The following is a 53347-nucleotide window of genomic DNA, read 5'->3' on the forward strand; positions in this document are numbered from 1 at the left end:
AGGCCGGCTGCGGCTCGACCTTCCTCTATAGCCGCGCGATTCCGAGCCACGCCATCGAGCTGGCATCGGTGTATCTCGACCGCAATCTCGCCGATGTTCTCGCCCGCGCGGGCGATGTGAAGGCGAGTGCACGCGAGAGGCAGGATCTCGCCGCCTTCATCCATCTCTGCGGCGCAGGCCCCGCAACGGCCTTCGCACGCCGCAAGTTTCAAATGGCCGCCGACGAACGCTGCGGCGATCACCTCGTCGCGAGCTATGTCGCCAGGGTCAACGCGATGAAGCGGCAGTTTGTGCGGCTCGCCGCGGAGGACGGCGACTAGCAAAGGAGCGTAGCCCGGATGAGCGAAGCGACATCCGGGAATGCTGCGGCAACGTCCCGGATATCGCTTCGCTCATCCGGGCTACAGGAGCCAATCAATTCCGCGTCCGTCGGTGGCCTTCACCACCAGTACGGCCAGCGCCATCCCTCGTAGCGGACATATGACGATACCAAGGGCGGGCCGTAGGGATCGACCCGGTCGTCTTCCGGGCGATAACGATAGCGTGGAACGATATTGTAATCCCACGGCGTCGGCCGGAGCACGGGGACATCCACCCTCAGCCGTTGTTCATCCACCACTCGCGCCTTCCGCGCCCGGGCTTCGGCATCCGATATCCCGAGATTGCACAGCACCAGGGCGGTTCCGAGCGCACACGCGACAGTCATGATCTTCATGCGTTGGTCTCCTTCCCCCAAGAGTGCAAAAGGACGTCAAGCAAGGCAAGCGAATTTGCGATCAAGCTTTGCCGGAATGACCGATGCCGGCCGCCCCGCCGTCATTGCGAGCGGAGCGGAGCAATCCAGACTGTCGACCGCGGCCCCTACTCCCGCGCGCGCCGCACCGCCTCCGTCAGCTTCATCCTCTGCTTGTCCCACCGGCTCTGCTCCGTCTCGGCACGCTCCTCGAGCGCCGCGCGCTCAGCTTCGATCGCCTCCGCCCGCGATTCGTGCTGCCGCCTCGCGTCGTCCAGCGCCGCCTGCGCGTTCGCGACTGCCTTGTCGCGGCGCGCGCGCTCCTTGGCGCGAGCGGCCTCCTCCTTGCGGCGCTCGGCTTCCCGCCGCCGCTCTTCCTTCTCGAACGCCGCGGCGGCCTTGCGCGCCTGTTGATCGTCGACCTTGCGGGATGGTTGCTTTGCAGCCTTCGCCGGAAGCTTTCTCGGCTTGGACTTCGCTTTGGGCTTGGCTTTGCGGTTCGGCCTCGCCTCGTCGTCAGCGAGATCGGTTGGCAACTCGGAATGCTCGGTGAACGGGCCGTCCGATCCGACCGGGCGCCGGAGCACCACGCCCGGCTTCTCCATCGTTGCCGCGACGATGTCGGGGTCGTCGGTCTCCTTCGCGGCGCCCTGATGGAACAGATTGGACCTGGCGCCCCAGGCGTCCAGTGCTGCCTTCATCGAGGGCGCGGCGATCGCCTGGTCGTAGAAACCGAGCGAGGTCTGGTAGGTCTTGAGTTTTCTTTTTGGTTTTTCTTTTTTCGGCATGTCGCTCCGCAGCTGGCAAGCCACCAGCTTCCAGCGGCGCCATCATGCCATACTGCCCCTGTTTTGCCCGACGAGTCAAATTCGATTCGGTATCGCCGAAGTCGATACGGGCGCGGAGGCCCAATACCAACGTTTTCGGATTTCCAACACACTGAAATCCCTTGAGATTTCTACTGTGCATGGGGTTGTTTTCGACGTTTTTGTTTTGACGGCTCGCCACCTACGCTGCGTCGACATCCTCAGGCGCCGCCCCCGCGACGAGCCCGTCGAGGCCGACCATCAGGAGATCGGCGATGTGCATGAGCTGGTAGAGCGGAATGTCCGCCTCACCCTGCTCGGCGAGCGACACGAAGACCGGCGTGGCGCCGATCAGCTCTGCGAGCTGCGTTTGCGTGTAGCCGCGCCTCTCGCGCGCGCTTCTCACGCGCGCACCGATCCCGAGCCGGTGCCGGGACTGCTCGTCCGCGGTCATCATCACGGCCTGCTCGTCGGCGCTGGCATAGCCGTCCGCGAACGCGCTGCCGATCAGCCTCCCCTTGCGCCAGGCGACCCGGCAGTCCTTGCGCAGTCCGCTGCTGAAGACCAGCGTGAACTGCTCGGCGACTCAGAGCGAGGCGTTGAGGCCGAGGCGCGCGCCGGTGCCGGAGACATCGCGGATCGTGCAGGGCGCGCTGATGACCTTGCCGGTGCCGTTGTCGAACTCGACAATGCCGGTCCGCAAAATGTGATGTCTGACGGCGGCGCGATGCTCGCTCATGACGGGACGCTCCTTGCGCGGCGACGTCGCAGCCGCAAATTCCGGACCTCGATACCGCAGAGTTTTTCCTGAACTCCTAAATTTCCAAGGGTTCGACCAGGACTGAAAGCCATGGTAAAGGATTTGCTCCCAATCCACCTTTATCCGGCGGACAGCGTGCGGCGCGCCCGTGACGGGCGACGAGGCGAATAATGACCGACGCGATGAAATGCCCGACCTGCAACTCCGAGCACGCCTATCAGGATCGCGGCCTCTGGGTCTGCCCGGAATGCGGCCATGAATGGAGCGGCACGGCAGAGGCCGTCGCGGACGCCGCGCAAGAGGCCGGCGTGCGCGATGCCAACAGCAATGCGCTCGCCGACGGCGACAGCGTCATCGTGATGAAGGATCTCAAGGTCAAGGGCTCCTCCTCCGTGGTCAAGGGTGGCACCAAGGTCCGCAACATCCGCCTGCAGGACGCCACCGACGGCCACAACATCGCCTGCAAGATCGACGGCATCGGCGCGATGAACCTGAAATCGGAGTTCGTGAGGAAGGCGTAGCCGAGGCCCCGGACTCGCCAGGGCAAATCCGCCAGCGAGCGCGCCGAACGGCTGGGGCGGGAGCTGACCTGCCGCGGCGTCAAGTTTACCACCATCGAATGGTAAGCGCCGTCTGGAGGCTGCGATCTATCGCTGTCTCTGCGCCAGATAGAATCCGCACAGCACCGTCACCAATCCCGCCGTCTGCAATAGTGTCGGCGGCTCGCCGAGCAGGAGCCAACCGGTGAGCACCGTCAGCGCGGGCACGCAGGCGGGGACAACGGCGGCGCGGGCGACGCCGAGGCGTTGGACCGAGACGGCGAACAGATAAAGCGCAGCCGGGCCTGCAAGCACGCCCTGTGCCAGCGCCTGGATGGCGTTCTCACCGACACCGATCGCCGCGATCCGCGCGAGTCCGCCGGTCATGAGGTAGATCGGCAGCAACAGCAGCGACAGCACGTTGATGACGAGCGCAGCCGACACGGCGGAGACCCGCCAGTGGCGCACCAGCGCGCCGAAACCCGCGAACATCAACCCGGTCAGCACGAAGGTCAGATCGCCGAGCACGCCGTCAACGCCGATATGACCGATAGATTCCGCGCCGATCACGCCGAGCCCGCCGACGATGACGACAGCGCCGGCGATGCGCGACCAGGAGACATGCTCTTTCAGGAACAAGGCCGCGAGCAGCAGGCCGCCAAGCGTCGCGCAGGAGGGCTGGATCACGCTGCCATGGCCGAGCGGCACGAACAGAAAGCCAGTGTAGGAGATCAGCGACATCACCGGGCCGCCGAGCACCATCAGCGCAAGGCCCCTGCCCCAGCCGATGCCGCAGAGATCGGAGATTCCGCCGCGTATCACCAGCGGCAGGAACGCGATGCCGGACCAGACATAGCGATGCACGAGCAGATCGACCGGCGTGAAGCCGAGCTTGAGGCCGTGCCGCGTGCCGGCAAAGCCGAGCGCCCAGAACAGCGCCGCCGCAAGCCCGCAGAGCACGCCGACAAGCGCCGGCGCCTGATCGTTCTTCCGAATGAGAGCGTCGGCGCCGCTCGTCCGCTGATCCATGGGACAAAGCGGTACGCCGACAGAGGCCGTCGCTCAACCCATGTGCCTGCAAGGCTGGCACGCAAGCGAGAGACGCCAGCGCGCCTTCGCTCAAAAAAATCCCGTGCTGAGATCGAGCCCATACGTCAGGCTGAGCACGAACACGAACAGCGCGGCGGCTGCGAACAAGGCGAGATGCTTGAGAATGAACGCGCGGGGCGAGACGCTTGCAACAACGGCTTTCTGTGCAACGGGCATGACTACTCCATTATGAAAATGATTCTTGGCTGCTCAATATGCGGCGCCCGCATCAAGCGCCGCGATTCAGAAAGCAACGATCAAAGAGATCACACTCGCTTTGAACGGCCGTACACAACCGGCACGTGATCATGACTCGCTGCGCCAAAAAAAGACCGCGCTCCCGAAAGGGAACGCGGTCCGGGCAGACTCGGAGAAAGCGAGCCTGCATCACATTGGCTTGACGTTGGCTTGTGGCGTCCCCAGATCAGCGGGCGCTGCCCGTCGTGACGTCAGCCGTCTTCACCTGGCGCGGCGACAGAACGCGGGCCTGGTGGACCGAAGCGACAGTAGTGGGCGCCGAGGCCTGCTGCTCGACATGCGCGGCACCGAGCACGCGCACCTGCATCGGGGAGACCGGAAAGCCGTTCGCCTCATAAGTCGGCAGTTCGGCGGCGAAAGCCGCGGTGCTGCCCGCGATCGTCAGGATGGCGGCGGCGATCGACAGAGTCTTCTTGTTCATGGGTGATGCTCCTTCAGTGGAAGATTCGGAGCACATTTAAGCGCATTTTGCTGCATTGCGACATGCGCTGCTGCAACGCAACAACGCGCCGGGTGCATGGCAATATGTTTAATGCGCGCAATGTCTTGGCAAAATCACCGCCCCGGCGCGAAATGACACTCTAATGAGCGGCGGTCAGCCGCCGAGCACGTGGCCCCAGCCGTCGAAAACGTAGGCCTTCCAGATCACGGTTCCGTCCTGGCCCGGCTGGCTGGAACGCCTGAAATCGTCGGCCTGCTCAGCGGTCCAGGTGATGATCGTATCGGAGAGCTGGTCGTGCAGGATGGCGGGCTCGGTGGGATCGAAGGCGTCCATCGGACGAAGCGAGGAATGCGTCATGCGCGCCTAACGCACTGGCCGTGACAAGGTTGCCCAACGTGCCTGCGAAACACCGTCACGGCGTCCGTGCCAATATTCGCCTTTATCGAATTTCGTACAACGCTGGCGAGCAAGCGCGCGTGGAACCGTGATGGAACCCGCGTTGCCGCCGCGCAACACCTGCTCGAAAAGCCCGCTTTCGCCGAACTGCGCCCTTGCGTCGCCACACCGTCCTCCGAACAATCGACGCGCGGCGTGCCTTTTCGTGCAAGACTGTTTGGCCAAGACTGTCTGGTCAGACTGTTCGGAGAAGACGAGGTTCAACAGAACCGTTTGGAGGCAGGGATCATGAATGATCGGCGGTCTCTTCTGGTGGCGGTCTCCTGCCCCTCGGCGGTTCTCGCCGGCTGGCTGGCGCTCTCTCTGTCCGCCTATGCCCCGGCCCTCATCGAGAACAGCGGCGCCAATGCTTCCGCCGTCTCGCGCGCGAAGGATCTCAGCCGACTTGACCTCGCCGACATCCCGCACGCTGCGGCCATCGAGGACGGCGTCGCCCTGACCTCCGATATCGCGGCCGCTGTCGCTGCGACACCAGAATTGGTCAATGCTGAAGCGGCAGCGCCCGAGGCGCCAGCTCCGGCTATCAGGCTCGCCTCGGCGGACCCAGTGCTGATCTTGCCGACCGAAGCGCCGCTCGCGCCGCAGATTTCGCCTGACCCGACACCAGTCGCCAGTGAGGTTGCTCCGGCTCCGGCGTCGGAGCCCGTGATAAAGCTCGCATCCGCCGATCCCACTGAGATCGTGACGACGGAGGCGCTGTCGCCCGCGACAATCGCGACCGGCCCCGCGCCCGTGGCGAGCAAGGCCTCGCCGTCTGCGGACACGACCGCGGTACTCGACGAATGCTACGTGATGGAAGCCTGCATCGACCGCTATCTCTGGGCGCTCTACCAGCGCACGGCCAAGGAAGACTCGATCAAGGTCACAGATCGCCGGGCCGTCACCGTCAAGCGCAAGGGCAAGATGGTCACAGTGATGCGCAGCTTCACGAAGCTGGTTGACGAGGACTTTGGCTGGAAGGATCCGAAGGCGGCCGACCGCGCCGGCATGTCGATGATGGACTACGTCATCGGCGGCATGGACAAGAGTTTCAAGAAAAAGCTGTTTCGCACACTGCTCGCGGCTGAGGCTGCCGGGCTTTCGCCGGGCATCACCAGCGCGTTCCGCGACGACTATCGCCAGTCGATCGCGAGTGGCCTGAAGGCCGCCTCCGACCGTTCCTATCACGGCGGCAGCACGCGCGGCGGCTACGGGCACGGCATGGCGGCCGACATCGTCAGCACCAAGGGCGACAACCGCGCGCAGCGCTGGGTCTCGACCGAGGTGCTGTGGAAGTGGGTCGACGCCAATGGCAAGGCGCTCGGCATCGGCCGCCCCTATCTCGGCCGCGATCCCCCGCATGTCGGCCCGGTCGATGGTACGGAATACGTCTCGCGCCGAGGCACGTCGGACCGCAAGGAAGCCAACGTCAAGCCGAGAAAAGCGCGGGCCGTGGCAAGCGCAAAGCCGCCGAAGGCGAAGGCACAGGCGACGCGCGAGCAGAAGGTCCCCGCGAAGCCGCAGAAATCAGCGCAATCAGCCACGAAGCGCGCGACCTGAGTTTGACGGCTTATCGTCGCGGCGTCGGCAACGGCACAAGCCGCATCTCCGCGGTGCCTGCTTCCTGCGTGCGCACCAGCACCGCATAGATGGTTTCGACTGCGAGCCGCACCGCCGCCTCGGTCGCTGTGCCCTTGGCCAGATGCGCCGCGATCAGGCCGGTGAGAAGATCGCCGGTGCCTGAGGGGCGGATCGGAAGGCGCGGCGTCGCAAAGCGCGCCAACTGACCGCCGGCGCACAGAATCGTTTCCACCTGCCCTTCCGCCGTATCAGTGAGCGTGCAACCGGTGGCGACCACGTCGATGCGCCCAGTCCCGGCCAGCGCCGCGCACGCCGCGCGCAGGCCCTGCGCATCCGCGATGTCGAGGCCTGCGAGCAGCCCGAGCTCGAACTGGTTCGGCGTGGTCAGATTGGCGGCGGGCAGCAGCCGGTGCCGGACCACGTCCAGGATGCCGTCGGCGACATAAACCCGGCCGTCATCGCCGATCACGGGGTCGCAGAGATAGACCAGCTTCGAATTGCGGGTCAGCGCCCGCTCGACGAAATCGGCAATGACAGCGGCATTGCTGGGCGAACCGAGATAGCCGGTAACGAGGACCGCAGCCTCGTCGACGAGATCGCGCTCTTCGACGCCTCTCAGCAGATCTGAAACGAGCTCTGTCTCCAGCACCCGCCCGCGCAAGGTCGGATAGCGCGGATGGTTCGACAGCAGCGTTGTCGGCACGGCCGCGACATTCACCCCTTCCGCCTGCATCGCATAGGCGGCGGCGCTGTTGCCGACATGGCCGTGGACCACCTGGCTTTGAATGGAGATGACGAGCATGAGGGAGGTCCGTAGGAGTAATTGTCTAGCGAGAGAAGGGTCGCCCGGATCACGAAAACTCATATCCAAGTCCCGGCCGCAGCGCTTGCATCTTCCGCGCCAGCCGCCGATGCCCGCTCTCCTCCGACCGCGCAAGCCGGCCGGCGACCGCGACGTGGTCCACATCGCTCTTGTGCTGATTGAGCTTGGCCTGCCCCTCGACGGTATCCACCACGAGATCGACGACGCGGATCGCAGCCAGCATGCTCTCGCGCTTGCCGGGCTCCATCTGTGCGAGGTCCCAAGTTTTTTTTGGCAAGCGCGCTTCCGAGACCGCGAGTAGTGCATCGCCGTGCCTGCGGTTCTCGTCGAGCCCGCGCAGATGCGCTACGCCCGACAGGTGCACGGCCTCGTAAAGCCAGGTCGAGACGTTGTCGCGCGAAGAATACCAGTCATTGGAGATGTAGGCGTCGTCGCCGGCAACGATCAGCAGAAAGCGCCCCGCACCATCCGCGAGCGGGACGAGCGGATTCCTGGCGGTGAAATGGATTTGCACGATCGTGTGCCCGTCGCGCTGCTCCAGCACGAAGGGCACATGCGAGGCGCGTGGACCGCGCTCATCCGCCGCGACGATCGTGCCGAAGCCGCGCTGGCTTGCGAATTCCAGCGCTTGCTGCTCCTCGATGCGGAATTGGGGGCGGAGGACATGCATGGCGGGGCGCTCGTTGACTGGCTGAAGGACAAACCGAGGCTAACTCATGATCCAGTCAAGTCAGAAGGGGTATTGGCCCGCAAACGCGGATGTCAGGAATGATCCCGGAGTCGTGCCAGCTCATCGATATAGGCGCAGAACATGTCGGCCATTGCGTCGGCGTGACGCGCGATCTCCGCCTCGTTGCGCGGTGTCTCCGAGAACTGCTTGCCAACCTCGCTCAGCGTCGTCTTGATCAACTCGCCGGCAAGCGCCCGCGTCGCATCCGGCGCCCTGGGCAGGGCCTCCCGCATGAAGGCCGCGACGATGCCCTTACCGGCGGCCCGCGCGTCGTGTGCTTCGGGCGCATCGCGATAGAGCGGCGCGGCGTCGCTGAGCGCCGTGCGGATCGCAGCCTCCTCGCACTCGGAACGAATGAAGGCGTGGACGAGCGCGCGCAGCCGTACCAGTGGCGGTTTCGCCCGGTCCGCCAGGATGCCGCGCAGGAGCTCGCTCGTGCGCCGCCACTCGTCGCTCTGGAGGCGGAACAGGATCGACGCCTTGTTCGGAAAATATTGATAGAGCGACCCGACGCTCACCCCGGCCCGCTCGGCCACTCGCGCCGTCGTGAAACGCTGCGCCCCCTCCTTGGCCAAGACCTGAACAGCCGCGTCCAGAATGGCCGCCACCAGCTCGTTCGAGCGGGCCTGCTGTGGCTGTTTTCGTGAGGAAACTGAATGGCTTCGGCGATCTGCCATGGCACCCTCGGGCAACGCGAATAGCGAATGCGACGAATTAGTCGTATTTCAATTCTCACGCAAGCACTCGCAGCACGGCGACATCTGGAGACTACACATGACCACCCCGACCATCACATCACTTGCGCCACTGCTCGATCGTCTGTTCGACCAGGACGAAGCGGCGCGCGGCGCGATGCGAGCCGCCTTCGCCGATGTGACCGACGCCGACCGCGCACGGATGATGCGGAGCAAGACCGCTTACCGCGACCTCTACGGGCGGCTGAAGGACGCACCGCTCGCGGTCTCCCGCGAGACCGGTCATCTGCTTTACATGCTCGCACGCAGCTCCCGCGCCAAAGCGATCGTCGAGTTCGGCACCTCGTTCGGCATCTCGACCCTGCACCTTGCCGCGGGCTTACGCGACAATGGCGGCGGCCGCCTCATCACCAGCGAATTCGAACCGTCCAAGGTGGCCCGGGCGCGCGAGAACCTCGCGGCCGGCGGGCTGCTGGACCTCGTCGAAATCCGCGAAGGCGACGCGCTGAAGATGCTTCAAGTCGACCTGCCCGACACGATCGATCTCGTGCTGCTCGACGGCGCCAAGGCGCTCTACCCCGATATCCTGGATCTGGTCGAAGGCCATCTCCGGCCGGGCGCGATCATCGTCGCCGACAACGCCGACGACAGCCCCGACTATCTGGCGCGCATGCGCAGCCCCGGAAGCGGCTACATGTCCACGGCCTTTGCCGAGGACGTCGAACTCTCCGTGCGGATCAACTAACGCCACGTCGAATCGGCGCGACACCAATGAGCCGCCGCGCGAACCATCGCGCGGCGGTTTCGTGCTGCGCTCCGCCGTGTCGCAGGTTCGTCACTGACGCGTGATAGTTGGACCCGGCAATGTCGCTGCCGCCTTCGTCGGCATCGCGCTGATCGTGTCCGGAGTGGTGGTCATCAACCTGTTCTCGGCGGCCACGGTGCATTGATGCCGGCAAGGCCTTCAGCTTCGCGACGCCGTCTCGCAGCCGGCTCACGCTATTGGCTTTGCGACGGCTTGGGAGGATGCGGCCTGGATCGCTTCGCGCCAGGCTTGGCCGCAACTCGCGGCGGCGCCGCATCGACCGATTCCAGATAGGCGGCAAGTGCCTTGGCTGTATCCGAACTGGTTGCGTAATGGTCCTTCAGGAACCAGGACAGCGTCAGGTTGAAGCGCCCTTTGGCAAGGCCGCGGGGGCTGCGATGGCACGTCGTGCAAGCATCGGCGAAGAGCTTTTGCGGCGACTTGCCGGCATCGAGATTTTGCGCGGCGGCAAATGTCGCCGTCAGAACGGCCGCGGCTGCAAGAGTCATCGTTGGAAGAGTCATCAGGGGCGCGATCAGATCGCGCCCCGGTCGAAAGTACGAGATCAATGTCGTCCTGCCCGGTCTTGCGGTCAGGCCGCCAATAGCTGATCGAAGTCGGGCGGCGCGTAGGCCTTGCCGTCCTGGTCGGTGATGACGACCTTCCACCCCTCGCTCGCCCAAACCTTCGCCTTCGCCACGATGAGCAAACGGCTCTCACGGGCAAAACTGCACTTCTCGTTGTCGCGTTCTGCGACCATCTTGTAGGCCAATGCGCATCCCCTTGCGTTGCCCCTGCACCTGCTCTCGTCGTGGCAGCGGGCTTTGGCGGCAATTCGCCGGGAGCGTGGCAATTTGGTGCCATCCGCGGCAGCATTGTGCTTTGTTCCGGCTGAGCGAAGGAGATCGATCGTGCGCCGCTTCATCAATGCGATTCTGCTTGTCGCGGGCTTGTTTGGTGCGGGCCTGCTCGGCGTGCCGCCGACAGCCGCCCAGACCTACGATCCGCGCCATCCCGTCTGCATCGAGATCTACACGATCGACGGCCGCAGCATCGATTGCAGTTTTGCGACGATCGCGCAGTGCGCCGCGACCGCCTCCGGGCAGTCCGCCCAGTGCTACGCCAATCCTATGCCACGCGGAGCAGACAGCTGAGCCCGGTTCCGTCGCCGCCGCGACGAAGCCGATAGCATCAGGTCAGCGCTCCGATCAGTGGACGCGAATGATATGGGGACGGCCAAGATCGATCAGCCCCTGCACCGCCGAGAGGCGGTCGTCGAGAGCTGCGATGGTCAGCAACAAATTGTTGCGGCGTTCGTTGAGAAGGCCCATCTCGGCGCCGGAGAGTTTGGTGCTCGATCGCTCCTTTTGAATCACCTCGAGAGATTGGCGCAATCCGGCAATCAGGCCGGACAGCTGCTTGGCTTCCTTGGTCATCGACCGCTTGGCGACATTGTGGCGGCGCGTCTCCGCCTGGTTCTGTCTCATCGTCGTCATCCTCCCGTGCCCCGCTGCCCCGAGTGGAATGCTTACAGCTTTGAGTAGACATATTACGATCGATGAAATCTGCCCGCGAAGAAGCTTCTTAAATTGTATGGGCAGGGAACCCGTTCCGGCCCAAACAGAAAGCCCGGCGCGAGGGCCGGGCTTTCGTTGGCAACTTTAGTGCTTTTGGTGCCCGCCACCGGGACCGCCGGCCGGGGCACCGCCGCCGTGCGGCGCGGCGTTGATGTGAGGTGCGCCGCCGCCACCGCCGTGAGGCATCGCAGGCGCAGCCGCGCGCGGCGCAGGCATTTGGGCATGAGCGTTCATCGGCGAACCGTGGCCGACGTTCGGCTGAGCCACATGCGGCATCGCGGGCCGGCTTGCGGGAGCGGCTGATACGCGCGGCGCCTCATGTGGCCGCGCCATCGGCTGCGCACGCAGAGCCGCGCGGTGTGCGGCCTGCTCGTGCATGATGCGGGCCTGAGCGTCCCGCGGATTGCGGCTCTGCAGATTGGTCCGCTCATGCGCGATGCGGTCAGCTCGTCCCGCACGGCTCCGGTCCGTCGTCACCGGCGTCTCGTGCCTGGCGATGGCGGCGTCGTGCCGTGAAGTTGCGGCATCACGGCCGGAGACCGCGGCCGCGCCCTTGACACTTTCCTTGGCATTCGCGCCGTTGCGCCCGAGTGCGACCGCCGCATCGCGCGTTGCCGCGCGGCCGATGCGAGCCGCGCGTGGATCGATCGTCATCCGCGTCGCGTCGCGCTGATGCGAAGTCCAGTAGCTATTCCAGTGAGCATGCCGCCGATACCAGGGCCGCCCCTGATAATAGCTCGACCAGTACGAGGTCAGCACGAAGGGGACGATCGGCACGTCGACCTCGTCGACATAGTCAGGGAGATAGACGTAGTGATTGCGATAGAGATATTCGAGATATTGCGACGACACCCAGCCACGGTCATCCGAGAAGCTCACGTCGCACCAGGCGTTGCCGCGCAGGCAACCATGGATGTCGACGCGGGCGCCCTCGGGGATGCGATCGACCAGGGGAAAGCCCGAACCCGGCCCGGCGCGCAGGCCGGTCGAGACGGTGACCATGCCCGGTGCGGCCAGCGCGGCGGTCGGGGCGATCAGCAATGCGGCTAACAACACGCTTCGGAATTTCATGGCGGAGTCCTCCTCTTTCGAGTCGGAACGCGCCAGCGGAACGGGCGTTCCGGGTACGAAGGTCTCATTCGTCGAAAGATCGAGACGGATGCCGCGCGCGGTTCAATATTCATTCGCCGTTCATCGACACCGCGCGCAGAGAGAGCCTACGTGTGCGCCGCCGGCCCGTCAGTTCACTTGCAGCATGAAGCCGTCGAAGTACGCAGCAAGCGCAGCAAAATCATCGAGCGGCAGCACGGTCGCGACATACTGATCCGGCCGCACCACGACCATGCAGCCCGCCTTGCGGTCAATGCCGCGCATGGTGAAAACGTCCTGACCATTCTTGAGGTCCGGACAGAACATCTTCTCGTAGTCGATCAGGCCGTAGCGGCCCTTGCGCGGCAGCAGCAGCGCAGGCATCGCCTCGAGAGCGAGCTCGCGATGATCCTGCTGGAAGACCGCCCGCAGGTCGATCACGCTATCGATGTCGGCGACCGCGGGGGTGTAACGCCGGACCGGCGACTCCCGCGCATCGGAGAGAAAATTGCACAAGGCGCGAACGGCCGATCCGGTTGCTGCGGGATCCTCGGCGCCGGAGAAAGCGTAGATGCGGAAGCGGCCATCCGCCTGCGCAGCGTGACCGAGATGCACCGGCTTGGCATCCGCAAGCCGGATCACCGGTGCGGAATGAAATCGCGTGCCGATGACGAGGCCTTGCGCGAGATGCTGGTGGGACGTCGCTCCCGTCAGAACCGACGGGCGGTAATGCGTCGCCGTGCCCGCGGTGTAGCGACCGTGCCTCACGAAATAGTCCTGCGTCCTGGCGGCGTCGGCGCCGCCGGCCTTGGCGGCGGACGCAAGAATCCCCGCCCATTCCCGGTCGAAATCGATCAGCTCTTTGGCAACCGCCTGGCGCTCGGCCGAATAGGAATGCAGCAGGCTCGGCGCAGACTGCTTCCGCAAAACGGCAGCGAGCTTCCAGCCGAGATTGAAAGCGTCCTGCATCGAGACGTTCATGCCCTGCCCCGCCTTCGGGCTGTGGGTGTGGCAGGCATCGCCGGCGATGAATATCCGCGGCAGACGCGTAGCCATCTCGGTCTCCGGCACGTCGTCGAACTTGTCGGTCAGGCGCTGGCCGATCTCGTAGACCGACCACCACGCGATCTCCTTCACATCGAGCGTATGCGGCTTCAGGATCCGCTGCGCTTTCGCGATCACGTCGTCGGCGGTGATATTGCGATTGGCGACGCGCTCGCCGATGTCGAGCTTGGCGAGCTCGACATAGAGGCGGACCATGTAGCCGCCCTCGCGCGGAATGATCAGCAGGCTACCGTCCTTCGCCGACTGAATCAGGGCCTTGAAGCGGATGTCGGGAAAATCGGTCACCGCCAGCACGTCCATCACGCCCCAGGCATGATTGGCGGAATCGCCGAGCAACTCGCGACCGATCGATTTGCGCACCGTGCTGCGGGCGCCGTCGCAGCCGACGACATAGCGCGCCTTGATCGTCTCGACCTTGCCCTCGTTCTCGGCATCGACCCGTTCGAGCCGCGCCGTCACGGCATGGTCGGCGGGACCCGCGGCCGGATCGACCTGAAGGTCGAGCAGGCGCCGACTGTAATGGGGCTCGAGCCTGCCCGGCGCCTTGCGCATGACGTCGAGAAAGCCGTCATGGATGCGCGCCTGGTTGAGAATAACGTGCGGGAATTCCGACAAACCGTCCTCGACGTCCTGCACCCGGCCGCTGCGGACGATATGTTCCGGCACCCGCTCGTCCGGCTTCCAGAATGTCGTCTCGTTCACCCAACAGGCTTCCTTCAGGACGCGCTCGCTGAATCCGAAGGCGTGGAACATCTCCATGGTGCGGCATGCGATGCCGTCGGCCTGCCCGACCAGCAAGCGGCCCGGCTTCTGCTCGACGATGCAGGTCTTGATGTCGGCAAACTGCGCAAGCTGGGCCGCAAGCGTCAGGCCCGCAGGGCCACAGCCGACGATGAGGACATCGACCTCTTCGGGCACGCCCCCCGTTGCGCCAGAAGGCTGAATGCGCGCGGCGGGATCGGCGATTTCGGGGTCGCCCGGCTGAAATCCATTGAGATGGAATTGCATGAGCACCTCTCCCGCCGATGTTCTGCTTGGATATTGCTCAGTATGCTGACTATCAGTATACTTGTCAACGATCCCGGCCGTCCCGCCCCAACGGAGAAATTCGGTGAAAGACAACAACGACATGCCCGGACATCTGGCGCGCCGATTCCAGCAGATCGCGGTCGCGGTGTTTTTGGCCGAGGTCGGGGATGCCGGCTTCGACCTCACGCCGGTGCAATACGCCGCGCTCGCGACCATCAAGGCCAATCCGGGGCTCGACCAGGTGACGCTCGCGGGATTGATCGCCTACGACCGCACCACCATCACCGGCGTGATCGACCGGCTCGTGCAGAAGGGGCTCGCGGAGCGCCGCGCCTCGCGCCGCGACCGCCGTGCCCGCGAGCTCGAGATCACCGACGAAGGCCGCCGCACGCTGCGCAAGATCACGCCGGCCGTCGAATCCGCGCAACGCATCATGCTGCGTGGCCTCAGCGCGAAGGAAGGTGAGGATCTGATGCGCCTCCTGCACAAGGCGATCGCCGCCGGCAACGAACTCAGCCGCGCCCCGCTGCGCGGAGTGCAGGCATAGAGCGTTTTCGAGCGAGGTGGATACCGCTTCGCGTCAAGAAAACGTGCCAAGACAGAAAGCCCCGTAATTCTACCCCTCATTGTCGCAGTATCGCGAAACCAGGAACTAACCTTCGGCTGTTACGGTCGACGGCATTCGGCGTTTAACGCGCGATTAACTTTGCCGATCTGGAGTTTCGGATGTTCAGGTTCCTCATTGCGGCGGCGGCGATCGCGCTCTCGACCGCTCCGGCGCTCGCGAATGGCCATGGCGGCGGCGATGCCCCTCCGCCGCCGAAGCCCGCGACGTCACCGGCGAAAGTCATCCTGACCAAGCAGGGCCCCACGCTCGTGGACCTCAACGGCATGACGCTCTACTATTACGAGCGCGATACCACCGGCAAGACGTCGAACTGCAACGGGAAATGCGTCGAGAGCTGGGTGCCGCTGCCCGCAACGGCCGATGCCAAAGCGGTCGGCGACTTCACCGTGATCAACCGTAACGACGGCAGCAAGATGTGGGCCTATCGCTATCGTCCGCTCTACACCTCGCCGGCCGACAAGGCGCCGGGCGAGGCCAATGGCAATGCCACGACGCTGCAATGGCGCGTCGCCCGTCCCGAGAACTAGGGCGACCTCACCCGCGCCAGCTGGGCCGCGCCTCGACTTGCGCGTTCTGTCCGGGCGGCAGCACCACGACCATTGAGTTGAGCTTCACCCGGTCATAGAGATCGATCACGTCCTCGTTGCGCATCCGGATGCATCCGGACGAGATCGCCTGCCCGATATATTCCGGCTGGTTGGTGCCGTGGATGCGGTAGAGCGTGTCCTTGTTGCCGGCATAGAGATAGATGCCGCGAGCCCCCAGCGGATTGGCGGGACCGCCGGGCACGCGCGCCGGATAGGGTCCGAGCCGCGCCTGGATGTCCGCCGTCGGAACCCAATCCGGCCATTCCGCTAGACGACCGACCCGCGCGACTCCGGAGAACGCCATGGCCTCCTCGCCGACCGCGACGCCGTAGCGGATCGCCTTGCCTTCGGGCAGCACGAAATAGAGATAGCGCGCATCGGTATCGACCAGGATCGTGCCCGGCTGCTCCTTGCGCGGATAATCGACGATATGACGGAGATATTGCTCGGGCACGTTTGCTTGCGCGTAAGGCGTATGCGCCAGCAACTGCCGGTCGCGGGTCGTCATGCTCGCGTCCGTCGATGGCGAAAGCGTCGTCTGCATGCAGCCGCCCAACGGAAGCATGGCAAGGACGAGTAGAACGAATAAGGATCTTGGCACCGCCGGCCCCGATAGCGATAGCAGCGCCCCCAGCAACACCAGATGCTGCCAAAATCGTGCTGAAAACAAGGCATTGTGGAACAATTACGCGTGTTGTCTGAGGCGGGTTCCATCACCACAAACGGCGCAAGAGCGTCGCACAGTCTCCATCCCCTCGCCTTGCTTTGGTCAAACCCGGCTGGACTCGTGGGTCATGGTGCTTGGGCCTCATCGGATTTGGGGATTTGGATGGGCCCACCTCAACGGATCTGCTCGCGCCAATGCGAACGACCGATACCTCAATACTCAACACCTGGGGCTTCAAAACACCCAGGCTTCAAAGGAGCTGCGATGCTCGCGACGCTGAACTCTCGGCAAATCGTCGATGAGATCGTGAAGGACACGGTCACGAACAACGACCCGCACGACGCGGTGCAGATTTCGCCTGACATTTTGCTGGCCTCGCGCCCTCTCAGCGTTGCGCCCGCGCTCGCGCCTGAGATCACGACCCGTCCGGAACCCAAAATAGATCCGGCGTTCCTGCTGAAGCCCAGAATGAATCCGGAGCCGAAGTTCAGTCCCGTCGCGGAGCCGCAGCCGGCAGCGCCCTCGGTCGACACCGCCGTGCGCGTTGCGGCCGGTGATGGTCTCAGCCGGCAGAAGCGCTCCTCCGCTGGCAAATGGCTGCGCGGCGCGTTCGTCACGATGCTGTTTGCGGGCGGAAGCGCGGCCGCCACTGTCGCCTGGCAGAAACATGGCGACACCGCAAGACAGATGCTCGCCGAATGGACCCCGGCATTGGCGTCGCTGCTGCCTTCGACCTCGCAGACCGCACCGCTCGCCGCCGCACAGGCTGCGCCGCCTGCGGACCAGGCCGCAACGGATCAAGCCACAACGGATCAAGCGGCCGATCAATCTGCGGCTCCGCCTGCAACCCAGCTTGCAGCAGCAGTGCCCCCGGCAACACAACCCGATCCTGTACAATCGGTGCAGTCGATGACGCGCGATCTCACCGCGATGGCGCAACAGATCGAGCAGCTCAAGGCCAACATCGCCGAGTTGAAGGCCGGGCAGGAGCAGATGGCACGCGAGATGGCGAAGCCGCCCGCGCCGAAGCCGGTGGCCGATACGAAGCCGCGCGTCGATCCGCGCGCGCAAATGTCCGCGCTACCGCCGGGGCCCGCGGCGCCGCCGGTTCGCAAACCGAAGCCGGTCGTGTCGCACACCTACATGCCGGCTTATTCGCCGGCGCCGCTCGCTCCGCCGCCGCCGGCCTCGCAGGCTGCCGCAGCCCCACCGCCCGCTGCCATGACGACGCAAGCCGTTGCCGACGACGACGGACCTGTCGTGCGCCCGCCAATGCCGCTGCGCTGAACCATCGTCACGCGACGACACGAAGCGTCGCGCCAACGATGCTGCCCGAGTCGATGTGATGCGTTGAATCCGGATGACTACGGGAAGCGAGCTTCGATCGTTTTCCATCAAGAGAAAAGGCCGTCGGGATCTATGCCGGCGGCCTTCTCTTGCAGCTGCCGGTTCCCGGAGCCCGGTTCTGCTGCAATTCCATGCCTCATGATCACGCCGACATATTTAATAAAATCTTAACACGCTTGAATGCTGCACATCATTTCTGCGCCATAAGCATAGAGATTGCGCGCGCCGTTCATTCGATAAACATCGACTCAGTGGTACCATCGGTCATGTGTTGAAACGTCCACCCGAAGCTCAATTCGTCACACCGGGGAATTCGGATGCCCTACTATTCCTTCGATCTCGTGGTTGGTGAAGAGTTCAAGAACCAGGGCGGTATCATCCTCGAAGACATCGAGGTCGCCTCCGATCGCGCCGTTCAACTGGCTACCGAGCTGTCGCAGGTGAAGCCCGAGCTGCAAAGCAAGGGTTGCGCTGTGCGCGTCACCGACCGCGATCACAAAGAGGTCTATCGCACGCCGCTGGATCCGGTGCCGGCCTGGCGGCGCTAGCTCGCCGGCCGGCTTCGCGGGCGCACGCCATCCCCATTGCGGAGCGGCGCGGCAGCCGCTAGCCTTCCCGAAAATTCGGGGAGGTACCAAGGATGCGCACTGGTTTTCTGATGACGGCCCTGTTGCTGCTGGCCGCGCCCGCTCAAGCGGCCGACCATCCACGTTCGACCTATGTCACGTTGGTCTTGCAGGCCTTCGCCGCCAAGGTCGAATGTCCGGGCACCGATATCGCCTACCAGGATCTGGTGCAGAAGGCGGAGCAGATGCAGTTGCCCGAAGGCACCACCGAGAAGGTCCGCAAGGCGATCGCCTGGATGCACACGGGTGGCAAGATGGGCGAGAAGCAGGACGACGATCTGATGGCCGAGGTCGCGGTGGCCACCCAGGCGACCGACCTCAACCAACGCCGCCTCGGCATGCACGGCTGGTGCGAGGCCCAGAAGACCAACCTCGCCGGCCTGATCCGCAGCAAGGGCGGCTAGCGTGATCGCGCGGCGTTAAGCACGCCGCGCCGGAATTTTTGCTTCGGCCAATAATCGTCACATTTCTCGCCAGCATGCGGCTCTTTTCGAACTCGAACAGGGGAGCCCCATGCGGATCAACCATGTCCTTCTCGCGGTCGCGTTTGCCGTCGCACCGATGCTGACTGCGCCCGTGCTGGCGAAGAATTCCAATGCCCAGAAGGGCGAGGACAAATCGACCTCGTCTTCGTCGTGTAGCGCTTATCAGCAGGCGCCGGATGGCTCGTGGGAGCCGCTCCCCTGCAAGGAGACGGGCGAGCGCTCCCAGCCGCAGACACAGAATCGCACTTCGCCGCAGGGCGCTGACCGCGGGGAGCGTTGAACGCGGGGGAGTGTCAGCTCTGGTGCGGACCGCGGATGATCTTCATCGCGTCCGCGATGTGACGCCACTCTTTGGCCTCGTCGGCCTCGCCGCGGCCCTCACAAGCCCTGGCCTGTTCGGCGGCCTTCGCGATCGCAGCAAAACCATGCTGTTCCAGCATCTGGCGCGCGACGGTGTGGACCTGGACCTCGGTCATCATGGGCGTTCTCCCGTTTGACGAAACCGCGGTGCATCGCGCCGCCGCGGGTTTTTCACAACGATTGAGCCCCGGACCTCGTTCCGTAGCGTTCATGTCGGCGCGCAAAGGCGGCCCGCTATGCCCAGCGGACCGCCTTTTCACCCACCCCAATTTGAAGCGTCGCGGCTGAGGTCCCTAGCCGGCCGCCGCGCGCTTGCGCTCGAAATCGTTGGGCACCTCGATATCGACCTCGAGGGTCGAGACCTCGTCGCCGCGATCGAGCCGGACAATGACCTTGGTCGGGTCCAGCGTGACGTGCCTGGAGACGACCGCGAGAATTTCCTCACGCAGCACACCGAGCAGATCGGGCTGGCCGCGCAGTCCGCGTTCATGGGCAAGCAGGATCTGCAACCGTTCGCGCGCGACGGGTGCAGAGGCCTTGTTGCCGCGGAGAAGCCGAAGCAGACCCATGCTCATGCGGCCCTCCGTCGCAGCAGGCGGTCCATGAAGCCTTTGCGCTCGGTCGGCACCTGCATCGGCACGGTGTCGCCGCAGAGCCGCCGCGCCGCATCGATATAGGCCCGCGCCGGGGCGCCTTCCGCGTTCGACAGCGTCACGGGCGTGCCGACGTTGGAGGCGCGCAGCACGTCCTGGCTCTCGGGGATGATGCCGAGCAAAGGTGTTGCAAGAATTTCGAGGATGTCCTCGATGGTCAGCATCTCGCCGCGCGCGGCGCGCGAGGGATCATAGCGGGTGATGAGAATGTGCTTCTCGACCCGCTCGCCCTTCTCGGCCCGCACCGTCTTGGAATCGAGCATGCCGATGATGCGATCGGAATCGCGCACCGAGGAGACTTCGGGATTGGTGACGATCACGGCTTCGTCGGCAAAGCGCATCGCCATGGAGGCGCCGCGCTCGATGCCGGCCGGACTGTCGCAGATCACCCAGTCGAAACGGCTGCGCAGATCGTCGATGACCTTGCCCACGCCCTCTTCGGTCAGCGCGTCCTTGTCGCGGGTTTGCGAGGCCGGCAGCAGCCAGAGGTTCTCCAGCCGCTTGTCCTTGATCAGGGCCTGCGGCAGCTTTGCGACGCCCTGCACCACGTTGATGAGGTCGAACACGACGCGGCGTTCGGCGCCCATCACGAGGTCGAGGTTGCGCAAGCCGACGTCGAAATCGACGACGACGACCTTTTCGCCGCGCTGCGCGAGCGCAGCCCCCAGTGCGGCGGTCGTCGTGGTCTTTCCGACGCCCCCCTTGCCTGACGTCACGACCAGTACCTTGGCCATCTCTCAAATCTCCTTCTGGTCAGTTCAGCGCAGTAATTCGCATGGTGTTGCCCTGCAGCCAGGCCTGGGCCGGCTTGCCGCGCAGGGCCGCGTCGATATCGTCGGCGGTCTGGTAAAAACCATCGATTGCAAGCAGTTCGGCCTCGATCTTCTGACAATAGATGCGCGCGCTCGTGTGACCGTTCACGCCCGCCATGGCGCGGCCGCGCAGCGCGCCGTAGATGTGAATGGAGCCGCCGGCGACGACCTCGGCGCCGGAGCCGACCGAACCCAAAATGGTGACGTCGCCTTCGGGGAAGATCACGGTCTGGCCCGACCGCACGGGGGTCTCGAGCAGCAGCGAGGTCGGCTTGGTCTCGACCTTTGCCTCGACCTTCTTGGGCGCACTCGGCTCGACCACGCAGCTGCGCCCGCCCGAAAGCAGCGGCGGCATCATGGGGTTCAACCGGCCCTCCTCCACGCCCTCGATCCCGAGCACGCGGATGTTGCGGTCCTGAAGGCTGGTGAGCAGATGGCCGATGCCGGACTGGCTGAGATCGACCGAGGACAGGTCGATCACCACGGGGCGGCCGGCGAAGAAGCCCGGCGAGCGCGCGATGGTGGTGTCGATCTCCTGCAGCCAGTCCTGGATGGGAACCGTCGGCACGAAGACGAAGGCCACATAGGAGCGCCCGCGCAGGCGAACCATTTGGCGTTGAGGTTTTACTGCAGCCTCCATAGCGGCCGACTCGTTCCCTGTTATTGAATGGTTAACGATGCCGCCGATATGGTTAATGGCCGGTTAATTTCTCCGTGGGTTACGTGGCATGGAAGCGCACCAAGGGCGTTGAGCAGGCGCTCTCGCCCCGCACAACGGTCATCGCCCGCAAAGGCGGGCGATCCAGTACTCCGAGACGGTTGCGGGTCAGCCGAAAGGCTGCGGCGTACTGGATGCCCCGGTCAAGCCGGGGCATGACAGCGGAATGTGGGGCCGGCGCGGCGACCAGCCCCCTACTTCTTCACCTTGCTCGCATCCATCTTGATGGCGGGGTCCAGCATCTTGGTCGTGAACGCCGTCGTGACGTCGAACGGCTTCTCCATGCCGAGATAGGTCTGGACCAGATCGTAGTCCTTCTTCATCCGCTCGCCGTCGATCCAGCCGAGTGCCTTCGTCGTCGTGAATTCGTCCGTCATCAGGAACTTGATGCGCTCCCACTGGCGCTCCTGGTTCTCCTTGTCGAGACCGGAGACCTGATCGAGCAGCGCCTTCAGGCAGGGCGCGGCGTCGGCGACGCAAGTCGCGAAGGCCTTTTGCGTGACCCGCACGAACTCCTCGACCAGCTTCGGGTTCTTCTGCAAATAGCCACCGTTGACGATCAGCGAATTGCCGTAAGGATTGAGCCCGATGTCCTTCCAATTGACGTAGCCGAGATCGCTTCCGAACTCGATCACCTTCAAATCGTGCTCGTTGTAGAAGTCGCTGATGATGTCGACCGTATGGCTCTTGAGCGCGGCGATCTTCGCCGTCGGCCCGACATTGACGAAGCCGACGGAGTCGGGCGCAAGCCCTGCAGCCTTGGCGAAGGCCGGCCACATCACACGCGAGGCGTCCCCGGGCGGATTGCCGATCTTGTGGCCGGCAAAATCCTTCACCCCGTTCACGCCGTAGCTCTTCAACCAGTAGAAGGTCTGGCCGGTGTTGGCGTAGACGCTCATCACGGCAACAGCGTCAGCCCCCTTGCTCTTCGCCACCAGCATGGTGGCGAGATCGGCGACGCCGAAGGGCGAGCCGCCGGAGCCGACCTTGGCGGCGGAGACGCCGGAGCCCTTGCCGACCTCGATGGTCAGATCGATGCCCGCTTTCTCGTACCAGCCTTGCGCCTTGGCGTAATAATAGGGCGAGTGATCGGCCGTCGGCGCCCAGTTCAGAATCAGATTGACCGCCTCGCCCGCGTTCGCGGGCACGACTGGTGATCCGAGCATCAGGGCCACCGCCAGGGCCGAGCCCGCCGCCTGCAAACGCTTCATCGCATCTCTCCTCGTTGCCCGCGACCGGCTTGTCGCTCTCCCCCCGTGAGGATACCAATGCAACAAGGCCGCCCTCAACTTGTCAACTGTTTGGTTGGAAATGCCCCCAAAACGTTCAGGCGACACCGTGCCGCAGCGGCGCGACCCGGTCGCCACACGCAAGAAGCTGCTCACCGCGGCGCGCGAGGAGTTCGCCCGGCACGGCTTTGCCGGCGCCCGCGTCGACGAGATCGCAGAGCGCGCCGGTGTCAACAAGCAGCTCGTCTACCATTATTTCGGCGACAAGGACGCGCTCTATCTCGCCGTGCTCGAATGGGTTTACGCCGATATCCGCGAGCAGGAACGTCAGCTCAATCTCGAAGGCCTGCCGCCGGGAAAGGCGATCCGGAAACTGATCGAGGCCTCGTTCGATTACCTCGCGACGAACCCCGATTTCATCGTGCTTCTGAACGACGAGAACCGCGGCGGTGCCCGCCACGTCCGCGGCTCGACGCGGCTGGAGGCGATGCATTCGCCGCTGGTGAAGAGCGTGTCCCACATCCTTCACGAAGGCGTCCGCGCCGGCATGTTCCGCAAGGGGATCGACCCGATCCAGCTCTATATCTCCATCGCGGGCCTCAGCTATTTCTATCTCTCCAACACGCCGACGCTGTCGGCGATCTTCGGCAAGGACCTGTCGAGCCGGGCCGCGCGCCGCGCCCGCCGCCGGCACGTCGCCGATCTCGTGCTGCATTCGCTCCGGCCATAATCAACCAACTGGTTGAAACTTCCCTCCGGGACGGCTAGGCTTGCGACCAGCGGCAAGGTGACCGCTGACAACAGGGAGCAACCGGTGACAGGAGACGGCGCCCGCAATACGCGCAGCTTTGCGATCGTCCTAATCGTGCACTTCGCCGTGCTGGTGCTCTGGCAGGTGCTGGTCGATGCCTTCCACGTCCCGAAGTTCATCCTGCCGTCGCCGCTCGCGACAATCCAGACGCTGGGAACCGCGAGCTACGCCTGGGGCGCCAACACGCTGGTGACGGCGATCGAGATCCTCGGCGGCTTTGCGCTCGGCGCCTTCGTCGGCGTGACGCTGGCCGTCATCTTCAGCTGGGCGCCGCTGATCAGCCTCGTGCTGCTGCCGCTGTTCGTGACGCTGAACATGATCCCGAAGGTCGCGCTTGGTCCGCTCCTCATCGTCTGGTTCTCCTACGGCATCGTGCCGAACATCCTGATCGCCTTCAGCATCTGCTTCTTCCCGATCCTGCTCACCACCGCGCGGGGCTTGCGCGAGGTCGAGCCGGATCTGCTCGACCTCGTCAAATCGCTGCGCGGCTCGCGCTGGACGCTGTTCCGCAAGATCCAGCTGCCGGGATCGCTGCCTTACATCTTCTCCGGAATGAAGGTCGGCGCCATCCTCGCGGTCGCCGGCGCCATAGTCGGCGAGTTCATCGCCTCCGAGCGCGGGCTCGGCTACCTCATGATCCAGGTGCAGTCGTCGCTCGACACGCCCGCGATGGTGATGGCCGTCGTGCTGCTCACCCTGCTCGGCGTCGCGCTTTACGGCTTCGTGCTCGTCCTCGAACGCATCTTCGTCGTCGGCGACGCAAGACAAACTTGAAGATCAAGGACCAAAACCATGCTCCTCACCCGCCAGAACCTGCCGAAGACCATCCCTGATATCGCTGCGCTCGACGATCTCCTGTGCCGGCCGACCCAGGCATTGATCGACGACCTCGCCCCGGTCGACGGCGACATCATGATCCTCGGCGTCGCCGGCAAGATGGGGCCGACGCTGGCGGGGCTTGCCAAGGCCGCAGCGCCCGATCGCCGTGTCATCGGCGTCGCCCGCTTCAGCGACGCCGGCGTCAAGGACTGGCTGCACGCGCGTGGCGTCGAGACTATCAATTGCGACCTAATGGACGAGACCGCGATTCAGGCGCTGCCGAAGGCGCCCAACATTGTCTTCATGGCCGGCCGCAAATTCGGCGCTGAGGGCGATCTCTCGCTGACCTGGGCGATGAATGCGCACGTGCCGGCACTGATCGCGCAGGCCTTCCCCTCGTCGCGGATCGTGGCGTTCTCGACCGGCTGCATCTATCCGTTCGTCCCCGTCGACGGCAAAGGATCGGGCGAGGACATGGCGCCGAACCCGCCCGGCGAGTACGCCCAGTCCTGCGTGGGCCGCGAGCGCATGTTCGAGTATTTTTCGCGCAAGTTCGGAACGCCCGGGCGGCTATTCCGCCTCAACTACGCGATCGACATGCGCTATGGCGTGCTGCACGACATCGCCTTGAAAGTGCTCACGGGCACGCCGATCGACCTCAGCATCGGTCATGTCAATTTCATCTGGCAGGGCGATGCCTCATCGCAGGCGCTGCGCTGCCTCGCGCATTGCACAGCGCCGACCTCGCCGATCAATGTCAGCGGCCACGAGATTTTGGCGGTGCGCGACCTCGCAGCAAGATTCGGCGCCAGGTTCGGCCGTATGCCGGTGCTGACAGGAAACGAAGAGCCGACCGCGTGGCTGACCGACACGTCCAAGGCAGTCGAGCTTTTCGGCCTGCCGGTCGTCGACACCGAGCAGCTGATCGCCTGGACGGCGGATTGGGTGTCGCGCGCCATGCCGAGCCTCGGCAAGCCCACCAAATACGAGGTGCGCGATGGACGCTACTGACGATCCGCGCATCATCCGGCTTGGCGTCGAGGATGCTGCGGCGGGCCTCGCGCTCTCGACAGAGGCGCACTGGAACCAGAATGAAGACGACTGGCGGTTTTTCTTGAGCGACGGCGTCGCGTTCGGCATCCGTGATGGCGCGCAACTGGTCGCGACCGCGGCGCTCCTGCCCTACCCGGGCGACAACGCCTGGATCAGCATGGTGCTGGTGACGGCAAGCCATCGCCGGCGCGGTCTCGCCACGCGGCTCGTCGATGCCTGCCTGGCGATGGCGCGCAAACGCGGCCTGACGAGCTGGCTCGACGCAACCCCGGACGGTGCTGCCGTCTATGGGCCGCTCGGGTTCACGCCGACCCTGCAATTGCGCCGGCTCAAGCTGGTGAAATCGGCATCCGCGTCCGGGCAGGCACCTTCATCCGCGACGCTCGACGCGCTCCGCGCGCGCGACCGGCGCGCCACGGGCCTCGATCGAACCGCCCTGCTCTCCAACTTCGCGCAGCGTTCCGGCTCGCGCATCGTCGCCGCGAACGGCGCCATCGCGTTGGTGCGCGACGGACGTACCGCGCGCCATATCGGCCCGCTGTTTGCCGACGACACCGCAGCCGCGCTGACCCTGGTCGAGGTAATCGCGCGATTGGAGACCGGGCCGCTGCTGCTCGATGCCGTCGCGTCGCACGCCGCGTTCCCTGAAGCATTGACCGCATCGGGCTGGAGCATCGAACGGCCGTTCCAGCGCATGCGGTTCGGCCCCGCCACTGCCGCAGGGGAAGACATGCCATTCGCCGTCGCCGGCCCTGAATTCGGATAGGACATCATGCACCACAGCCAGATCAACAGCGAGATCCGCAAGCTGATCGCCGACGGCACCGTCCTGCCGGCGCATCCCCTCGCGCTCACCGCCGAACGCCAGCTCGACAAAAAGCATCAGCGCGCGCTGACGCGCTATTACATCGAGGCCGGCTCCGGCGGCCTTGCGGTCGGCGTGCACACCACGCAGTTCGCGATCCGTGACGTCGGCCTCTATCGTCCCGTGCTCGAGTTCGCCGCCGAGACGGCGGCGAACTGGACCAAGCGTCCGCTGGCGCTGGTCGCGGGCCTCGCCGGTCCGACTAGGCAGGCCACCGCTGAAGCCCGCACCGCGCGCGACATCGGCTATCACGCAGGGCTCCTCAGTCTCGCTGCGATGAAGGGCGCGTCGGAGGACGAGATCATCGCGCATTGCGCAGCGGTCGCAGCCGAAATTCCGCTGGTCGGCTTCTATCTTCAGCCGGCGGTCGGCGGCGTGGTCCTGTCGAGCCGGTTCTGGCAGCGCTTTGCCTCGATCGACAATGTCATCGCGATCAAGATCGCGCCGTTCAACCGCTACCGGACCCTTGATGTTTTGCGCGGCGTCGCAGCAGCCGGCGCGCTCGACCGCGTTGCGCTCTATACCGGCAATGATGACCACATCCTGCTCGATTTGATGCTGCCGTTCGACCTCCGCGACAACGGCGTCACCACGCGCACTTATTTCAAAGGCGGCCTGCTCGGCCACTGGTCGGTGTGGACGGCGAGCGCGATCAAACAGTTCGAGCGCTGCAAAGCGGCACGGCACAAGGACAGCGTGCCGGCCGATTTGCTCGCGCTCGATGCCCGCGTCACCGATTGCAACAGCGCCTTCTTCGACGTCGCCAACGATTTTCACGGCTGCATCGCCGGCTGCCATGAGGTGCTGCGACGGCAGGGCCTGACGCAGGGCCTGTGGTGCCTCGATCCGAACGAGGGCCTGAGCCCCGGCCAGAAGGACGAGATCGAGCGCGTGTACCGCGAGCATTCCGACCTCAGCGACGACGCGTTCGTGGCCGCAAACTTGGATAAATGGCTGGCATGAGCTCAAGCCCCTTCATCAGCCTGCACGGCGTCCGCAAGGTCTATCGCAGCGGCGGCGCCGAATTCCTCGCGGTGTCCGACGTCACCATGGACGTGCAGGAGGGTGAGCTGGTCTCGCTGGTCGGCCCGTCCGGCTGCGGCAAGACCACCGTGATGAAGATTTTGGCCGGCTTGCACGACGCCGACGGCGGCACGGTGAAGATCGGCAACGCCAAAAGCCCGTTCGATCCGACCCGCGACATTGGCATGGTGTTCCAGCAGGCGTTGCTGCTGAAATGGCGGACCATCCTGGACAACGTGCTGCTGCCGGCAGAGATCGTCGGTCTTCCAATGAAGGCCGCGCGCGAGCGGGCGCGCGATCTGCTCAATCTGGTGGGTCTTGCCGGCTACGAGCAGAAATATCCGCGCGAGCTGTCCGGCGGCATGCAGCAGCGCACCGCCATCGCGCGCGCCTTCATTCACGACCCGAAACTGATCCTGATGGACGAGCCGTTCGGCGCGCTCGACGCCTTGACGCGCGAGCAGATGAATCTGGAGATGCTGCGGATCTGGCGCGAGAGCGGCAAGACCATCATCTTCATCACGCACTCGATCCAGGAGGCCGTGTTCCTGTCCTCGCACTGCGCCGTGCTGACGGCCGGACCTGCGAAGATGGCCGATTATTTCCCCATCGACCTGCCCTTCCCACGGGCTCTGCCGCTGAAAACGACGGACGCGTTCGGCGCCTATGCGCGGCGGATTTACGAGAAGCTGGGTTTGGGCGCGGCTTAATTCACCGCACGATAGATGCTGTAGGGTGGGCAAAGCGACTTGTCCGCCGTAGCTCGAAGAGCGAAGGCGGAAGCGTGCCCACCATGGCGAGGCAAGCAAGCAGTGGTGGGCACGGCGCAAGTGCGCCTTTGCCCACCCTACGGGAGTTTGCGCGATCAAGCCTTGTTGCGCATCTTGCCGAGCAGATAATTGTCGTAAAAATTCTCCGCGATCTGCGTGTAGAACAGCAGCTCCTTCATATAGGCGTCGTGGCTTTCCTTGGTGCGCTTGAACAGGTCGCTCTTGGTGGCGAGCTCGTTCAGATGGTCCTGGGTCGCGGTGTAGCAGGCCTCCAGCACCGGCTGCGGAAACGCCTTCAGCTCCGCGCCATTGGCGATCAGCCGCTTCAGCGCCGCCGGATTCACGCTGTCGTATTTCTCGAGCATCCAGGCGCCCGCGGCCGACGCGGCCTGGTTGACGATCGCCTGGTACTGCTTCGGCAGCGACGCCCACTTCTCGTCGTTGACGATCATGTGCAGCATGGCGCCGCCTTCCCACCAGCCGGGGAAGTAGTAATATTTGGCGACCTTCTGGAAGCCGAGCTTCTCGTCGTCATAGGGGCCGACGAATTCGACTGCGTCGATCGTGCCCTTCTCCAGCGCCGGATAGATGTCGCCGCCCGCGATCTGCTGCGGGACCACGCCGAGCCGCGCCAGCACATGACCACCCATCCCGGCGATGCGGAATTTCAGGCCCTTGAGATCGTCGACGGTCTTGATCTCCTTGCGGAACCAGCCGCCCATCTGGGTGCCGGAATTGCCGCAGAGGATGGCGTGCGCCTTGAACGGCTTCAGCGCCTCGTTGGTGAGGTCGGCGCCGCCGCCGAAATGCCACCAGGATTCCTGATGGCGATGGTTCATGCCGAACGGCGCGCCGGTGGTATAGGCCAGCGCCGGCTCCTTGCCGATGTAGAAATAGAGCGGGGTCTGCGCCATGTCGACAGAAGCGGTGCTGACCGCATCGAGCGCCTGCAGGCCGGGAACGAGCTCGCCGGCCGCGAAGGTCTGGATCTGGAATTTGTTGTCGGTGGCCTCGGCAACATATTTCGCAAAAGTCTGAGCGGTGCCGTAGATAGTGTCCAGCGACTTCGGGAAGCTCGAGGTCAGGCGCCATTTGATCTCGGGCGCGCTTTGCGCGATCGCAGGTGCGGCAACCAGCGTCGTCGCGCCGGCAACCGCGCCGCCCTTGAGGAATGTACGGCGTTTCATGATGGTCTCTCCCTGAACTATGTTTCAACGTATCGGCTTGAGCGCGATCTTCGCAGACCATGGCCTGTTGCTATAGCGGAGTTCAACTAGTGAGCGGTAGCCCGGATGGAGCGCGGCGCAATCCGGGAATCTTCCCAAATTTCCCGTGTCGCTCTCAGAGCAGCTTGGCGCTCACAAACAGCGCGCGCACGGCGTTGGTCGCCTGCACCACGAGCATGGCGTTCTCGGCGGCGCCTTCGAGCGCCGCGACCGCGTCTTCATGCAGCGAGCGGAATTCCATCCACTCGACCGATTTGAAATTGGTGAGGAATTGATAGGCCTGGCCGACGGTCGCGATCGCCAGCGTGTCGCCGTTCAGCTTGATCTTGAACGTCGTGCGCAGCGGGGTCTCGGAACTTTGCGGATCACTCATGGGCTGCTTCTGGACGATGACGGCTTAACGAAAGGAAAACGGCAGCCCCGCCGTAGCAGGCCAATATCCGGAGCAGATATCAGGACTCGGTGCTCGCGCGCTGCGAGGCGGTCGCCGATGGGGTCAGCCTCGGCACCACGACCAGACGGTTGAACTCACCGTTGTCGTAGGCTTTCATGAATCGATCATAGTCCTTGATCGAAACGCAGCCGTTGGAGTCGCCACGAGGCCCGAGCATGTAATTGTGGGTGAGCAGGCCGACGCGGCCGAGCGCGCTGGTGCCCTCGGCGGGCGTCAAGCGCAGTGCGCGGACGCCGTGAAACAGTTTTTCGCGCGGCTTCAGGTCGTAGGTCGCAGGCGGGGTCGCGCCAACCATGCGCTGGTCGACGTGCTCCGGGTCGTCCATCAGCGCGCCCATGCCGGAATGCGCTTCCAGCGCGATGCCGCTCGGCAGGTAAAGCGCCTTGGCCGAGATGTCGTAGACCGCGGTGCGCGAATCGTAGCCAAGCGCGGCGAGATCCGGCGCCTTGCCGAACAGGCCGCTGTCGGGCGTCAGCGAGGCCAGCCTGATCTTGTCGGTGAATTTTTCGAAGAAATTGCGGTTGTCGACCCGGGGGTTGGTCTCGGCATAAGCCTGGCTCGAGGCAATCTGGGCGGAGATGTCCGCCTGGGGCGGGCGCGAGCGCGGCATCGGGATGGCGTCAGCACGCTGCGATTGTCTCGTCTCCTCGGACATATGCCGGTCGTCATCGGTCAGGGTCGAGCGCCAGTCGTCGCCCTGGAGCTTCTGGGCGAGCATCGCCTTGGCATCGCGCAATTTGAGCTGGACTGCATTGACCGCGGAGCGCTCCAGCGTTCGCAGGCCGAGCTCGCGGGCGGGCGGACTGCTGGAAGCCGAAGCGAATCGATCATCGAACGAAGGCGCATTGGCCGGCGGCAGTGCGGCGGTGACCAGCGAGGCCGAACCGCCGATATCCGCGACCCAGGCGGCAGCGCCCAGTGCCAGCGCGACGGCGGCCAGAGACAGCAATATCGTCTCGGCTCGCCCAATACGGCGGCGCGACAATAGCCCCTCGGCTCGTGCCCGGTCGGAAACCATCAGATCCCCAAAATCGACCCCCGAGGGGACCCACCCCCACCCGGAGATTCTCTACCAGCTACCACATTGGGAGCCAAAAGTTAGGCATAATCGCGGCCGGCAAGGGCCCCGGCAAGCCATTCCAGGGTATCCCAAGGTATCTTATGACCGATCCGTTCGATCTAGAGCGCTTTGTCCGGGCCCAGGACCCGGTCTATGGCGATGTCCAGGGGGAGCTGACCCGGGGCCGAAAGCAGAGCCACTGGATGTGGTTCGTCTTCCCGCAGGTCGCCGGTCTCGGCTTCAGCGCCATGTCCCAGCGCTACGCCATCACCTCCCGCGCCGAGGCCCAGGCCTATCTCGCCCACCCCATCCTCGGTCCGCGCCTGATCGAATGCACGCGGCTCGTGCTCGCCGTCGAGGGCCGGACCATCAACGCCATCCTCGGCGCGCCCGATGATGCCAAATTCCGCTCGTCGATGACGCTGTTCGACGCGGTGTCCGATGAGCCCGTTTTCGACGAGGCGCTCGCCCGGTATTTTTCGGACAAGCGCGATCAGGCAACGCTCGATATCCTCGCGGCCCTTGACCGACAGCCCAAGTGACCGCAGCCACCAGCGTAAACCCGGGATTAACATCGCCTGCCTATTGTCCGTGCAAATAATTTCCCGCGCCAGTTGCCGGACAGAATCATGAAAATCGGTACGCTCCTGACCACCGCCATCGTCTCGCTCTCGACAGTGGGCGGCGGCCTCGCCGTCTACGTCGCCGTGACGAAATACCAGACGATGGAACGGATCACCGAAGCGCAGGGGCGGCTGGCGATCGTCCGCGCCGTCAGCGACATCCCGCGCTACCTCAATCCCGAGCGCGGCTTTTCCACCAACATCCTCTATGGCCCTCCCGCGGTCGACCCGGCGCTGCTTGCCGAGCAGGACAAGCTGCGCAAGCAGACCGATGCCGCCCGCGACAGGATGAACGCGCTGCGCAAGGACCTGCCCGGCCCGTTCGATGACGGCAACACCACCGGCGGCAACATCGACGCCATCAATTCGAAGTTCACGGCGCTGCGCGAAGCCATCGACAAGGCGATGGCAGGCCCGCCGGAGGCGCGCAAGGATGCCGCCAAGAAGATCGTCGCCGACAACGCCGTGCTCAACGCCGGCGTGACCGCGCTGCTCAACGAGCAGGTTCGCCGCATGGCGATCCTCAACGGCGATGCCTACCGGCAGGCAAGCTACGCCAACATCGCGATGACATTGCGCGACGTGGGCGGCTTCAACTCCAGCCTGCACAAGAATCTCGTCGGCGGCAAGAAACCGGCGACCGATGCCGAGAAGGCCGAGATCAGCCGCTCGCAGGGCCGCAACGATCAGATCGTGATGTCGCTGCTGGAGTTGCGCGGCAATCCCGCAACGCCGGCGAACGTCGCCGCCGCGCTGGAAAAATTCAACGCGATCTACATCGAAGAGTTCGGCCGCGAGCTCAAGCTGGTGAAGGAGGGTGCGGTCACCGGCAAGTACGAACACGACATGGACACCTATTACACCGCCACGCAGCGCGGCCTCAGCACCATTATCGAGGTCCGCGACGCCTTCTACGACAACGCCGAGCAGATTCTCGCCGGTGCCTCCACTGCGGCCCACACCAGCTTCACCATCGCACTCGCGGGACTCCTCGCCGCGCTGATCGCCAGCGCCGGCCTCATCGTAACGGTCCGCCGCCGCGTCTGCGCCCCGATCGTCAACCTGACGACGCGGATGTCGCGGCTTGCCGAAGGCGAGGTCACGGAAGAGATTCCCGGCGCCGAGCGCTCCGATGAAATCGGTGCCATGGCCGCGGCGGTCCGGGTCTTCAAGGACAACATGATCAGGGCCGACAGCCTCGCGGCCGAGAAGCAAGCCGAGAACGACGGCAAGATGCGCCGCGCACAGGCGCTCGACGGGATCACCCGCGCGTTCGAAGCCAAGGTCACCGAGCTCGTCGGCGGACTGTCCCGCGCCTCAGCCACCATGGAGAGCACGGCGCAGTCGATGACCTCGACGGCTGCCCAGACCAACAGCCAGGCCGCCGTCGTCGCCGCCGCCTCACAGCAGACATCGAGCAACGTGCAGACGGTCGCGAGCGCCACCGAGGAGCTGACCTCTTCGATTTCGGAGATCGGCCGTCAAGTGGCCCAGTCCACCGAGATCGCGGCCCGCGCCGTCGACAACGCCCGCCGCACCGGCGACACCGCCCGTGCGCTGGCCGAGGGCGCGCAGAAGATCGGCGACGTCGTCACGCTGATCCAGAGCATCGCCGAGCAGACCAATTTGCTGGCGTTGAACGCGACCATCGAGGCCGCCCGCGCCGGCGACGCCGGCCGCGGCTTCGCGGTAGTTGCTGCCGAGGTGAAATCGCTGGCGGGCCAGACCGCCAAGGCCACCACCGAAATCTCCGAGCAGATTTCGGCGATCCAGGCCGCGAGCGACGAGACCGTCACCGCGATCCGCAACGTCGCCGACGTCATCGGCGAGATCGACCAGATCGGCACCGCGATCGCGGCCGCGATCGAGGAACAGGGCTCGGCGACCAAGGAGATCGCCCGCAGCGTCCAGGAAGCCGCGCGCGGCACCCAGGAGGTCAACACCAACATTTCAGGCGTGCAGCGCGCCGCCGACGACACCGGTACGGCCGCGCGGGAGGTGCTGGGCGCAGCCGAGCAGCTCTCGTCCCAGTCACGCGATCTCGCCGGACAGTTCGACCGCTTCCTCGGTGAGGTCAGGTCGGCGTAAGGGCTTAGTACGGCGGCGCCTTGCGCGCCCGCTGCGCCTTGGCCGCCTCGATCCACCATGCGAGATCGTCGGCGAAGCGCGGGAACGAGCGTTCCAGCGCCTTGCCGCCCTCGCCGATCGGTTCACCCGCTTCCGACAGCGTCTGTGCGATCGGGCCGACGCCGATGGTGCTCGACACCACCACCATGCCCATCTCCGACAACGTGCCATGCCAGGCGGTCGAGGCACGCGCGCCGGACAGGCGGCCGGCCGAGTAGCTCACGATCGCGGCTGGGCGCCAGAACCACTCCTCGAGGAAGTGGTCGGTAAGATTCTTCAGGCCCGGCTGGATGCCCCAATTGTATTCGCCGGTGACGAAGACGAAACCATCGGCGCCGCGGATCTCTCCGGCGAGCTTCTCCAGCGCCTCGGGTGCGGAGCCCTTGGGGTATTCCTTGTACATGCGATCGAGCATCGGCAGGCCGATCGCCTTGGCGTCGATAAACACGACGTCGTCGCCGCGGGCGCGCAGGCGATCGATGACGAAATTCGCCAGGCGTATGCCCATGCGGTCGGAACGGTAGGAACCGTAGAGGACGAGAATGCGATTGCTCATGGGCAGCAGTCTAGCACGGATCATCAGGCCGGCCCTCAACGTTTTGACGCGCTAAGTTCGCCGTCCGGATTCAAGCGTTTGCGACGGTGTCTCGCCGAACTGGTCGCGATAGCTTCTGGAGAAGTCGCCGAGATGCCAGAAGCCGAACGCCAGCGCGACGGCCTTGACACTATCGGCACCCGCGAGCAGCCGCTGACGCACCAGACACAGCCGCCGCAGGCGCAAGTAGCGGTGCAGGCTCATTCCACGATAGCGGCGGGCGACGTCGTGCATGGTGCGAACGGACAAGCCGAGTTTGCGCGCGATCTCGTCGCTGTAGATGGGCAGCGAGAGGTCGTCGGAAAGCAGCGCGCGGATGTCCTGAAAGACTTTGAAGTTGCGCTCGTCATTGGGGCGCAGGGTCCATCGCGCGGGAACGATACTTTCGAAAATTGCGTCCACAGCGCCGAGCAGGGTCTCCTTCATGCCGGCCGCCTTCAGCGGCAAGTCGGGCGAGGCGACGGGCTCCGACGCGGCTTCCAAGACTTCCCGGACCACACCGCGAAGCCGGCTCAAGCCCGCAGCGGTCGTTTCGAAGATGTTGAAGCAGAGGGTTGCTTGTGGCCAGCCGCGATCCGTCACCTCCGGCCTGAACACCACCGAGGCGATTTGCCGCTGCACCTCCTCGATGATGGTGTAAGCCGCGCCGCCGCTGCCGATGACGATAACGGGTCGTATACGCCGCGCGCCGTTGAATCGAACGGTCACGTCCAAATCGTCCATCGTGAATCCGATCGCGGTACAATTCTCGACGAGCTGTGCGTCGACGACCCGCGGAAATGCCCGCGTCAAATTCACGTCGCAGCCGGGTAGCGACAGAATACTCTGCTCGGCCGAAATCCTCCGTACAAAAGGCGTGAACTCGAAGTCGAGCCCTCGTATGGCGTTTCGAAATTCATCGACGTCGGTGAAGCGAAATACCTTTGGCGCCAGCGTCGGCGGATCATCACTTCTATTCATGGCAATGTGAACTTCGCGTCGCAACACACGCGTCCGGCGACGATGCCGGCCCGCTTCTGCGCTCCGTGTGCCTTAAGTCTGAAAGAATCACTTCGAACTATGCCGACCAGTTGGCGAGCGTCGAAGTCCAAGGACAAGGCGGCGCATCAAATCTCGCCAATTTTCGATAGCGTTTTCCGTGTGGCCAGCGGTGCAGATATACCTAGACGAGCAAAATCCAAACTTCAAATTAACGTCTGTCGGGCGGAATAGGTGCAGTTCGATAGTCCAAATTAATTTTAGGTCAGGCCCCTGCCATGATGGCAAATTCGCCTGCTGATGTTCTTGCTGAATTGGAAGAGGTGGTCGCAACCTACCCACCGCACCGTTGCGCACGCATTCTCGCCGGCATGGTGCAGTTGCTCACTGGCAGCCGCGGCCACTGCCGGGAATTGCTCGTCAACGTGGTCGACGGTGTTCTGCTGCGATTGACGGAACGGGTCGAGGCCAGCGCACTGGTTCAGCTCAGCACGGCGCTCGCGGAACTTGACATCGCGCCTCCCGAAACATTGTGGCGTCTCGCCTCGCACGATAGTCCGGACGTGGCATGTCCTGTGTTGCTCAAGTCGCGTGCACTTTCCGCAGCCGATCTCGAGGCTGTCATTGACTCCCGTGGCGAGTGGCATCGACGCGCGATCGCCGCGCGCAGCGACATCGCGCCGACGGTGACTGAGGCGCTGATCAAGCACGGCGGCCCGATCTGCCTTGACCTGATCAAGAACCAGGGAACGAAATTCTCCGACGCAGCCTATGCAGCGCTAATTGCCAAGGCCGACCAGGACGGCGAGATCGCGAAGGCGCTGGTGCTCCGGCCCGGCACGCCCGATCCGGTCGTGCGCAAGCTGCTCTCCGCCCCACCAGCCCGGAAGGCACCCGCCCCGTCCGTCGCAGCGCCGGTGCCGGAAGCGGAGCCGGCTCCGCCAAAGCGGCCTTGCCGGGCCGACTACGCGGGCGCGAGGCCGGAGATCGTCGCCCTCAACCGCGTCGGCAAGCTCAACGATTCCACGGTGAACCGCTTTGCGATCCGCGGCGAGACGGCCAATTTGTTCACGGCGCTGTCGGTGCTTTCAGGGGCGCCGCTCGAAATTATCGAGCATGTCGCGAGCGATGACGATTGCGAGGGGCTGGTCATGGCGTGCCGGGCGTCGCGGCTAAACTGGCAGACCACCCTTACCATCCTGAGCAACCGCAGCGGAAAAAGGCTCTCCTATTCCGAGCGCGAGCGCGCGCAACGGATCTTCGAGACGCTGCTTCTGTCCACCAGCCAATGGACAGTGCGATGGGGGCAAATAGTAGCAAACGCCAGCACAGGCGACCCGGGAAATTGCAGCCCGAAGATGGGGGTCAGCCGATGAAGTTCGACGGTCGCAAAGCGATGCGCGTAAAAATGGATCACAAGCAGCCTGTCAATCTAATGGGCTCGGACGGCACTTGGCGGCGCAGTTGCGTTTTGCTCGACATATCGCAAAGCGGTGCCAAGATCGAGGTCGAGGGCACGCTCGACGTGCTCCAGGCCAAGGAATTCTTCCTGCTGCTGTCCTCGACGGGGCTCGCCTACCGGCGCTGCGAACTGGTCTGGATCGACGGCACCACGGCCGGCGTGCACTTCGTCACCGCAGACGGCAAGAAGAAACCGGCAGCCTCTGTGCAGGCTGCCGCTCAGAACAAATAGGCCCAAGGATTCATCAGCCCGATCCAACTCCAGCATGATTCAGGTCAACCGTGCAGAACGCGCGAACTATATCCCGCCCCGTCAAAGGCGACGGCGGCATCCGAGAGAAGGAAGCGGCACGCCCATTCGTGCATGTGCTGGCTGACTCCTCGGAAAAATTGTCGAGCGTCTGTTCGATTCTCGAGCAACGGTTTGCCGTCGCAGGCGAACGGCTCGACGCAGAAGCCAAGCTGTCCCAGATGCCGTTCGCGATCGTCATCCGTGCGGAATTGCGTGACGTCCACACCATCGCGGCCATCAAGAAACGAGCCATAAAGTTCGCAAAGGCAACGAAGCGCATCTTCCTGGTCGAGCACCCCTCTCACATGAGTATCTCGCAGGCCTACGCGCTCGGGGCCACGCTCGTCCTTCCCGGGACGATCGACAAGATCAAGCTGCTGGCAGCGCTGGCTGATTCCGCCGAAGAGGCGTCTGCTTCCTCAGGTCAGGCGCCGCAGCAGGACAATGCCGTCGAGGCCGCGGCGACGGCGATCGCGTCGATGTTCACGGCCGTCGCGCTCGGCGAGCCCATCGATGTCGACGGCACGAAGGAAGCCGGCCGCAAGATCGCTGATCGCATCACCCAGCATGGCTTGTCCGAGTGGCTCACCACTGTGCGGCGCCACCACGAGGGAACCTACCAGCACTGCCTGCTCGTGACCGGCGTTGCGATCGACTTCGGACTGAGTCTCGGTGTGGGCCGCGCCGATCTCGAGCGGCTGTATTCGGCGGCCATGTTCCACGACCTCGGCAAGGCCCGGATCCCGCTTGCCATCCTCGACAAGCCCGGCCGTCTCGATCCGGCCGAACGTGCCATGATCGAGACTCACCCGATTGCGGGTTACGATTTCCTGAAAGACCACGACAATATCTCACCGGAGATCCTCGATGCCGTGCGGCATCATCACGAATTTCTTGACGGCAGCGGCTATCCGGATGCACTCGGGGCCGAGAGTATTGGCGACATCGTGCGGATTCTCACGATCTCGGACATCTTCGCGGCCCTGATCGAGTATCGGCACTACAAGCCGACGCTGCCACGCAGCGAAGCCTATGACATCCTATGCGGGATGAGCGGAAAGTTGGAGAAGGCGCTGCTGACCGCGTTCAGGCAGGTCGCTCTCACGAGGTAAGCGCAGCAACCCGTCTCGACCCCAGTCTAGTGCGCGGCGCGATGTCTGGTGCGGCGCGGAACGGTCCGGCAGGCGAGCCCTTCGGCCAGCAGCTTCATGTCCTCGTGCCGGCCGCTGCGGATCAGCCGGCCGAACTCTTCGGGTGTGAAAGGAAGACTTGGATCATCATCGATCGGACGCCGCACTCGCGGGCCGAAGAACCGTCGAACCAGGCTAGCGAGCCGCCGCATGTCAATTCCCTCGCGCCAGCATCAAACCTTTCAGTCCGCACATTGTTCCTCCTGCACGATCGAGATTGCAAGAGGCCGCCAAGCGGTCCGCACCAAAAATTTCGGCGAGAGAATAATCTCCTCTGCCCGCACTACTCGGCGAATCCGACGTAGCGCACGAAATCGTCGTTGCCCTCGCGATCGGAGCGCACCGCGTTCGCGGCAAAGTTGTCGTCAGGATAGCCCATCGCGACGCAGGTCATGATCACCTCGTCCTCCGGAATGTTTACGACCTCGCGCACGATGTCAGAGCGCATGATGCCCTGCCCGTTGATCACCGAACCGAGACCGCGGTCCCAGGCCGCGAGCACGATGCCGTAGCAGAGCGCGCCCAGGTCGAAATGGCAGACCGCGCCGGGATCGAGCACGCGGTCATAGGTCAAGACCAGCGACACCGGCGCATCGAACTGGCGGAAGCCGCGCAGCACCCAGTCCTGCCGCATCGGCTTGTCGTCGCGCGCGATCCCCATCGCGCCGAACAGTTTCTTGGCGACGTCGACTTGCCGGGTCCGGTGCACGCCCTGATACTCGCCGTGACTGACGATGTCGCGCTTCACCTTGGCGCCGCCAACCATCTCCTCCATGTTGCGTCGGCGCAGCCGTTCCAGCGGACCGCCCGTGAGCACGTGGACGTGCCAGGGCTGGGTGTTCATCGACGAGGGCGCACGCTTGGCGCTGTCGATGATCGCTTCGATCACCGCGCGCGGCACCGGCTCGTTCCTGAAGCCGCGCACGCTGCGGCGCGACTGGACCAGCGTTTCGAATTCCACCTCAAGACCTCCCTGCCCGTTCATCCCCTGGCGCGCCAACACGCGAGCGGTTGCCGATGCGGCGCGCAATATCTATGCTAACCCGCAAGCAAGACCAAGAACCCTGTGAGGATCCCATGAAAGCCAACATGGCTGCACCGCTCGATCCCGTCATCGCCCAGATCATTCCGCTGCTGCCAATGCGCGATGCCACGACGATGACGCCACAGAGCGCCCGCGATTCCTTGCGTGCACTGGCTGCCTCACGCGCGGCCATAGCGCCACCACCGGTCGACATCATCGCGGATATCAAGGTGAAAGGCGGCGCCGGTCCGCTGGATGCACGGGTCTACCGCGTCGGCACCACGCCGGCGCCGACCGTGGTGTTCTTCCATGGTGGCGGCTGGGTCGCGGGCGACCTCGAGACCCACGACCGGCAGGCACGCAACCTTGCGATCGAGACGGGCGCGGTCGTCGTCTCCGTCGATTATCGCCGTCCGCCCGAAACGCGTTTTCCCGGCGCGTTCGAGGACGCCTTTGCCGCGGTCAGCGACGTGTTTGGCCGCGTCGCGGAATTTGGCGGCGATGCAAAACGCTTCGGCGTTGCCGGCGACAGCGCCGGCGGCAATCTCGCCGCCACCACCGCGATCGCCTGCCGCGACGCCGGCATCAAGCTCGCGGCGCAACTCCTGGTCTACCCCGTGACCGACGTCCTCGGGAGTTATGCGGACGCGCGCGAGAACGCACGCTTCCCCTCGCGCGCCGAGAATGCCGAAGGCTACTTCCTCTCGCGCGCCGTGATGGAGTGGTTTTGCGGTCATTATCTCGCCGATCCCTCTCATGCGACCGACTGGCGCGTTTCACCGCTGCGCGCGGCTTCGCTCGCCGGCGTCGCGCCCGCGATCGTCACCACCGCCTGGTTCGATCCCCTGCGCGACGAAGGTGCAGCCTACGCACGGGCGCTGGAGGCAGCCGGTGTGCCGGTGAAGCATCATGAAGGCCCCGGCCTGATCCACGGCTATTTCGGCCTCGGCGACGCCTCCGAGGTGGCGCGAGCCGAAGCGCAGCGCGCACGCGCGGACTTCAAGGCGCTTCTCGCGCGCGGCGCCTGAGGGCGATATCCGGAGCGGCAGGATCGACCGCCGCGCCGGCCGGCGTTCAGGACTTGGCAGCGGGCACCTCGAAGAAGCCCGTCGCCTGAACGAGGCGGCCATCGTCGCCGAAACGGCCGAAGCTCTCGCCCGTGACGAACACGCGACCGGCGCCGTCATACATCGTCCAGCGAAAAAGCCCTTGATCATGGTGCTCGAGGAAGCTGTCATTCCTGAAATGCGCGCCAGGAAACTTGAGCTGGGTTTGACCGATGCGCGCCATCAAGGCGTCGCGTCCCTCAACCTGCGAGCCCGGATCGGTATACACGCAGTCCGCGACCACGCTTTGCTCGAGCAGCCGACGCCGCTCGTCCTCATCGATGGGTCCCCACGCCGCCTGATAGGTGTTCCAGGTCTTCAGTCGCGCTTCATCGTTCATCTCGCAGAACCTTTCGTGGCTTCATGCCGCTTTCGGTCATATTGACAATTATTGATACTTTGTCAATATGACCCGACGTTCAGTTCCGACGCTTGTGAGGCTCATGGCTCGTTCCAGCATTTCGAAAGAAGAGCTCGCCGTCGAGGCTGCGACGGAGGTCTTCTCCCGCTACGGCCATGCCCGCACGACGATGGGCGACATCGCCGCCAGGGCGGGAATGTCGCGGCCGGCGCTGTATTTGCTCTTCCCCGACAAGGACGCCGTGTTCGCGGCGGTGATCCAGCGAATGGACGAGCAGAAGCATCGGGAGATCAGGGCCGCAATCGCGCGCCTCGACGGCCTTCACGCCAGGCTGCTCCACGCCTGTAAATCCTGGGGATCGCATGGCTTCGACCTGATCGAGGCGCATCCCGATTCGGCAGATCTGTTCGACCTCCGTTTCCCCGCAGTTCGGAAGGTCTACGACAACTTCCAGTGTTTGGTCGCCGACCTCATCCGCGATCAGGTGAATGCCGCCGGGATAGCGGTCGAGCCGGAGGTGCTGGCGCGATGCCTGGTGTTCGGCATGCGGGGACTGCGCGAAACCGCCAGGAACGGCAAGGAGATGCGGCGGCTGATCGCCGTTCAGGTCACCACGCTCGTCAGAAGCATCAATGACGGCACTTGAGCTTCGAAGAGCCGCCTACCGCGCCTTCCCCGCCCGCTGCGCGTCGGTGTGCCCCCAAGTTTGGTCCCAATCCTGACCGGCGGCATCGACGACGCGGCCGTCGGCTTCGAAGAACTTGTTCGGCACCTGGAAGATCGCCAGGATCAGGGCGCCCTCCGGGCACCAGGCGGCATGCCGGCTGCCCGCCTCGCGCCAGATGAATTCGCCGGCCTTGCAGGTAATCCCCTTGGCCGGTCCCTCGTTGTCGACGAGAGCGCCCTCGATGACATAACTCTGCTCGACGCCGACATGCTCGTGATCGGGCAGCACCGATCCCGGCGCAAAGCGCATCAAGGCCGTCATCAGACCGCTGCTGCGATCGAACAGCAGCGTCTTGGCCTCGCAGCCGGGAAAGCGCGTCTTCTGCCATTCCATCTCTTGCGGCCGAACCAGGTGAGAATGCCGGTCAGAAGCGGCATCCGGCATGTTCGCAATCAGGGTCTCCATTACGATGCTCCCTTTCGGCTAAACTCGCCTGAAGCTAGCAGGATCGCCCGTCCCGGTCAGCGAGCAGTGCAGCAGGCGTCGGCCCTTTCGTACCCGCGGTCGGAAATCGCCAGCAAGACCGGGCGGCAGGCGCTCATCCAGCTTGATTGCGCCACGATTTCCGGCTCCAATCCGCGTGCCATTTCTGGTTTAGGGAGACAATCATGATGAAGCGGATTTTCCTGGCTGCGATCGTTGCCACGTTCGCAGCGGGTTCGGCCCTCGCGGAGGACACCTGCGAAAGCAAGGCGGTCGGCAAGGACGGCAAGGCCCTGGCTGGCGCCGCCAAGACCTCGTTCATGAAGAAGTGCAAAGCCGAAGCCTGCGCGCCCAAGGCCGTCAGCGCCGAGGGCAAGCCGCTCGCCGGCGCCGCCAAGAACAGCTTTATGAAGAAGTGCGAGATGGGCGCGTAAGGCGCCGCAAATTCGCTGCTGCTTTAGCGAGCAATCGCCAGACGAACTGCCACATGGCCGGGCTTGTCCCGGCCATTCGCGTGTGTGTTTCCGTGTGCCGGCTTCCAGACCAAATCATCCGAAAGCAGCGTCGCCCTAGACAGGAGCTCTCGACTGACCGATCATGCGGTGCTGAGCGAAACGGGGCGCATCGACAAGGCTTTCTAGCAAAGGGAACGTCAAGATGTGGCAACCTCGAGTGCGTCATCACTTCATCGCGGCAATGAGCTTGCTCTTCGCGCTGCTCATCGGACTTGAAGCCGCGAACGCGCGGGGCCCGGGACTGCCCAATGTCATGGTGCTCGCAACCGGCGGCACGATCGCCGGCAGCGGGGCGAGCAGCACCACCGTGGTCGGCTACACCGCCGCCACGGTGGGCATTGAGACGCTCCTGAATGCCGTCCCCGAACTGAAAACGGTGGCTAACGTCAAGGGCGAGCAGGTTTTCCAGATCGCCAGCGAGAACATGAACAATGACTACTGGCTCAAGCTTGCCAAGCGCGTCAACACGCTGCTCGCGCAGGACGACGTCGATGGCATTGTGATCACGCACGGGACCGATACGATCGAAGAAACCAGTTATTTTCTGGACCTCGTCGTCAAGAGCAAGAAACCTGTCGTCGTCGTCGGCGCGATGCGGCCGTCGACGGCGATCAGCGCGGATGGACCGATCAACCTCTTCAATGCGGTGATCCTCGCAGGCAGTGACGAGGCCGTCGGCAAGGGCGTGCTCGTTGCTCTCAACGATCAGATCAACGCGGCTCGCGATGTCACCAAGAACAACACCTCGACGGCGGACACCTTCCGTGCCCCGGAACTCGGCTTTCTCGGCTACATGCAGGGCAACAAGCCGTACTTCTATCGTCAATCGACGCGCCGGCACACGGCGGACTCCGAATTCGACGTCTCCAGCCTCGATGTCCTGCCGCAAGTCGACATCGTGTACGGCTACGCCAACATGAACCGGGTCGCGATCGACGCGTTTGTCGCCGCCCGGGCCAAGGGGATCGTGCATGCCGGGGTCGGTGACGGCAGCCTGGCTCGCCCCGCGGTCGAGCCAGCCCTCGACGAGGCCCGCAAGAAGGGTGTCGTGATCGTGCGCAGCAGCCGGGTCGGCAACGGCATCGTCGCGCGCAACGGCGAGGCCAAGGACGACGAGCACGACTTCGTCGTCTCGGATACGCTCAATCCTCAAAAGGCGCGCATTCTGCTGATGCTGGCGCTGACCAAGACGACCGACACCAAGGAAATCCAGCGGATGTTCTATACGTACTAAAGCGTTCGACGCGCGGGCGCTCCACGAACTCGTCTTGCCCGGGCTTGTCCCGGGCATCCACGTTTTTGTTTCGTGCAGCCATGGTCGTGGATGGCCGGGACAAGCCCGGCCATGACGGCGACCCAGTGGTCAATCCCGCTTGAAACGATAATCAAAGGCGGCGCCGAGCGGCCTGATCAGCCCGACCGTCGGCGCCGGGAAATGAATCGGCAGGATCAGCGTGTCGGTGTCGGCGACGGAAGCAAAAAACTTTCGCCGCGACACCGCGGACTGCTTCGCATCCCAATCCGGCTTGGCCGACCAGTCCGGCTCGCGGCACTGGATCTGATGATGCATGAGGTCGCCGGCGACCACCGCGCGGCGCCCCTTCGAAAAGATGTTCACGCAGCAATGGCAGGGCGAATGCCCCGGCGTCGGCGTCAGCGTGACGGTGTCGTCGAGCGCGTAATCGTCATCGACCAGCAGCGCTTGGCCTGCCTCGACGATCGGCAGGCAATTGTCGCGAAACACGGTGCCGGGCGGGTTGCGGCCCTTGGCATGCTCGGCCTCCCAGGCCGCATATTCACCCTTGTGGAAGACGTATTTCGCATTCGGAAACGTCGGCACCCAACGGCCATCGCGCAAGGTCGTGTTCCAGCCGGTGTGGTCGATATGAAGATGCGTGCAGAACACGTAGTCGATCTGCTCGAAGCCGATGCCGAGCGCGAACAGCTCGTTGCGCCAGCGTTCCTTGCCGGGAAAATCGAACGGCGGCGGATGGCCCTTGTCCTCGCCGGTGCAGGTGTCGACCAGGATGGTATAGCGCGGCGTGCGCACCACGAAGGTCTGATAGGTGATGACCATCATGCCGCGCGCGGCATCGAACACCTCCGGCTCCATGGTCGGCAGATGGTGCCTGAACACACCCTCGTCATAAGCCGGGAAAAAATCCTGCGGCCGCCGCCACGGCCCCTCCCGCTCGATCACCGCATCGATGGTGATGTCGCCGATCCGGAGTTGCTTCATGGCTATTTCGCTCCGCTTTTTTGAAACAGCGTAGCGAGAGCCCCTGAAACGTGCAAGCAAGCGAATGGATTGCAAATCTCTCGATCTGGTTGTAGCCCGGATGGAGCGAAGCGTAATCCGGGAAGGTGCTCGCGTGGTTCGCTATCGGCGCAATCTTCTCCCTGGTGGGACCTTCTTTTTCACCGTGACGCTGGATGATCGAAGATCATCCGTGTTGGTCGATCATGTGGACAAGCTGCGCCACGCATTCCGGGTGGCGCGCGCTGAAAGGCCATTCACGATCGAAGCAATCGTGGTCCTCCCTGATCATCTGCACGTCATCATGACGCTGCCGGACAATGACGCTGATTTTTCCGGCCGATGGCGGCGGATCAAGAGCTCCTTCACGCATCAACTGGCTGTTTCAGGTGCCCCCATCTCCCGCAATCGTCGGGGGGAGTTCTCTCTGTGGCAAAGGCGGTTTTGGGAGCACACGATTCGTGACGACGCCGATTTCGAACGCTGCGCCGACTACATCCACTTTAACCCGGCCAAGCACGGGTATGTCTCTTCGCCGGCAGACTGGCCGCATTCATCGCTTCACCGCTACGTCCGCGAAGGCGTGCTTCCGCCCGATTGGGGAGGAGCTGGAGAGATAGTTGGTAGCTTCGGCGAACGCGAAGACTGACCCGGATTACGCTTACGCTCCATCCGGGCTACGAGATTTCCACGGACTCCTGTCGCCCGGATGAGCGAAGCGACATCCGGGGCCGGACCATCCGCAGCGCACGACTAGCCACGCGGCACGAAACCCGGATTACGCTTCGCTCCATCCGGGCTACCGCCGATCACTACGACCGCAACCCCGGCGCTTCCTGCCCCGTGCGCGCGACATATTCGGTGTAGCCGCCGCCGAACTGGTGGATGCCTTCGGGCGTCAGCTCCAGCACGCGGTTCGACAGGACGCTGAGAAAATGCCGGTCATGCGAGACGAACAGCATGGTGCCCTCGAAATCCGACAGCGCCGTAATCAGCATCTCCTTGGTGGCGAGGTCGAGATGGTTGGTCGGCTCGTCCAGCACCAGGAAGTTCGGGGGATCGAACAGCATCTTGGCCATCACCAGGCGCGCCTTCTCGCCGCCCGAGAGCACGCGGCAGCGCTTCTCGACGTCGTCGCCGGAGAAGCCGAAGCAGCCGGCGAGCGCGCGCAGGGAGCCCTGCCCCGCGGTCGGAAACGCATATTCGAGTGACTCGAACACCGTCTGCTCGCCGTCGAGCAAATCCATCGCGTGCTGCGCGAAATAGCCCATTTTGACGCTGCCGCCGACTGCAACGGTGCCCTCGTCCGGCTCGCTCGCACCGGCGACGAGCTTGAGTAGCGTCGATTTGCCGGCGCCGTTGACGCCCATCACGCACCAGCGCTCCCTGCGGCGGATCATGAAATCGAGCCCGTCATAGATCCGCTTGCTGCCGTAGCCCTTGAAGACCTTTTTGAGCGCAACGACGTCCTCGCCCGAGCGCGGCGCCGGTGGGAAGTCGAACGCCACCGTCTGGCGGCGGCGCGGCGGCTCCACCCGCTCGATCTTGTCGAGCTTCTTCACCCGGCTCTGAACCTGCGCCGCATGAGATGCGCGCGCCTTGAACCGCTCGATGAATTTGATCTCCTTGGCGAGCATGGCCTGCTGGCGCTCGAACTGCGCCTGTTGCTGCTTCTCGCTCAACGCCCGCTGCTGCTCGTAGAATTCGTAATTGCCGGCGTAGGTCGTAAGCGAGCCGGAATCGATCTCGACCACTTTCGAGATCACGCGGTTGATAAACTCGCGGTCGTGCGAGGTCATCAGCAGCGTGCCTTCGTAGTCGTGCAAGAACTTCTCCAGCCAGATCAGGCTTTCTAGATCGAGATGGTTGCTGGGTTCGTCGAGCAGCATGACGTCGGGACGCATCAAGAGAATACGCGCCAGCGCCACGCGCATCTTCCAGCCGCCGGAGAGTTTTCCGACGTCGCCGTCCATCATCTCCTGGCTGAAGCCGAGGCCGGATAGCGCCTCGCGCGCACGGCCGTCGAGCGCGTAGCCGTCGAGCTCCTCGAACGCGTGCTGCACCTCGCCGTACCGCGCGATGATCTCGTCCATCTGGTCGGCCTTGTCGGGATCGGCCATCGCGGTCTCGAGCTCGCGCAGCTCGGCGGCCACCGCACTCACCGGTCCCGCCCCGTCCATGACCTCGGCCACGGCGCTGCGGCCGGCCATCTCGCCGACATCCTGGTTGAAATAGCCGATGGTGATGCCGCGATCGGTCGAGACCTGCCCCTCATCGGGCAGTTCCTCGCCGGCGATCATCCGGAACAGCGTGGTCTTGCCCGCGCCGTTCGGGCCGACGAGCCCGATCTTCTCGCCCTTGTTGAGGGCGGCGGACGCTTCGATGAACAGGATCTGGTGGCCGGCTTGCTTGCTGACGTTGTCGAGGCGGATCATGAGGTCTTTTTGGGGGATTGTTGCGTTGCAGCGTCATAGGCCATGCAGGCCGCCAGGGGAAGCCCGGCCGAGCCCGTGTTGTCTGCTCGGAGAGACCTTGGCCGCACGCCGAAGTTGCTGCCTGTGGCTGAAATGACGCACGCCGCCAGCAATGGCCTCGGCTGCGAACAACGGTTCATTGTTCCAGGGGTTCCACTCCGATAGCGTCGCCATGTCGTGCCGCCAATGGCCTGGCAGTCAACAAGACGTCAGGTGGGCAAGTGTCGGGATTTCGGCGGATTTCAACCAAGCGGGCAGCGTGGCTGGCTTCGACTGCCTTGGCGGCGACGCTGGCCGGTACGGCGGCGGCGCAGGCCGCAGATTCGACCTGGTCGACCAGCCCAGGCACGGGCGACTTCAACACCGCCGCCAATTGGAGCCCGGCCGTGGTGCCAACTGGCACCGCGTTCTTTGGCACCTCCAGCACGACGGCAGTTTCATTCTCGGCCGACGCCAGCTTCGGCGGCTGGACCTTCAACAGCGGCGCGTCGACTTACCACTTCACCAATAGCCGGTCTCTTTCCTTCATCGACGCTGGTATCAATGCCCAGGGCGGCCAAGCCTTTATACGCAACGACACAAATGCTCTGAATTTCTACAACAGCAGCACGGCCGGCGCAGGAGTTGCTCCTGCAACTCAATTTGACATCCAGAACGGCGGCAGCGTCAACTTTTACGACACCAGCACGGCCGGTAATTCCCGCATTAGCTTAGGCGGCGGTGGCGCTGCCAACAGGATCTATTTCAACAATTCTAGCACGGCCGGGAACGCGCAAATCAACGCCTTCAGCGGCAGCCCCGCTGTGGTGTTCAAGGACACCAGCTCAGCCGGCACTGCAAGGTTCTTGGTGAACAGCACCGCCACGTTCATCAACGCGAGCAGCGCCGGCAGCGCAGCATTCAACGGCAGTGGCGTTCTGCAATTCTTCAATAACAGCACAGCCAGCAGCGCCGATGTCACCCTGCAATTGGTCCAGTTTTTCGACGCGAGCAGTGGCGGCAATGCAACTCTGAGGACTTTTGCGGGCGGTGTCGTTGATTTCTCGGCCCTAACATCCGCGGGGACGACTGCCGGCTCGATCAGTGGCACGGGCACGTTCAACTTTGGCACGAAAACGATCACGGTTGGCGGCAACAACCAGTCGACCACAGTTGCTGGTACGATCGAAGGAATCGGCGGTGCGCTGGTCAAGACCGGCACCGGCATGCTGACGCTGTCGGGCACAAACACCTACGCGGGCGGCACCACGATTTCCGCAGGAACCTTGCAGATCGGCGATGGCGGCACCATCGGCTCGGTCCTCGGCAACATCACCAACAACGCGGCGCTAATTTTCAACCGCTCGGATGCGGTCACCTTTGGCAACGCCATCGGCGGCAGCGGATTGGTCTCCAAGCAGGGCACCGGCACGCTGACGCTGTCGGGCACAAACACCTACACCGGCGGCACGACTGTCAACGCAGGTGTGCTTGTGGTGAACGGCTCGATCGCATCGTCGGTGCTGACCGCCGTCAGCAGCGGCGCCACGCTGTCGGGAATCGGCACCGCCGGCAATACGGTTATCAACAGCGGCGGCACGCTGGCGGCGGGTGACGGCTTCGCAGGTACGTCGCTGAACGTAACCGGCAGTCTCGCCCTTCAGTCCGGCGCCATCTACATGGTGCAGATCAACCCCGCAACGTCGAGCTTCACCGACGTGACGGGAACGGCCACGCTGGGCGGAGCAACCGTCAAGGCGACCTACGCCAATGGCAACTACGTCGCCAAGCAGTACACGATCGTGACAGCAGGCAGCGTCAGCGGCACGTTCGGATCGGTGGTCGACACCAACCTGCCCACGAACTTCCACACGACGCTGAGCTATGATCCCACCCACGCCTATCTGAACCTGGTCCTGAACTTTGTCCCGCCAGGCGGCGGATTGAGCGGCAACCAGAACGGCGTCGGCAATGCCATCGTCGGCTACTTCAACACCAATGGCGGCATTCCGCTGGTCTATAGCGGGCTGACACCGGCCGGCCTGACCCAGGCCTCGGGCGAGACCGCGACGGGGTCGCAGCAGACCACTTTCAACGCCATGACCCAGTTCATGAGCATCATGACCGATCCGTTCACGCCCGGACGCGGCGACGGCGTCCATGCGCCGGCCTATGCCGAGGATAATGTTGCCGCCAACGCCTACGCCTCGTCAGGCAAGCCGCGCAGCAAGAACGAGCGCGACGCTTATGCCGCGATCTACAGCAAGGCGCCGCTGCGGAGCAATTACGATCCGCGCTGGAGCGTGTGGGCGGCCGGCTTCGGCGGCGCGCAAACCACCGATGGCAACCTCGCGGCAGGCTCCAACACCAGCACCAGCCGCATCTTCGGCATGGCGGCCGGTGCCGACTATATCCTTTCACCCAACACCGTCGCAGGCTTTGCGCTCGCTGGTGGCGGCACCAGTTTCAACGTCGTCAATGGCGGCAGCGGTCGCTCCGACCTATTCGAGGCCGGCGCCTTCGTGCGCCACAATGTCGGCGCGGCCTATGTCTCGGGCGCGCTGGCCTATGGCTGGCAGGACGTCACCACCGACCGCACCGTGACGATTGCCGGGGTCGATCGCTTGCGCGCGCAGTTCAATGCGAACGCCTATTCCGGTCGCCTCGAAGGCGGCTATCGCATCGTGACGCCGTGGATCGGCGGCATCGGCCTCACGCCCTATGCGGCCGGGCAGTTCACAACGTTCGACCTGCCTGCCTATGCCGAGTCCGTCGTCTCCGGCACCAACACCTTTGCGCTGGCCTATGGCTCCAAGAGCGTCACGGACAGCAGGAGCGAACTCGGCATCCGCGCCGACAAATCCTGGGCGATGCCGAACGCGATCCTCACCTTGCGCGGCCGTGCGGCCTGGGCGCACGACTTCAACCCGGATCACGCCATCAACTCCGCCTTCCAGGCGCTGCCCGGCACCAGCTTCACCGTCAACGGCGCAAGGCAGGCCAGCGAGTCCGCGCTGACGACGGCGTCCCTCGAAATGAAATGGATGAACGGCTGGTCTGCGGCAGGCACCTTCGAGGGCGAGTTCTCCGAGGTCACGCGCTCCTACGCCGGCAAGGGCGTGGTCAGATACGCCTGGTGAGAGGCGTCCTCCCAGAAGCTTACGGCTTGTAGACCTCGACCGTCTGCATCATGCCCATCTCCTCATGGTTCATCATGTGGCAGTGGAGCATGTAGACACCGGTGAAATCGATAAAGCGCGAGCGGAACACGACCACGCCGCCCTTGCGCTCCACGATCACGGAATCCCGCCATTCCGGCACCGCCAGCGCCTTGCCGTTGGCCGAGATCACCTGGAACGGGTTGGTGTGGATGTGGAAGACGTGGTCGTCATGCTCATGCGTATTGACGATGGTCCACTCCTCGACCGCGCCCAGCTTGACCCGCTGATCGATGCGGCCGGGGTCGAACTTCTTGCCGTCGACGAAGAACTCGAATTCCTGCCAATGGCCGGCGGCATCGGCCTCCGGCGCGGTGGCCGACAGCACCACCTTGCGGCGGTTGGTGATCTCGGAGTCCTTGATGGTCGCGAGCGGCGCTGGTGGCAGGGCGCGCGGCAGCTGCATGTCCATCGGCGCGCCTGACACCACGACCCGCGCCAGAGGCCCCACCGGCGAAGGATGCCCCTGGTCGTAGGGCGCCGCGTTGAAGGCGTAGGTGCCGGGGCTGCCTGCTTTCACCAGAATATCGGCGCGCTGCCCCGGCGCGATCAGGACCTGCTTGAGCGGCTGCATGGCACCGAGCTGGATGCCGTCATAGGCGATCGCATGCAGATCGTGCTTCTCGAGGTCGAGCAGCATGTCGTCCTGATAGGCGGCGTTCAGGATGCGCCAACGCTGCACCTCGCCGGGCCGCATCTCGATCATTGGCCGGCGCTGGCCGTTGATGGCGAGAAAGCGCGTCGCAGTCTCGGGAAACAGCGTCTCGAAATTTTCGACCATGCCGTTGGCATCGTAGACCACCTGGGTCAGCACCATGAGGCGTTCGCGGGCTGTCGCGATCTCGGGGACGTCGACGAAATCGCCCTCGATGACGACGGCGCCGACCATGCCGGAGGACATCTGGATGTCGGCGCTGCCGTGGTGATGCGGGTGATACCAGTAGGTGCCCCTGGTGTGGTCGGCCGGCAGGGTGATTTCGATGTTGTAGCTGCGGCCCGGCGCCATCGAGCGCATGACGTTGTCGGAAATCCCGCTCGGGCTGGTATGCGCGCCGTGGAAGTGGAAATTGGTGTTGTTGAACTGGTGCGGATGGCTGATGTCGGCCGGCAATCCATCGCGGTTCGGCGGCAAATCGTTGATCATCTTGATGCGCAGGGTTTCGCCGGGCTTCATGCGCAAGGTCGGGCCGGGGCTGCCGCCGTCATAGGATCTGACATAGAGCCGGACGCCGCCGATCTGGCGATAGGCGTAGCCGACCCGCAACGTCGTGCTCAGCACGCCATTGACGGACCGCCGCACCTCGGGCTCGACCAGCGCCTGGTCCATGGCAGGAACGGGCGTTTCAGCGACCATCCCCATGGTCGGCGACATGTCCGCGGTGTGGGACATGCCAGCATGGTCGTGCACGGCGTGCTGGGCGTTCGCGGCACCTGCGAACAGCGACAACGCGCCGGCTTTGAGACCGCAATCGAGCAACTGGCGGCGCGACAATGTCATAGTCCCTGTCACGCTGGTGACTGAAGCTGCACCGTTCGAATCGTGCTGCATTTGCGTTTCGCCCCCTGTTGCCTGACGGTCTTCCGTTCGATTCGATTTTAAAGCAAGCTCGAAACCGCAATTCGAGCCGTAAGCGTATCACATTCATTGGTTGTAAACCTCCTCGCCCGTTCTATCGTCAATGGATCGTAATGGATTCGGCGCTCGCGCTGGTCCGTGGCCTGCGTACATCGAATGCTGCCAGCATCCCGATGTTCTCGAAACTCTGTCCAAGGATCTGATCATGACGCCTTCGCGACGTGAGTTCGTGAAGTGGTTATCGGCGGGAGGCATCTCGGTCAGCCTGTCACATCTGGCGTCCGCGGCGGGCGTTCCCTTCGCAGCGCACGAAACGCTGCCTGGACGCGGCAAGTTCAATCCCGCGACAACGGGCGCCGGCCGTGTCGACGGCGTCGCCAAGGTCACCGGTGCGAAGCTTTACGCGTCCGACTTCCGCGCCAACGACCTGCCGGGCTGGCCGCAAGCCACCTCGCACGCCATCCTGGTCCGCGCCAATGACGCCACGCATGTCTATACCGGGCTGGACCTCGGCCGCCTCGGCGGCGCGCTCAAGCCGTCGGTGGTAGTGACAGCCGCCGATCTCGATCGGATCGGGACGCAGGTGCCGGAATTCTATGCGGGCGACCTGTTCTGTCCGATCGGCAAGACGCCGCTTTATCTCGGGCAGCCGGTCGCGCTTTTGATCTTCGAAAAGTTCGATGCCTTCGACCAGGCGCGTCTCGCGCTGCGCGACGGCACGTTCGTCCAATTCGGCGAGGAGACCGGGCCTGTCGTGGTGCCCGATTACGGGGCCTTCCGCTTCACCCGCGTGGCAGGTCCCTCGCCTGACCAACCGGACGTCTATTCGCCGCTCCAGGCCGGCTGGGTCTCGCCCAAGAAGGTGCAGAGCGCGGCGCTGCCGGTGTGGTCGCCGCTCGCGAAGGACACGCCGGCGGATTACGCCAAGGCGGCGAAATATGGCGAGCAGATCCGCGCCGAGCTTGCAGCGGATGACCCATCCATGCTGGTGCTCGACCGCGAGTTCGAGACGCAATCGGTCGACCCGATGTTCCTGGAGCCGGAATGCGGGCTCGCCTGGTACGACGGCAAGGGCGGCAATCTCGAACTGCTGCTCGGCGTCCAGTCGCCCTACGAAGCGGCGGAGTCGATCGCGCATCTCTTCGGCAAGGCCCGCGCGCCCTACAAGCCGGCACACATCAACGCGCAGTTCGCCCATGTCGGCGGCGGCTTTGGTGGCCGCGATCACACGCCTTTCATTCTGTATGTGGCGCTCGCGGCGGTCTGCTTTCCCGGCAAGCCGGTGCGGCTGGCGCATGACCGTTACCAGCAGTTTCAGGCCGGCATCAAACGCCACGCGATCAAGATGCGCTCGCGCATCGGCATCGATCGCGCGACCGGCAAGATCAAGGGGTTCGCTGCCGATCACGTGCTCGACGGCGGCGGGCTCGCCCATTTCTCGGCCAGCGTCGCCGTCGTCGCAGCCACCGGCGCGATCGGCATCTACGACATTCCGAAGGTCGACGTCAGGACCGTCGCGGTGCACTCGCGCGGCGTGAGCGCAGGCTCGATGCGGGGCTACGGCATCCTGCAAGCCATGACGGCGCTGGAGGTCCTGATCGACGAAGCCGCCTCCGAGCTCAAGCGCGACCCGATCGAATTCCGGCGGCGTAACGCGCTGCCGCAGAACGGTCGGACCATGACGGGCAATCCCTACATCGTCTCGGTGCGCACGCCCGAAATCCTCGACAAGCTCGAGAAGCACCCGATCTGGCAGCAGCGGGCACAGTTCA

General features: G+C 64.3%; 63 protein-coding genes and 1 pseudogene (2 of these 64 only partly in view). 29 read left to right on the plus strand and 35 right to left on the minus strand.

The window, feature by feature from the left end:
• Window positions 1-320, plus strand: partial view of a transglycosylase SLT domain-containing protein gene (locus tag AC0L3B_RS15950; protein ID WP_026232751.1) — the 3' end only. Its footprint begins 478 nt before the window's first position; the window shows 320 of its 798 coding nt (coding positions 479-798); its start codon lies beyond the left edge, outside the window; its stop codon occupies window positions 318-320.
• A 119-nt stretch (window positions 321-439) separates the two neighbouring features.
• On the opposite strand, the gene AC0L3B_RS15955 is transcribed toward AC0L3B_RS15950, so the two are convergent.
• The 3 genes and pseudogenes from AC0L3B_RS15955 to AC0L3B_RS15965 form a co-directional block, all read right to left on the minus strand.
• Window positions 440-715, minus strand: coding sequence for a hypothetical protein (locus AC0L3B_RS15955; RefSeq protein WP_027517656.1), 276 nt, complete (start codon window positions 713-715; stop codon window positions 440-442).
• Between the two features lie 146 nt (window positions 716-861).
• Window positions 862-1521 (minus strand): cell envelope biogenesis protein TolA, encoded by a 660-nt coding sequence (locus AC0L3B_RS15960; protein WP_473380704.1) that lies wholly within the window; start codon window positions 1519-1521, stop codon window positions 862-864.
• A gap of 220 nt (window positions 1522-1741) precedes the next feature.
• Window positions 1742-2278: pseudogene (locus AC0L3B_RS15965) on the minus strand (helix-turn-helix domain-containing protein).
• A gap of 191 nt (window positions 2279-2469) precedes the next feature.
• Here AC0L3B_RS15965 and AC0L3B_RS15970 point away from each other — a divergent pair.
• Complete coding sequence (locus AC0L3B_RS15970) at window positions 2470-2820, plus strand: zinc ribbon domain-containing protein YjdM (RefSeq protein WP_473380705.1); 351 nt, start codon at window positions 2470-2472, stop codon at window positions 2818-2820.
• A gap of 126 nt (window positions 2821-2946) precedes the next feature.
• Here AC0L3B_RS15970 and AC0L3B_RS15975 read toward each other — a convergent pair whose 3' ends face one another.
• The 4 genes from AC0L3B_RS15975 to AC0L3B_RS15990 all read right to left on the minus strand — a co-directional run bounded on the left by AC0L3B_RS15975 (window position 2947) and on the right by AC0L3B_RS15990 (window position 4984).
• A complete protein-coding gene (locus tag AC0L3B_RS15975; RefSeq protein ID WP_247368620.1) occupies window positions 2947-3867 on the minus strand; it encodes a DMT family transporter in 921 nt (306 codons plus the stop codon).
• Between the two features lie 90 nt (window positions 3868-3957).
• On the minus strand, window positions 3958-4104 hold the full coding sequence (locus tag AC0L3B_RS15980) for a hypothetical protein (protein WP_247368622.1): 147 nt from the start codon (window positions 4102-4104) through the stop codon (window positions 3958-3960).
• Between the two features lie 247 nt (window positions 4105-4351).
• Window positions 4352-4606 carry a hypothetical protein gene (locus tag AC0L3B_RS15985; RefSeq protein ID WP_085353555.1) on the minus strand — a complete coding sequence of 85 codons (255 nt, stop codon included), beginning with the start codon at window positions 4604-4606 and terminating at the stop codon, window positions 4352-4354.
• Window positions 4607-4780: 174 nt separating this feature from the next.
• On the minus strand, window positions 4781-4984 hold the full coding sequence (locus AC0L3B_RS15990; protein WP_377790516.1) for a hypothetical protein: 204 nt from the start codon (window positions 4982-4984) through the stop codon (window positions 4781-4783).
• Window positions 4985-5311: 327 nt separating this feature from the next.
• On the opposite strand from AC0L3B_RS15990, the gene AC0L3B_RS15995 reads away from it, so the two are divergent.
• Window positions 5312-6622, plus strand: a complete 1311-nt coding sequence (locus tag AC0L3B_RS15995) for a M15 family metallopeptidase domain-containing protein (RefSeq protein ID WP_247368626.1) — start codon at window positions 5312-5314, stop codon at window positions 6620-6622.
• 10 nt (window positions 6623-6632) lie between these two features.
• Here the strand turns inward: AC0L3B_RS15995 and pdxY are convergent, their stop codons facing one another.
• The 3 genes from pdxY to AC0L3B_RS16010 form a co-directional block, all read right to left on the minus strand.
• Entirely contained in the window at window positions 6633-7445 is an 813-nt protein-coding gene (gene pdxY, locus AC0L3B_RS16000; RefSeq protein WP_473380706.1) for a pyridoxal kinase, read from the minus strand.
• A 49-nt stretch (window positions 7446-7494) separates the two neighbouring features.
• A complete protein-coding gene (locus AC0L3B_RS16005; RefSeq protein ID WP_018454528.1) occupies window positions 7495-8136 on the minus strand; it encodes an FMN-binding negative transcriptional regulator in 642 nt (213 codons plus the stop codon).
• A gap of 92 nt (window positions 8137-8228) precedes the next feature.
• The gene (locus tag AC0L3B_RS16010) at window positions 8229-8873 is read right to left on the minus strand and encodes a TetR/AcrR family transcriptional regulator (protein WP_026232754.1); all 645 of its coding nucleotides are present in this window, start codon (window positions 8871-8873) and stop codon (window positions 8229-8231) included.
• A gap of 97 nt (window positions 8874-8970) precedes the next feature.
• Here AC0L3B_RS16010 and AC0L3B_RS16015 point away from each other — a divergent pair, with 97 nt between their 5' ends.
• Window positions 8971-9636, plus strand: a complete 666-nt coding sequence (locus tag AC0L3B_RS16015; RefSeq protein WP_018454530.1) for an O-methyltransferase — start codon at window positions 8971-8973, stop codon at window positions 9634-9636.
• A gap of 254 nt (window positions 9637-9890) precedes the next feature.
• Here AC0L3B_RS16015 and AC0L3B_RS16020 read toward each other — a convergent pair whose 3' ends face one another.
• Together AC0L3B_RS16020 and AC0L3B_RS16025 are read right to left on the minus strand one after the other, a co-directional pair.
• Window positions 9891-10205: a hypothetical protein gene (locus AC0L3B_RS16020; protein ID WP_018454532.1), complete on the minus strand. Its 315-nt coding sequence runs from the start codon at window positions 10203-10205 to the stop codon at window positions 9891-9893.
• Window positions 10206-10288: 83 nt separating this feature from the next.
• Entirely contained in the window at window positions 10289-10468 is a 180-nt protein-coding gene (locus AC0L3B_RS16025) for a hypothetical protein (RefSeq protein WP_026232755.1), read from the minus strand.
• Window positions 10469-10607: 139 nt separating this feature from the next.
• On the opposite strand from AC0L3B_RS16025, the gene AC0L3B_RS16030 reads away from it, so the two are divergent.
• Complete coding sequence (locus AC0L3B_RS16030) at window positions 10608-10850, plus strand: DUF3551 domain-containing protein (RefSeq protein ID WP_018454534.1); 243 nt, start codon at window positions 10608-10610, stop codon at window positions 10848-10850.
• A 54-nt stretch (window positions 10851-10904) separates the two neighbouring features.
• Here the strand turns inward: AC0L3B_RS16030 and AC0L3B_RS16035 are convergent, their stop codons facing one another.
• The 3 genes from AC0L3B_RS16035 to AC0L3B_RS16045 all read right to left on the minus strand — a co-directional run bounded on the left by AC0L3B_RS16035 (window position 10905) and on the right by AC0L3B_RS16045 (window position 14435).
• Entirely contained in the window at window positions 10905-11183 is a 279-nt protein-coding gene (locus AC0L3B_RS16035) for a hypothetical protein (RefSeq protein ID WP_446480264.1), read from the minus strand.
• 174 nt (window positions 11184-11357) lie between these two features.
• Entirely contained in the window at window positions 11358-12344 is a 987-nt protein-coding gene (locus tag AC0L3B_RS16040; RefSeq protein WP_247395241.1) for an SH3 domain-containing protein, read from the minus strand.
• Window positions 12345-12512: 168 nt separating this feature from the next.
• On the minus strand, window positions 12513-14435 hold the full coding sequence (locus AC0L3B_RS16045) for an FAD-binding monooxygenase (protein ID WP_473380707.1): 1923 nt from the start codon (window positions 14433-14435) through the stop codon (window positions 12513-12515).
• Window positions 14436-14538: 103 nt separating this feature from the next.
• Between AC0L3B_RS16045 and AC0L3B_RS16050 the strand changes: the two genes are divergently transcribed.
• Both AC0L3B_RS16050 and AC0L3B_RS16055 read left to right on the plus strand, forming a co-directional pair.
• Complete coding sequence (locus AC0L3B_RS16050; protein ID WP_247370942.1) at window positions 14539-15003, plus strand: MarR family winged helix-turn-helix transcriptional regulator; 465 nt, start codon at window positions 14539-14541, stop codon at window positions 15001-15003.
• A gap of 179 nt (window positions 15004-15182) precedes the next feature.
• The gene (locus tag AC0L3B_RS16055; RefSeq protein ID WP_018454539.1) at window positions 15183-15611 is read left to right on the plus strand and encodes a COG4315 family predicted lipoprotein; all 429 of its coding nucleotides are present in this window, start codon (window positions 15183-15185) and stop codon (window positions 15609-15611) included.
• A gap of 7 nt (window positions 15612-15618) precedes the next feature.
• Here AC0L3B_RS16055 and AC0L3B_RS16060 read toward each other — a convergent pair whose 3' ends face one another.
• Window positions 15619-16236 carry a L,D-transpeptidase gene (locus tag AC0L3B_RS16060; RefSeq protein WP_018454540.1) on the minus strand — a complete coding sequence of 206 codons (618 nt, stop codon included), beginning with the start codon at window positions 16234-16236 and terminating at the stop codon, window positions 15619-15621.
• 366 nt (window positions 16237-16602) lie between these two features.
• Between AC0L3B_RS16060 and AC0L3B_RS16065 the strand changes: the two genes are divergently transcribed.
• The 4 genes from AC0L3B_RS16065 (at window position 16603) to AC0L3B_RS16080 (ending at window position 19076) form a co-directional block, all read left to right on the plus strand.
• Window positions 16603-17625 (plus strand): hypothetical protein, encoded by a 1023-nt coding sequence (locus AC0L3B_RS16065; protein ID WP_473380708.1) that lies wholly within the window; start codon window positions 16603-16605, stop codon window positions 17623-17625.
• Between the two features lie 377 nt (window positions 17626-18002).
• Window positions 18003-18233, plus strand: coding sequence for a DUF6894 family protein (locus tag AC0L3B_RS16070; protein ID WP_007591727.1), 231 nt, complete (start codon window positions 18003-18005; stop codon window positions 18231-18233).
• Between the two features lie 92 nt (window positions 18234-18325).
• Complete coding sequence (locus AC0L3B_RS16075; protein WP_247370936.1) at window positions 18326-18715, plus strand: hypothetical protein; 390 nt, start codon at window positions 18326-18328, stop codon at window positions 18713-18715.
• Window positions 18716-18824: 109 nt separating this feature from the next.
• Window positions 18825-19076 carry a hypothetical protein gene (locus AC0L3B_RS16080; protein ID WP_018454543.1) on the plus strand — a complete coding sequence of 84 codons (252 nt, stop codon included), beginning with the start codon at window positions 18825-18827 and terminating at the stop codon, window positions 19074-19076.
• 13 nt (window positions 19077-19089) lie between these two features.
• On the opposite strand, the gene AC0L3B_RS16085 is transcribed toward AC0L3B_RS16080, so the two are convergent.
• The 5 genes from AC0L3B_RS16085 to AC0L3B_RS16105 all read right to left on the minus strand — a co-directional run bounded on the left by AC0L3B_RS16085 (window position 19090) and on the right by AC0L3B_RS16105 (window position 22550).
• Window positions 19090-19275 (minus strand): hypothetical protein, encoded by a 186-nt coding sequence (locus AC0L3B_RS16085; RefSeq protein ID WP_018454544.1) that lies wholly within the window; start codon window positions 19273-19275, stop codon window positions 19090-19092.
• Between the two features lie 174 nt (window positions 19276-19449).
• A complete protein-coding gene (gene minE, locus AC0L3B_RS16090) occupies window positions 19450-19731 on the minus strand; it encodes a cell division topological specificity factor MinE (protein WP_007591739.1) in 282 nt (93 codons plus the stop codon).
• Window positions 19728-20543 (minus strand): septum site-determining protein MinD, encoded by an 816-nt coding sequence (gene minD, locus AC0L3B_RS16095; protein ID WP_007591740.1) that lies wholly within the window; start codon window positions 20541-20543, stop codon window positions 19728-19730. The genes minE and minD overlap by 4 nt, the downstream gene beginning before the upstream one ends.
• A gap of 19 nt (window positions 20544-20562) precedes the next feature.
• Window positions 20563-21261, minus strand: coding sequence for a septum site-determining protein MinC (gene minC, locus AC0L3B_RS16100; RefSeq protein WP_247368629.1), 699 nt, complete (start codon window positions 21259-21261; stop codon window positions 20563-20565).
• A 272-nt stretch (window positions 21262-21533) separates the two neighbouring features.
• Complete coding sequence (locus AC0L3B_RS16105) at window positions 21534-22550, minus strand: ABC transporter substrate-binding protein (RefSeq protein WP_247368631.1); 1017 nt, start codon at window positions 22548-22550, stop codon at window positions 21534-21536.
• Between the two features lie 100 nt (window positions 22551-22650).
• Between AC0L3B_RS16105 and AC0L3B_RS16110 the strand changes: the two genes are divergently transcribed.
• The 6 genes from AC0L3B_RS16110 (at window position 22651) to AC0L3B_RS16135 (ending at window position 27849) form a co-directional block, all read left to right on the plus strand.
• Window positions 22651-23298 carry a TetR/AcrR family transcriptional regulator gene (locus AC0L3B_RS16110; RefSeq protein WP_473380709.1) on the plus strand — a complete coding sequence of 216 codons (648 nt, stop codon included), beginning with the start codon at window positions 22651-22653 and terminating at the stop codon, window positions 23296-23298.
• 84 nt (window positions 23299-23382) lie between these two features.
• Entirely contained in the window at window positions 23383-24153 is a 771-nt protein-coding gene (locus tag AC0L3B_RS16115) for an ABC transporter permease (RefSeq protein ID WP_026232760.1), read from the plus strand.
• Window positions 24154-24171: 18 nt separating this feature from the next.
• A complete protein-coding gene (locus tag AC0L3B_RS16120) occupies window positions 24172-25209 on the plus strand; it encodes an NAD-dependent epimerase/dehydratase family protein (protein ID WP_247395245.1) in 1038 nt (345 codons plus the stop codon).
• Window positions 25196-26017 carry a GNAT family N-acetyltransferase gene (locus AC0L3B_RS16125; RefSeq protein WP_247395246.1) on the plus strand — a complete coding sequence of 274 codons (822 nt, stop codon included), beginning with the start codon at window positions 25196-25198 and terminating at the stop codon, window positions 26015-26017. The genes AC0L3B_RS16120 and AC0L3B_RS16125 overlap by 14 nt, the downstream gene beginning before the upstream one ends.
• Before the next feature lie 6 nt (window positions 26018-26023).
• On the plus strand, window positions 26024-27079 hold the full coding sequence (locus AC0L3B_RS16130; RefSeq protein ID WP_473380710.1) for a dihydrodipicolinate synthase family protein: 1056 nt from the start codon (window positions 26024-26026) through the stop codon (window positions 27077-27079).
• Entirely contained in the window at window positions 27067-27849 is a 783-nt protein-coding gene (locus AC0L3B_RS16135; protein ID WP_018454552.1) for an ABC transporter ATP-binding protein, read from the plus strand. The genes AC0L3B_RS16130 and AC0L3B_RS16135 overlap by 13 nt, the downstream gene beginning before the upstream one ends.
• A 155-nt stretch (window positions 27850-28004) precedes the next feature.
• Here AC0L3B_RS16135 and AC0L3B_RS16140 read toward each other — a convergent pair whose 3' ends face one another.
• The 3 genes from AC0L3B_RS16140 to AC0L3B_RS16150 all read right to left on the minus strand — a co-directional run bounded on the left by AC0L3B_RS16140 (window position 28005) and on the right by AC0L3B_RS16150 (window position 30538).
• On the minus strand, window positions 28005-29096 hold the full coding sequence (locus tag AC0L3B_RS16140; RefSeq protein ID WP_473380711.1) for a TRAP transporter substrate-binding protein: 1092 nt from the start codon (window positions 29094-29096) through the stop codon (window positions 28005-28007).
• A 154-nt stretch (window positions 29097-29250) separates the two neighbouring features.
• The gene (locus AC0L3B_RS16145) at window positions 29251-29508 is read right to left on the minus strand and encodes a hypothetical protein (RefSeq protein WP_007609546.1); all 258 of its coding nucleotides are present in this window, start codon (window positions 29506-29508) and stop codon (window positions 29251-29253) included.
• A gap of 79 nt (window positions 29509-29587) precedes the next feature.
• The gene (locus AC0L3B_RS16150; RefSeq protein WP_085354381.1) at window positions 29588-30538 is read right to left on the minus strand and encodes a DUF2778 domain-containing protein; all 951 of its coding nucleotides are present in this window, start codon (window positions 30536-30538) and stop codon (window positions 29588-29590) included.
• 212 nt (window positions 30539-30750) lie between these two features.
• On the opposite strand from AC0L3B_RS16150, the gene AC0L3B_RS16155 reads away from it, so the two are divergent.
• Window positions 30751-31191, plus strand: a complete 441-nt coding sequence (locus AC0L3B_RS16155) for a DUF1810 domain-containing protein (protein ID WP_018454555.1) — start codon at window positions 30751-30753, stop codon at window positions 31189-31191.
• A gap of 87 nt (window positions 31192-31278) precedes the next feature.
• Window positions 31279-33360, plus strand: a complete 2082-nt coding sequence (locus tag AC0L3B_RS16160) for a methyl-accepting chemotaxis protein (protein WP_473380712.1) — start codon at window positions 31279-31281, stop codon at window positions 33358-33360.
• Between the two features lie 4 nt (window positions 33361-33364).
• Here AC0L3B_RS16160 and AC0L3B_RS16165 read toward each other — a convergent pair whose 3' ends face one another.
• Window positions 33365-33955, minus strand: coding sequence for an NADPH-dependent FMN reductase (locus AC0L3B_RS16165; protein ID WP_085353019.1), 591 nt, complete (start codon window positions 33953-33955; stop codon window positions 33365-33367).
• Between the two features lie 51 nt (window positions 33956-34006).
• Window positions 34007-34954 (minus strand): AraC family transcriptional regulator, encoded by a 948-nt coding sequence (locus tag AC0L3B_RS16170; protein WP_377790494.1) that lies wholly within the window; start codon window positions 34952-34954, stop codon window positions 34007-34009.
• Between the two features lie 296 nt (window positions 34955-35250).
• Here AC0L3B_RS16170 and AC0L3B_RS16175 point away from each other — a divergent pair, with 296 nt between their 5' ends.
• Genes AC0L3B_RS16175 through AC0L3B_RS16185 form a run of 3 tightly spaced genes read left to right on the plus strand, consistent with a single transcriptional unit; the run spans window position 35251 to window position 37837 of the window.
• Window positions 35251-36348, plus strand: coding sequence for a DUF2336 domain-containing protein (locus AC0L3B_RS16175; RefSeq protein ID WP_473380713.1), 1098 nt, complete (start codon window positions 35251-35253; stop codon window positions 36346-36348).
• Entirely contained in the window at window positions 36345-36665 is a 321-nt protein-coding gene (locus AC0L3B_RS16180; RefSeq protein WP_018456358.1) for a PilZ domain-containing protein, read from the plus strand. The genes AC0L3B_RS16175 and AC0L3B_RS16180 overlap by 4 nt, the downstream gene beginning before the upstream one ends.
• Before the next feature lie 50 nt (window positions 36666-36715).
• Window positions 36716-37837: an HD-GYP domain-containing protein gene (locus tag AC0L3B_RS16185; protein ID WP_085353014.1), complete on the plus strand. Its 1122-nt coding sequence runs from the start codon at window positions 36716-36718 to the stop codon at window positions 37835-37837.
• A 26-nt stretch (window positions 37838-37863) separates the two neighbouring features.
• Here AC0L3B_RS16185 and AC0L3B_RS16190 read toward each other — a convergent pair whose 3' ends face one another.
• Window positions 37864-38067, minus strand: coding sequence for a hypothetical protein (locus AC0L3B_RS16190; RefSeq protein ID WP_018456356.1), 204 nt, complete (start codon window positions 38065-38067; stop codon window positions 37864-37866).
• Between the two features lie 131 nt (window positions 38068-38198).
• Complete coding sequence (locus tag AC0L3B_RS16195; RefSeq protein WP_026233152.1) at window positions 38199-38876, minus strand: nitroreductase; 678 nt, start codon at window positions 38874-38876, stop codon at window positions 38199-38201.
• Window positions 38877-39004: 128 nt separating this feature from the next.
• Here AC0L3B_RS16195 and AC0L3B_RS16200 point away from each other — a divergent pair, with 128 nt between their 5' ends.
• The gene (locus AC0L3B_RS16200; RefSeq protein WP_026233151.1) at window positions 39005-39967 is read left to right on the plus strand and encodes an alpha/beta hydrolase; all 963 of its coding nucleotides are present in this window, start codon (window positions 39005-39007) and stop codon (window positions 39965-39967) included.
• A gap of 46 nt (window positions 39968-40013) precedes the next feature.
• Here the strand turns inward: AC0L3B_RS16200 and AC0L3B_RS16205 are convergent, their stop codons facing one another.
• A complete protein-coding gene (locus tag AC0L3B_RS16205) occupies window positions 40014-40385 on the minus strand; it encodes a nuclear transport factor 2 family protein (RefSeq protein WP_018456353.1) in 372 nt (123 codons plus the stop codon).
• A 103-nt stretch (window positions 40386-40488) separates the two neighbouring features.
• Between AC0L3B_RS16205 and AC0L3B_RS16210 the strand changes: the two genes are divergently transcribed.
• Entirely contained in the window at window positions 40489-41052 is a 564-nt protein-coding gene (locus AC0L3B_RS16210; protein WP_018456352.1) for a TetR/AcrR family transcriptional regulator, read from the plus strand.
• A 15-nt stretch (window positions 41053-41067) separates the two neighbouring features.
• On the opposite strand, the gene AC0L3B_RS16215 is transcribed toward AC0L3B_RS16210, so the two are convergent.
• The gene (locus tag AC0L3B_RS16215) at window positions 41068-41538 is read right to left on the minus strand and encodes a cupin domain-containing protein (protein WP_018456351.1); all 471 of its coding nucleotides are present in this window, start codon (window positions 41536-41538) and stop codon (window positions 41068-41070) included.
• Window positions 41539-41741: 203 nt separating this feature from the next.
• On the opposite strand from AC0L3B_RS16215, the gene AC0L3B_RS16220 reads away from it, so the two are divergent.
• Both AC0L3B_RS16220 and AC0L3B_RS16225 read left to right on the plus strand, forming a co-directional pair.
• The gene (locus tag AC0L3B_RS16220; RefSeq protein ID WP_018456350.1) at window positions 41742-41990 is read left to right on the plus strand and encodes a hypothetical protein; all 249 of its coding nucleotides are present in this window, start codon (window positions 41742-41744) and stop codon (window positions 41988-41990) included.
• A 223-nt stretch (window positions 41991-42213) separates the two neighbouring features.
• Window positions 42214-43305 carry a type II asparaginase gene (locus tag AC0L3B_RS16225; protein ID WP_026233150.1) on the plus strand — a complete coding sequence of 364 codons (1092 nt, stop codon included), beginning with the start codon at window positions 42214-42216 and terminating at the stop codon, window positions 43303-43305.
• A 129-nt stretch (window positions 43306-43434) separates the two neighbouring features.
• Here AC0L3B_RS16225 and AC0L3B_RS16230 read toward each other — a convergent pair whose 3' ends face one another.
• Window positions 43435-44310, minus strand: coding sequence for an MBL fold metallo-hydrolase (locus tag AC0L3B_RS16230; RefSeq protein ID WP_018456348.1), 876 nt, complete (start codon window positions 44308-44310; stop codon window positions 43435-43437).
• 133 nt (window positions 44311-44443) lie between these two features.
• On the opposite strand from AC0L3B_RS16230, the gene AC0L3B_RS16235 reads away from it, so the two are divergent.
• On the plus strand, window positions 44444-44977 hold the full coding sequence (locus AC0L3B_RS16235) for an REP-associated tyrosine transposase (RefSeq protein ID WP_026233149.1): 534 nt from the start codon (window positions 44444-44446) through the stop codon (window positions 44975-44977).
• Window positions 44978-45140: 163 nt separating this feature from the next.
• Here AC0L3B_RS16235 and AC0L3B_RS16240 read toward each other — a convergent pair whose 3' ends face one another.
• The 3 genes from AC0L3B_RS16240 to AC0L3B_RS16250 form a co-directional block, all read right to left on the minus strand.
• Window positions 45141-46763 (minus strand): ABC-F family ATP-binding cassette domain-containing protein, encoded by a 1623-nt coding sequence (locus tag AC0L3B_RS16240; RefSeq protein ID WP_204511036.1) that lies wholly within the window; start codon window positions 46761-46763, stop codon window positions 45141-45143.
• 175 nt (window positions 46764-46938) lie between these two features.
• Window positions 46939-47280 (minus strand): hypothetical protein, encoded by a 342-nt coding sequence (locus tag AC0L3B_RS16245; RefSeq protein WP_157642967.1) that lies wholly within the window; start codon window positions 47278-47280, stop codon window positions 46939-46941.
• Window positions 47281-47541: 261 nt separating this feature from the next.
• Complete coding sequence (locus AC0L3B_RS16250; protein WP_473380714.1) at window positions 47542-48009, minus strand: hypothetical protein; 468 nt, start codon at window positions 48007-48009, stop codon at window positions 47542-47544.
• Here AC0L3B_RS16250 and AC0L3B_RS16255 point away from each other — a divergent pair.
• On the plus strand, window positions 48008-49921 hold the full coding sequence (locus AC0L3B_RS16255; protein WP_473380715.1) for an autotransporter family protein: 1914 nt from the start codon (window positions 48008-48010) through the stop codon (window positions 49919-49921). The two genes, AC0L3B_RS16250 and AC0L3B_RS16255, sit on opposite strands and share 2 nt — an antisense overlap.
• A gap of 19 nt (window positions 49922-49940) precedes the next feature.
• On the opposite strand, the gene AC0L3B_RS16260 is transcribed toward AC0L3B_RS16255, so the two are convergent.
• Window positions 49941-51497: a multicopper oxidase family protein gene (locus AC0L3B_RS16260; protein ID WP_473380716.1), complete on the minus strand. Its 1557-nt coding sequence runs from the start codon at window positions 51495-51497 to the stop codon at window positions 49941-49943.
• A gap of 283 nt (window positions 51498-51780) precedes the next feature.
• Here AC0L3B_RS16260 and AC0L3B_RS16265 point away from each other — a divergent pair, with 283 nt between their 5' ends.
• A protein-coding gene (locus AC0L3B_RS16265; RefSeq protein ID WP_473380717.1) for a xanthine dehydrogenase family protein molybdopterin-binding subunit crosses the window boundary here: on the plus strand, window positions 51781-53347 show its 5' portion. It continues 1205 nt past the right edge of the window; only the first 1567 of its 2772 coding nucleotides appear in the window; it begins with the start codon at window positions 51781-51783; its stop codon lies off the right edge, out of view.

This window comes from Bradyrhizobium sp. Kon56, assembly GCF_055807635.1.

Excerpts from the sequence above, each read along its gene's own strand:
- AC0L3B_RS15955 (WP_027517656.1), bottom strand. The coding sequence starts at position 715 with ATGAAGATCATGACTGTCGCGTGTGCGCTCGGAACCGCCCTGGTGCTG.
- AC0L3B_RS15960 (WP_473380704.1), bottom strand. The coding sequence starts at position 1,521 with ATGCCGAAAAAAGAAAAACCAAAAAGAAAACTCAAGACCTACCAGACC.
- AC0L3B_RS15970 (WP_473380705.1), top strand. The coding sequence starts at position 2,470 with ATGACCGACGCGATGAAATGCCCGACCTGCAACTCCGAGCACGCCTAT.
- AC0L3B_RS15975 (WP_247368620.1), bottom strand. The coding sequence starts at position 3,867 with ATGGATCAGCGGACGAGCGGCGCCGACGCTCTCATTCGGAAGAACGAT.
- AC0L3B_RS15980 (WP_247368622.1), bottom strand. The coding sequence starts at position 4,104 with ATGCCCGTTGCACAGAAAGCCGTTGTTGCAAGCGTCTCGCCCCGCGCG.
- AC0L3B_RS15985 (WP_085353555.1), bottom strand. The coding sequence starts at position 4,606 with ATGAACAAGAAGACTCTGTCGATCGCCGCCGCCATCCTGACGATCGCG.
- AC0L3B_RS15990 (WP_377790516.1), bottom strand. The coding sequence starts at position 4,984 with ATGACGCATTCCTCGCTTCGTCCGATGGACGCCTTCGATCCCACCGAG.
- AC0L3B_RS15995 (WP_247368626.1), top strand. The coding sequence starts at position 5,312 with ATGAATGATCGGCGGTCTCTTCTGGTGGCGGTCTCCTGCCCCTCGGCG.
- pdxY (WP_473380706.1), bottom strand. The coding sequence starts at position 7,445 with ATGCTCGTCATCTCCATTCAAAGCCAGGTGGTCCACGGCCATGTCGGC.
- AC0L3B_RS16005 (WP_018454528.1), bottom strand. The coding sequence starts at position 8,136 with ATGCATGTCCTCCGCCCCCAATTCCGCATCGAGGAGCAGCAAGCGCTG.
- AC0L3B_RS16010 (WP_026232754.1), bottom strand. The coding sequence starts at position 8,873 with ATGGCAGATCGCCGAAGCCATTCAGTTTCCTCACGAAAACAGCCACAG.
- AC0L3B_RS16015 (WP_018454530.1), top strand. The coding sequence starts at position 8,971 with ATGACCACCCCGACCATCACATCACTTGCGCCACTGCTCGATCGTCTG.
- AC0L3B_RS16020 (WP_018454532.1), bottom strand. The coding sequence starts at position 10,205 with ATGACTCTTGCAGCCGCGGCCGTTCTGACGGCGACATTTGCCGCCGCG.
- AC0L3B_RS16035 (WP_446480264.1), bottom strand. The coding sequence starts at position 11,183 with ATGAGACAGAACCAGGCGGAGACGCGCCGCCACAATGTCGCCAAGCGG.
- AC0L3B_RS16040 (WP_247395241.1), bottom strand. The coding sequence starts at position 12,344 with ATGAAATTCCGAAGCGTGTTGTTAGCCGCATTGCTGATCGCCCCGACC.
- AC0L3B_RS16045 (WP_473380707.1), bottom strand. The coding sequence starts at position 14,435 with ATGCAATTCCATCTCAATGGATTTCAGCCGGGCGACCCCGAAATCGCC.
- AC0L3B_RS16055 (WP_018454539.1), top strand. The coding sequence starts at position 15,183 with ATGTTCAGGTTCCTCATTGCGGCGGCGGCGATCGCGCTCTCGACCGCT.
- AC0L3B_RS16060 (WP_018454540.1), bottom strand. The coding sequence starts at position 16,236 with ATGCTTCCGTTGGGCGGCTGCATGCAGACGACGCTTTCGCCATCGACG.
- AC0L3B_RS16065 (WP_473380708.1), top strand. The coding sequence starts at position 16,603 with ATGCTCGCGACGCTGAACTCTCGGCAAATCGTCGATGAGATCGTGAAG.
- AC0L3B_RS16070 (WP_007591727.1), top strand. The coding sequence starts at position 18,003 with ATGCCCTACTATTCCTTCGATCTCGTGGTTGGTGAAGAGTTCAAGAAC.
- AC0L3B_RS16075 (WP_247370936.1), top strand. The coding sequence starts at position 18,326 with ATGCGCACTGGTTTTCTGATGACGGCCCTGTTGCTGCTGGCCGCGCCC.
- AC0L3B_RS16080 (WP_018454543.1), top strand. The coding sequence starts at position 18,825 with ATGCGGATCAACCATGTCCTTCTCGCGGTCGCGTTTGCCGTCGCACCG.
- AC0L3B_RS16085 (WP_018454544.1), bottom strand. The coding sequence starts at position 19,275 with ATGATGACCGAGGTCCAGGTCCACACCGTCGCGCGCCAGATGCTGGAA.
- minE (WP_007591739.1), bottom strand. The coding sequence starts at position 19,731 with ATGAGCATGGGTCTGCTTCGGCTTCTCCGCGGCAACAAGGCCTCTGCA.
- minD (WP_007591740.1), bottom strand. The coding sequence starts at position 20,543 with ATGGCCAAGGTACTGGTCGTGACGTCAGGCAAGGGGGGCGTCGGAAAG.
- minC (WP_247368629.1), bottom strand. The coding sequence starts at position 21,261 with ATGGAGGCTGCAGTAAAACCTCAACGCCAAATGGTTCGCCTGCGCGGG.
- AC0L3B_RS16105 (WP_247368631.1), bottom strand. The coding sequence starts at position 22,550 with ATGAAGCGTTTGCAGGCGGCGGGCTCGGCCCTGGCGGTGGCCCTGATG.
- AC0L3B_RS16110 (WP_473380709.1), top strand. The coding sequence starts at position 22,651 with ATGCCCCCAAAACGTTCAGGCGACACCGTGCCGCAGCGGCGCGACCCG.
- AC0L3B_RS16120 (WP_247395245.1), top strand. The coding sequence starts at position 24,172 with ATGCTCCTCACCCGCCAGAACCTGCCGAAGACCATCCCTGATATCGCT.
- AC0L3B_RS16125 (WP_247395246.1), top strand. The coding sequence starts at position 25,196 with ATGGACGCTACTGACGATCCGCGCATCATCCGGCTTGGCGTCGAGGAT.
- AC0L3B_RS16130 (WP_473380710.1), top strand. The coding sequence starts at position 26,024 with ATGCACCACAGCCAGATCAACAGCGAGATCCGCAAGCTGATCGCCGAC.
- AC0L3B_RS16135 (WP_018454552.1), top strand. The coding sequence starts at position 27,067 with ATGGCTGGCATGAGCTCAAGCCCCTTCATCAGCCTGCACGGCGTCCGC.
- AC0L3B_RS16140 (WP_473380711.1), bottom strand. The coding sequence starts at position 29,096 with ATGAAACGCCGTACATTCCTCAAGGGCGGCGCGGTTGCCGGCGCGACG.
- AC0L3B_RS16145 (WP_007609546.1), bottom strand. The coding sequence starts at position 29,508 with ATGAGTGATCCGCAAAGTTCCGAGACCCCGCTGCGCACGACGTTCAAG.
- AC0L3B_RS16155 (WP_018454555.1), top strand. The coding sequence starts at position 30,751 with ATGACCGATCCGTTCGATCTAGAGCGCTTTGTCCGGGCCCAGGACCCG.
- AC0L3B_RS16160 (WP_473380712.1), top strand. The coding sequence starts at position 31,279 with ATGAAAATCGGTACGCTCCTGACCACCGCCATCGTCTCGCTCTCGACA.
- AC0L3B_RS16165 (WP_085353019.1), bottom strand. The coding sequence starts at position 33,955 with ATGAGCAATCGCATTCTCGTCCTCTACGGTTCCTACCGTTCCGACCGC.
- AC0L3B_RS16170 (WP_377790494.1), bottom strand. The coding sequence starts at position 34,954 with ATGAATAGAAGTGATGATCCGCCGACGCTGGCGCCAAAGGTATTTCGC.
- AC0L3B_RS16175 (WP_473380713.1), top strand. The coding sequence starts at position 35,251 with ATGATGGCAAATTCGCCTGCTGATGTTCTTGCTGAATTGGAAGAGGTG.
- AC0L3B_RS16180 (WP_018456358.1), top strand. The coding sequence starts at position 36,345 with ATGAAGTTCGACGGTCGCAAAGCGATGCGCGTAAAAATGGATCACAAG.
- AC0L3B_RS16190 (WP_018456356.1), bottom strand. The coding sequence starts at position 38,067 with ATGCGGCGGCTCGCTAGCCTGGTTCGACGGTTCTTCGGCCCGCGAGTG.
- AC0L3B_RS16200 (WP_026233151.1), top strand. The coding sequence starts at position 39,005 with ATGGCTGCACCGCTCGATCCCGTCATCGCCCAGATCATTCCGCTGCTG.
- AC0L3B_RS16205 (WP_018456353.1), bottom strand. The coding sequence starts at position 40,385 with ATGAACGATGAAGCGCGACTGAAGACCTGGAACACCTATCAGGCGGCG.
- AC0L3B_RS16210 (WP_018456352.1), top strand. The coding sequence starts at position 40,489 with ATGGCTCGTTCCAGCATTTCGAAAGAAGAGCTCGCCGTCGAGGCTGCG.
- AC0L3B_RS16215 (WP_018456351.1), bottom strand. The coding sequence starts at position 41,538 with ATGGAGACCCTGATTGCGAACATGCCGGATGCCGCTTCTGACCGGCAT.
- AC0L3B_RS16220 (WP_018456350.1), top strand. The coding sequence starts at position 41,742 with ATGATGAAGCGGATTTTCCTGGCTGCGATCGTTGCCACGTTCGCAGCG.
- AC0L3B_RS16225 (WP_026233150.1), top strand. The coding sequence starts at position 42,214 with ATGTGGCAACCTCGAGTGCGTCATCACTTCATCGCGGCAATGAGCTTG.
- AC0L3B_RS16230 (WP_018456348.1), bottom strand. The coding sequence starts at position 44,310 with ATGAAGCAACTCCGGATCGGCGACATCACCATCGATGCGGTGATCGAG.
- AC0L3B_RS16240 (WP_204511036.1), bottom strand. The coding sequence starts at position 46,763 with ATGATCCGCCTCGACAACGTCAGCAAGCAAGCCGGCCACCAGATCCTG.
- AC0L3B_RS16255 (WP_473380715.1), top strand. The coding sequence starts at position 48,008 with ATGCTGACGCTGTCGGGCACAAACACCTACGCGGGCGGCACCACGATT.
- AC0L3B_RS16250 (WP_473380714.1), bottom strand. The coding sequence starts at position 48,009 with ATGCCGGTGCCGGTCTTGACCAGCGCACCGCCGATTCCTTCGATCGTA.
- AC0L3B_RS16260 (WP_473380716.1), bottom strand. The coding sequence starts at position 51,497 with ATGACATTGTCGCGCCGCCAGTTGCTCGATTGCGGTCTCAAAGCCGGC.